This is a genomic window from Paraburkholderia sejongensis (assembly GCF_020880815.1).
GTDB classification, from domain to species: Bacteria; Pseudomonadota; Gammaproteobacteria; order Burkholderiales; family Burkholderiaceae; genus Paraburkholderia; species Paraburkholderia sejongensis.
This window is the reverse complement of the sequence record NZ_JAJITD010000008.1, coordinates 229,436-287,106: the sequence shown is the minus strand read 5'-3', so window position 1 is coordinate 287,106 and position 57,671 is coordinate 229,436. Positions and strand designations below refer to the sequence as shown.

At 65.5% G+C, this 57,671-nt stretch carries 43 protein-coding genes and 6 tRNA genes (2 of these 49 running past the window's edge); 7 read left to right on the top strand and 42 right to left on the bottom strand.

What is annotated here, in order from left to right; all coding sequences use genetic code 11:
- Both rimI and tsaB read right to left on the bottom strand, forming a co-directional pair.
- Positions 1-421, bottom strand: the 5' portion of a protein-coding gene (gene rimI / locus LJ656_RS18030) for a ribosomal protein S18-alanine N-acetyltransferase (RefSeq protein WP_230510732.1). Its footprint begins 74 nt before the window's first position; only the first 421 of its 495 coding nucleotides appear in the window; its start codon is at positions 419-421; its stop codon lies off the left edge, out of view.
- Positions 418-1,233 (bottom strand): tRNA (adenosine(37)-N6)-threonylcarbamoyltransferase complex dimerization subunit type 1 TsaB, encoded by an 816-nt coding sequence (gene tsaB / locus LJ656_RS18025; RefSeq protein ID WP_230510731.1) that lies wholly within the window; start codon positions 1,231-1,233, stop codon positions 418-420. The genes rimI and tsaB overlap by 4 nt, the downstream gene beginning before the upstream one ends.
- 199 nt (positions 1,234-1,432) lie before the next feature.
- On the opposite strand from tsaB, the gene LJ656_RS18020 reads away from it, so the two are divergent.
- The 3 genes from LJ656_RS18020 (at position 1,433) to aceA (ending at position 5,552) form a co-directional block, all read left to right on the top strand.
- Positions 1,433-1,702 (top strand): acyl-CoA-binding protein, encoded by a 270-nt coding sequence (locus LJ656_RS18020; protein ID WP_230510730.1) that lies wholly within the window; start codon positions 1,433-1,435, stop codon positions 1,700-1,702.
- Positions 1,703-2,210: 508 nt separating this feature from the next.
- Positions 2,211-3,842 (top strand): DEAD/DEAH box helicase, encoded by a 1,632-nt coding sequence (locus LJ656_RS18015; RefSeq protein ID WP_230510729.1) that lies wholly within the window; start codon positions 2,211-2,213, stop codon positions 3,840-3,842.
- Between the two features lie 405 nt (positions 3,843-4,247).
- Positions 4,248-5,552, top strand: a complete 1,305-nt coding sequence (aceA, locus tag LJ656_RS18010) for an isocitrate lyase (RefSeq protein ID WP_230510797.1) — start codon at positions 4,248-4,250, stop codon at positions 5,550-5,552.
- Positions 5,553-5,827: 275 nt separating this feature from the next.
- On the opposite strand, the gene LJ656_RS18005 is transcribed toward aceA, so the two are convergent.
- Positions 5,828-6,262, bottom strand: a complete 435-nt coding sequence (locus tag LJ656_RS18005) for a universal stress protein (RefSeq protein WP_075301141.1) — start codon at positions 6,260-6,262, stop codon at positions 5,828-5,830.
- Between the two features lie 184 nt (positions 6,263-6,446).
- Complete coding sequence (locus LJ656_RS18000; RefSeq protein ID WP_230510728.1) at positions 6,447-7,349, bottom strand: LysR family transcriptional regulator; 903 nt, start codon at positions 7,347-7,349, stop codon at positions 6,447-6,449.
- Between the two features lie 162 nt (positions 7,350-7,511).
- On the opposite strand from LJ656_RS18000, the gene LJ656_RS17995 reads away from it, so the two are divergent.
- Together LJ656_RS17995 and aceB are read left to right on the top strand one after the other, a co-directional pair.
- Positions 7,512-8,351, top strand: a complete 840-nt coding sequence (locus LJ656_RS17995; protein WP_230510727.1) for a haloacid dehalogenase type II — start codon at positions 7,512-7,514, stop codon at positions 8,349-8,351.
- A gap of 81 nt (positions 8,352-8,432) precedes the next feature.
- A complete protein-coding gene (aceB, locus tag LJ656_RS17990) occupies positions 8,433-10,025 on the top strand; it encodes a malate synthase A (protein WP_230510726.1) in 1,593 nt (530 codons plus the stop codon).
- Positions 10,026-10,194: 169 nt separating this feature from the next.
- On the opposite strand, the gene LJ656_RS17985 is transcribed toward aceB, so the two are convergent.
- Positions 10,195-10,596, bottom strand: a complete 402-nt coding sequence (locus tag LJ656_RS17985; RefSeq protein WP_230510725.1) for a gamma-glutamylcyclotransferase family protein — start codon at positions 10,594-10,596, stop codon at positions 10,195-10,197.
- Positions 10,597-10,792: 196 nt separating this feature from the next.
- On the opposite strand from LJ656_RS17985, the gene LJ656_RS17980 reads away from it, so the two are divergent.
- Entirely contained in the window at positions 10,793-11,704 is a 912-nt protein-coding gene (locus tag LJ656_RS17980) for an AraC family transcriptional regulator (protein ID WP_230510724.1), read from the top strand.
- 113 nt (positions 11,705-11,817) lie between these two features.
- Here LJ656_RS17980 and LJ656_RS17975 read toward each other — a convergent pair whose 3' ends face one another.
- The 7 genes from LJ656_RS17975 to gltX all read right to left on the bottom strand — a co-directional run bounded on the left by LJ656_RS17975 (position 11,818) and on the right by gltX (position 14,791).
- Positions 11,818-12,282, bottom strand: coding sequence for a GNAT family N-acetyltransferase (locus LJ656_RS17975; RefSeq protein ID WP_075301153.1), 465 nt, complete (start codon positions 12,280-12,282; stop codon positions 11,818-11,820).
- Between the two features lie 163 nt (positions 12,283-12,445).
- Positions 12,446-12,522 (bottom strand) — tRNA-Asp (locus LJ656_RS17970).
- Positions 12,523-12,603: 81 nt separating this feature from the next.
- Positions 12,604-12,679: transfer RNA gene (locus LJ656_RS17965), tRNA-Glu, on the bottom strand.
- Positions 12,680-12,740: 61 nt separating this feature from the next.
- Positions 12,741-12,817: transfer RNA gene (locus tag LJ656_RS17960), tRNA-Asp, on the bottom strand.
- Between the two features lie 102 nt (positions 12,818-12,919).
- Positions 12,920-12,995: transfer RNA gene (locus LJ656_RS17955), tRNA-Glu, on the bottom strand.
- A 173-nt stretch (positions 12,996-13,168) separates the two neighbouring features.
- A tRNA-Ala gene (locus LJ656_RS17950) sits at positions 13,169-13,244 on the bottom strand.
- 137 nt (positions 13,245-13,381) lie between these two features.
- Entirely contained in the window at positions 13,382-14,791 is a 1,410-nt protein-coding gene (gene gltX / locus LJ656_RS17945; RefSeq protein WP_230510723.1) for a glutamate--tRNA ligase, read from the bottom strand.
- 449 nt (positions 14,792-15,240) lie between these two features.
- Between gltX and LJ656_RS17940 the strand changes: the two genes are divergently transcribed.
- The gene (locus tag LJ656_RS17940) at positions 15,241-16,230 is read left to right on the top strand and encodes a patatin-like phospholipase family protein (protein ID WP_425605955.1); all 990 of its coding nucleotides are present in this window, start codon (positions 15,241-15,243) and stop codon (positions 16,228-16,230) included.
- Between the two features lie 150 nt (positions 16,231-16,380).
- Here the strand turns inward: LJ656_RS17940 and LJ656_RS17935 are convergent, their stop codons facing one another.
- The 30 genes from LJ656_RS17935 to cysS all read right to left on the bottom strand — a co-directional run.
- Entirely contained in the window at positions 16,381-17,046 is a 666-nt protein-coding gene (locus LJ656_RS17935; protein WP_230510722.1) for a C40 family peptidase, read from the bottom strand.
- A gap of 137 nt (positions 17,047-17,183) precedes the next feature.
- Positions 17,184-18,815 (bottom strand): ABC transporter ATP-binding protein, encoded by a 1,632-nt coding sequence (locus LJ656_RS17930; protein WP_230510721.1) that lies wholly within the window; start codon positions 18,813-18,815, stop codon positions 17,184-17,186.
- Entirely contained in the window at positions 18,812-19,918 is a 1,107-nt protein-coding gene (locus LJ656_RS17925; RefSeq protein ID WP_230510720.1) for an ABC transporter permease, read from the bottom strand. The genes LJ656_RS17930 and LJ656_RS17925 overlap by 4 nt, the downstream gene beginning before the upstream one ends.
- Positions 19,918-20,955 (bottom strand): microcin C ABC transporter permease YejB, encoded by a 1,038-nt coding sequence (locus LJ656_RS17920; RefSeq protein WP_230510719.1) that lies wholly within the window; start codon positions 20,953-20,955, stop codon positions 19,918-19,920. The genes LJ656_RS17925 and LJ656_RS17920 overlap by 1 nt, the downstream gene beginning before the upstream one ends.
- An 86-nt stretch (positions 20,956-21,041) precedes the next feature.
- Positions 21,042-23,012, bottom strand: a complete 1,971-nt coding sequence (locus tag LJ656_RS17915) for an extracellular solute-binding protein (protein WP_230510718.1) — start codon at positions 23,010-23,012, stop codon at positions 21,042-21,044.
- 209 nt (positions 23,013-23,221) lie between these two features.
- Positions 23,222-23,569 carry a hypothetical protein gene (locus LJ656_RS17910; protein ID WP_230510717.1) on the bottom strand — a complete coding sequence of 116 codons (348 nt, stop codon included), beginning with the start codon at positions 23,567-23,569 and terminating at the stop codon, positions 23,222-23,224.
- A 359-nt stretch (positions 23,570-23,928) separates the two neighbouring features.
- The gene (locus LJ656_RS17905; protein ID WP_230510716.1) at positions 23,929-25,257 is read right to left on the bottom strand and encodes a hypothetical protein; all 1,329 of its coding nucleotides are present in this window, start codon (positions 25,255-25,257) and stop codon (positions 23,929-23,931) included.
- Positions 25,258-25,317: 60 nt separating this feature from the next.
- Positions 25,318-26,088 (bottom strand): outer membrane lipoprotein-sorting protein, encoded by a 771-nt coding sequence (locus LJ656_RS17900; RefSeq protein WP_230510715.1) that lies wholly within the window; start codon positions 26,086-26,088, stop codon positions 25,318-25,320.
- Positions 26,089-26,131: 43 nt separating this feature from the next.
- Positions 26,132-27,358 carry an ABC transporter permease gene (locus LJ656_RS17895; RefSeq protein WP_230510714.1) on the bottom strand — a complete coding sequence of 409 codons (1,227 nt, stop codon included), beginning with the start codon at positions 27,356-27,358 and terminating at the stop codon, positions 26,132-26,134.
- Positions 27,358-28,134: an ABC transporter ATP-binding protein gene (locus LJ656_RS17890; protein ID WP_230510713.1), complete on the bottom strand. Its 777-nt coding sequence runs from the start codon at positions 28,132-28,134 to the stop codon at positions 27,358-27,360. The genes LJ656_RS17895 and LJ656_RS17890 overlap by 1 nt, the downstream gene beginning before the upstream one ends.
- Positions 28,135-28,173: 39 nt before the next feature.
- Complete coding sequence (locus tag LJ656_RS17885) at positions 28,174-29,193, bottom strand: zinc-dependent alcohol dehydrogenase family protein (RefSeq protein WP_230510712.1); 1,020 nt, start codon at positions 29,191-29,193, stop codon at positions 28,174-28,176.
- The gene (locus LJ656_RS17880; RefSeq protein WP_230510711.1) at positions 29,190-30,545 is read right to left on the bottom strand and encodes an aminotransferase class I/II-fold pyridoxal phosphate-dependent enzyme; all 1,356 of its coding nucleotides are present in this window, start codon (positions 30,543-30,545) and stop codon (positions 29,190-29,192) included. The genes LJ656_RS17885 and LJ656_RS17880 overlap by 4 nt, the downstream gene beginning before the upstream one ends.
- A gap of 43 nt (positions 30,546-30,588) precedes the next feature.
- Positions 30,589-36,999, bottom strand: coding sequence for a type I polyketide synthase (locus LJ656_RS17875; protein ID WP_230510710.1), 6,411 nt, complete (start codon positions 36,997-36,999; stop codon positions 30,589-30,591).
- A 338-nt stretch (positions 37,000-37,337) separates the two neighbouring features.
- Complete coding sequence (locus LJ656_RS17870; protein ID WP_230510709.1) at positions 37,338-38,753, bottom strand: TolC family outer membrane protein; 1,416 nt, start codon at positions 38,751-38,753, stop codon at positions 37,338-37,340.
- On the bottom strand, positions 38,746-40,887 hold the full coding sequence (locus LJ656_RS17865) for a peptidase domain-containing ABC transporter (protein ID WP_230510708.1): 2,142 nt from the start codon (positions 40,885-40,887) through the stop codon (positions 38,746-38,748). Before LJ656_RS17865 ends, LJ656_RS17870 begins: the two co-directional genes overlap by 8 nt.
- Positions 40,888-40,889: 2 nt before the next feature.
- Positions 40,890-42,086, bottom strand: coding sequence for an HlyD family secretion protein (locus LJ656_RS17860; protein WP_230510707.1), 1,197 nt, complete (start codon positions 42,084-42,086; stop codon positions 40,890-40,892).
- A gap of 194 nt (positions 42,087-42,280) precedes the next feature.
- On the bottom strand, positions 42,281-43,216 hold the full coding sequence (locus tag LJ656_RS17855; RefSeq protein WP_230510706.1) for a lysophospholipid acyltransferase family protein: 936 nt from the start codon (positions 43,214-43,216) through the stop codon (positions 42,281-42,283).
- Between the two features lie 75 nt (positions 43,217-43,291).
- Complete coding sequence (locus LJ656_RS17850) at positions 43,292-43,441, bottom strand: hypothetical protein (protein ID WP_230510705.1); 150 nt, start codon at positions 43,439-43,441, stop codon at positions 43,292-43,294.
- 207 nt (positions 43,442-43,648) lie between these two features.
- Entirely contained in the window at positions 43,649-44,698 is a 1,050-nt protein-coding gene (locus tag LJ656_RS17845) for a fimbrial protein (RefSeq protein WP_230510704.1), read from the bottom strand.
- Positions 44,699-44,828: 130 nt separating this feature from the next.
- Positions 44,829-45,053: a hypothetical protein gene (locus LJ656_RS17840; protein WP_230510703.1), complete on the bottom strand. Its 225-nt coding sequence runs from the start codon at positions 45,051-45,053 to the stop codon at positions 44,829-44,831.
- Between the two features lie 151 nt (positions 45,054-45,204).
- Positions 45,205-48,117 (bottom strand): fimbria/pilus outer membrane usher protein, encoded by a 2,913-nt coding sequence (locus tag LJ656_RS17835; RefSeq protein ID WP_230510702.1) that lies wholly within the window; start codon positions 48,115-48,117, stop codon positions 45,205-45,207.
- Between the two features lie 118 nt (positions 48,118-48,235).
- Entirely contained in the window at positions 48,236-49,084 is an 849-nt protein-coding gene (locus tag LJ656_RS17830) for a fimbrial biogenesis chaperone (protein WP_230510701.1), read from the bottom strand.
- Between the two features lie 125 nt (positions 49,085-49,209).
- Complete coding sequence (locus LJ656_RS17825; protein WP_230510700.1) at positions 49,210-49,752, bottom strand: fimbrial protein; 543 nt, start codon at positions 49,750-49,752, stop codon at positions 49,210-49,212.
- A gap of 317 nt (positions 49,753-50,069) precedes the next feature.
- Entirely contained in the window at positions 50,070-50,708 is a 639-nt protein-coding gene (locus tag LJ656_RS17820; RefSeq protein ID WP_268998668.1) for a response regulator, read from the bottom strand.
- A gap of 1,054 nt (positions 50,709-51,762) precedes the next feature.
- Positions 51,763-51,856 (bottom strand) — tRNA-Ser (locus LJ656_RS17815).
- Between the two features lie 222 nt (positions 51,857-52,078).
- Complete coding sequence (locus LJ656_RS17810) at positions 52,079-53,329, bottom strand: aspartate kinase (RefSeq protein ID WP_230510699.1); 1,251 nt, start codon at positions 53,327-53,329, stop codon at positions 52,079-52,081.
- 416 nt (positions 53,330-53,745) lie between these two features.
- Positions 53,746-55,218, bottom strand: coding sequence for a tRNA lysidine(34) synthetase TilS (tilS, locus tag LJ656_RS17805; RefSeq protein WP_230510698.1), 1,473 nt, complete (start codon positions 55,216-55,218; stop codon positions 53,746-53,748).
- A 55-nt stretch (positions 55,219-55,273) separates the two neighbouring features.
- Positions 55,274-56,245, bottom strand: a complete 972-nt coding sequence (locus tag LJ656_RS17800; RefSeq protein ID WP_230510697.1) for an acetyl-CoA carboxylase carboxyltransferase subunit alpha — start codon at positions 56,243-56,245, stop codon at positions 55,274-55,276.
- 127 nt (positions 56,246-56,372) lie between these two features.
- The gene (locus tag LJ656_RS17795) at positions 56,373-57,521 is read right to left on the bottom strand and encodes a DNA-3-methyladenine glycosylase family protein (protein ID WP_230510696.1); all 1,149 of its coding nucleotides are present in this window, start codon (positions 57,519-57,521) and stop codon (positions 56,373-56,375) included.
- Positions 57,522-57,568: 47 nt separating this feature from the next.
- Positions 57,569-57,671, bottom strand: the end of a protein-coding gene (gene cysS / locus LJ656_RS17790) for a cysteine--tRNA ligase (protein WP_230510695.1). Its footprint extends 1,295 nt past the window's final position; 103 of the gene's 1,398 nt are visible here — the last part of the coding sequence; the start codon falls outside the window, past its right edge; its stop codon occupies positions 57,569-57,571.

Sequence of the window (57,671 nt, the reverse complement as noted above, 5' to 3'; positions counted from 1 at the left end):
GCGCCGGATAATAATTTTTGCGCCGGCCGATCGTCGCGAAACCGAAGCGTTCGTACAGCCGGATCGCACGATGATTCGACGGCCGCACCTCGAGCAGCAGCCCGTCGAGCTTTTCGGCGCGGGTGATGCGCACCGCCTCGCGCAGCAACGCGAGACCCGCGCCCCCGCCCTGCGCCGCCGGCGTCACGCACAGATTGAGCAGATGCATTTCATCGACGACCGGCATCAGCACGCAATAGCCGATCAGCGCACCCGTCACATGACGCAGGCAGACGCCGAAATAACCGTTGCGCAGCGAGTCGCCGAAATTGCCGCGGCTCCACGGAAACTCATAGGCGAGCTTCTCGATCGCGGCGACCTCGTCCAGGTCGCTTTCGGTCATCGGCGACATGTAGCGGTCCGCGAGCAGCACGCCGCTCATCGGCGCGCCTCGTCGCGGGGCGCCTGCGCCGTCGCGCCGTCGTGCGGCCGCTGCGGGGCCTGCTCCGCCTTGGCCGCTTTCCCGGCCATCCGCTCGGCGGTGGTCTGCGCGACCTTGTTGCGCACGTACTCGGGCGCGGCCTGATCGGCGGGCACCGTGCGGCCCGCGCGCAACGCGCGCAGCGCCGCGTACGCGAGCGGTCCCGCATGCGGCAACGCCTCGCTGTCGACACTTCGCGCGGCGGCCAGCGCCGGCAAGCGCGCGCCGAATGCGGCGGCCGCGTTGCCGGCCAGCGTGAACGGCACGTCGGGCAGCACCAGCCGCTGCGGCGCATCGAGCGACGCGCTTTGCACGGTGCGCCATTCGTGTTGCGCTTCGTCCCACGCGTAGTCGGCCCAATAGATTTCGTCCATCCGCGCGTCGAGCGCGGCCAGCACGCGGGTCGTCGACGGATCGCGCAGGCGCGCGCTCTCGGCGCAGATCAGCAGCGTGCCGATCGGCACGACCGGCACATTCAGGCCGAACGCGAGGCCTTGGGCTACGCCGGTCGCGGTGCGCAGGCCGGTAAACGAGCCCGGCCCGGAGCCGAACGCGATCGCGTCGCAATCGGCCAGCGTGAGACCGGCTTCGTCGAACAGTTCGGCGATCGCGGGCAACAGGCGGGTGCTGGAGACCGCGCCGGTCGGTTCGTGGCGCAGCCAGATGCGCGGTTCGGCGCTGGACTGACCGCTCGTATCGGCCGGCGCGCACAGCAGCGCCGCCGAACAGAATTCGGTCGAGGTATCGAGGGCAAGGAGCACGGTTTGAGTCATGGTGCGTATTGTAATCGGCGCGCTGCGCGCGGATGGTGGTTTGCCGCTGCATCGCGGCGGTTCGCGCGTGCGGTGCGCGAGCGCGTCGCCGGACCGCGAAACCGACGATGTTTGGAATAAGCCCTCGATCCGGCGGCGCCGCTCCGTTGTTATGATTTTCGGCCGATCTATTCCAATCCCGTCCCGCGGGCACATCACCATGACCGATATCAATACGCAATTCGCGCAAGCTCAGGAAGACGTCAAGCAGTTGCCGGAGCGTCCCGGCAATCTGACGCTGCTGCGTCTGTATGCACTCTTCAAGCAGGCGAGCGAAGGCGACGTGCACGGCGACAAGCCGGGCTTCACCGACATCGTCGGCAAATACAAGTACGACGCATGGGCCGCGCTGAAGGGCACCGCGCAGGACGCTGCGAAGCAGCAGTACGTGGAACTCGTCGAGTCGCTAAAGAGCGGCGCCGCGGCTTGAGGCCGTCCCGGGTACGTTAAGCCGCCGCACGAGGCCCGCTCAGGCCGATGCGGCAGCGTTACGCGGCGCTCTGCCAGCGGCAGCCGCGCCGCACCGCCGGCTCCTCTCTTCATACCATTCCGGCACTTTTTTCTATCGGGCTCGCGCTAATAGTGGCGCAGTGCAGCAAATCTCTATATAATGCCGCCTGCGCTTCACTGCTTTGCCCGCTTTTCACGCGGACCTCGCGGCGTAGCGTCCGATAGCGTTTGCTCCAATCCAGTTTAGAACCTGTCCCCTTCTGCCTAGCCCCCTACGGGCTCAAGTCCCAGGCTGGCGGCTTGCCATTTCGGCACGTCGCATCCGATACAGCTTCTAACGAAAAACTCGCCTTCATTGTCGCGAGTTGCCCCCGTTTTGCGATTTGCTCGCTGCTTCTTTGCTCGCTGAATCCGACGACTTGGGTATGCCGATTGGCGTTGACGTTTTTATTTCACGAACCTCCCCAGGATCGTTTTCAAGGATTCACATGACTTCGAGCAATACCCCCAGCAGCCCGTTGAACGCCATCGCCGACGAAGCACTCGGTCTCGCCCCCGCAGCGGAAGTCGCTGCGGCCGCCGCGCCCGCCGAAGACGGCAAGCCGACGTTCGCGTCGCTCGGTCTGTCCGCGGACGTCGTTTCCGCGCTGACCGCTGCTGGTTACGAACACCCGACGCCGGTGCAGCAACGCGCGGTGCCGGCCGGTATCGCCGGCAGCGACCTGCTGGTGTCGAGCCCGACCGGTTCGGGCAAGACCGCGGCATTCATGCTGCCGGCCATCGAGCGTTTCGCTCAACTGCAAAAAGCCCAGGCAAGCCAGCCGCGCGAACCGCGTCCGGCCGATGGCAACCGTGGCCGCCGTCCGCAGCCGGTCGCGCGCCCGACCATGCTGGTCCTGACGCCGACCCGCGAACTCGCGATGCAGGTCACGACCGCCGCGGCAACCTACGGCAAGCACCTGAAACGCCTGCGCACCGTCAGCATTCTGGGCGGCGTCGCCTACGGCCAGCAGCTGATGCTGCTCGCGAAGAACCCCGAAATCCTCGTCGCGACGCCGGGCCGTCTGATCGACCACCTCGAACGCGGCCGCATCGACCTGTCGCAACTGCAGATCCTCGTGCTCGACGAAGCCGACCGCATGCTCGACATGGGCTTCATCGACGACATCGACACGATCGTCGCCGAAACGCCGGCCACGCGTCAGACCATGCTGTTCTCGGCCACGCTCGACGGCAAGATCGGTTCGCTGACCGGCCGTCTGCTGAAGGATCCGGAGCGCATCGAGATCGTCCAGCGCATGGAACAGCGCACCAACATCGCGCAAACGGTTCATTACGTCGACGACCGCGATCACAAGGATCGTCTGCTCGACCATCTGCTGCGCGCCGAAGGCCTCGACCAGGCCATCGTGTTCACCGCGACCAAGATGGACGCCGACCAGCTGGCCGGCCGTCTGGCCGACGCCGGCTTCGAATCGGCCGCGCTGCACGGCGACCTGCCGCAAGGCGCGCGTAACCGCACGATCCGCGCGCTGCGCGAGCGTCGCGTGCGCGTGCTGGTCGCGACCGACGTCGCGGCTCGCGGCATCGACATCCCCGGCATCACGCACGTGTTCAACTACGACCTGCCGAAGTTCGCCGAAGACTACGTGCACCGCATTGGCCGTACCGGCCGCGCGGGCCGCTCGGGCGTCGCGGTGAGCCTCGTGCATCACGCCGAACAGGGCGCGCTCAAGCGCATCGAGCGCTTCGTGCGCACGCCGCTGCCGGTCAACGTCGTCGAAGGCTTCGAGCCGCGCAAGGCGGCGCCTTCGGGCAACGGCCGTCCTGGCTTCGGTGGCCGCGGTCGTCCGGGCGGCGGTAACGGCCGTCGCTTCGGCAGCGGCTCGGGCAAGCCGGGCGGCTACGGCGGCTCGCGCAGCGGCAGCAGCAACGGCAACGGCAACGGCAGCAGCTGGGGCAACAAGCCGGCCGGCGGTTCGCGTGAAGGCCACGGCGGTTCGCGCGACGGCTACGGCTCGCGTGAAGGCTTCGGCGGTTCGCGCGACGGCTACGGCTCGCGTGACGGTTACAGCGCGCGCCGCAACGACGGTCCGCGTACCGCGCGTCGCGGCAGCTAAACGCCTCTAGCGTGTAAAGACCCGGACGGCTCCGCGCCGTCCGCCCGTCAAAGAAAAACCGGTGCTCAGGCACCGGTTTTTTTTCGTCCCGCGCTTCGCCACCCCAAAATTTCACGATGTAAAAAATTTTTTTGTGTCGTAAAAAATCATGCTGCACGGCACAACGGGGCACGTTGCAAGAGGGAAAATGTCGTTTCTCATCGCGAAACGGCGATTTCAAGCCCTTGATTTCATATCAAAATAAATATCGAGAAAACGCTTTGCCGCGCCTGTTGCGGCTCCATCGATTTGCCTAGACTCTTCTACAAGACTTCGCGAAACGGAACGCCCCACAAGGCTTCGCCCGCTTCGAGATCACCGAGTCACCATCCTCCATCACAGGCATAGAAGGAGCACATCATGACCATGACCCGCGAACAGCAGGTGCAGCAACTGAAGCAGCAATGGGAAACCGACCCGCGCTGGAAAGGTGTGAAGCGTACCTATACGGCCGAAGACGTGGTGCGTCTGCGCGGCTCCGTGCAGCCTGAACACACGCTCGCGAAGCGGGGCGCCGAAAAGCTGTGGGCCGCCGTGAACAGCGAGCCGTTCGTGAACTCGCTCGGCGCGCTGACCGGCAATCAGGCGATGCAGCAGGTGAAGGCCGGTCTGAAGGCGATCTATCTGTCGGGCTGGCAGGTGGCGGGCGATGCGAACGTCGCCGGCGAAATGTATCCGGACCAGTCGCTGTATCCGGCCAACTCGGTGCCGCTGGTGGTCAAGCGCATCAACAACACGCTGACGCGCGCCGACCAGATCCAGTGGTCGGAAGGCAAGAATCCCGGCGACGAAGGCTATATCGACTACTTCGCGCCCATCGTGGCCGATGCCGAAGCCGGTTTCGGCGGCGTGCTGAACGCGTTCGAACTAATGAAGGCGATGATCGAAGCAGGCGCGGCCGGCGTGCACTTCGAAGACCAGCTCGCGTCGGTGAAAAAGTGCGGCCACATGGGCGGCAAGGTGCTGGTGCCGACCCGCGAAGCGGTCGCCAAGCTGACCGCCGCGCGTCTGGCCGCCGACGTGTCGGGCGCGCCGACCGTGCTGCTCGCCCGCACCGACGCGGAAGCCGCCGACCTCGTCACCTCCGACATCGACGACAACGACCGCCCGTTCCTGACCGGCGAGCGCACCGTCGAAGGCTTCTTCCGCACCCGCCCGGGTCTCGAACAGGCGATCTCGCGCGGTCTCGCCTACGCGCCGTACGCAGACATGATCTGGTGCGAAACCGGCAAGCCGGACCTCGAGTTCGCGAAGAAATTCGCCGACGCGATCCGCAAGGAGTACCCGGACCAGCTGCTGGCGTACAACTGCTCGCCGTCGTTCAACTGGAAGAAGAACCTCGACGACGCGACGATCGCGAAGTTCCAGCGTGAACTCGGCGCGATGGGCTACAAGTTCCAGTTCATCACGCTGGCCGGGTTCCACGCGCTGAACTACTCGATGTTCAATCTCGCGCACGGCTATGCGCGCAACCAGATGACCGCGTTCGTCGAAATGCAGCAGGCGGAATTCGCGGCAGCCGAAAAGGGCTTCACCGCGGTGAAGCACCAGCGCGAAGTCGGCACCGGCTATTTCGACGCGGTGACGCAGACGGTCGAACGCGAAGCGTCGACCACCGCGTTGCACGGCTCGACCGAAGACGAGCAGTTTTTCGACAAGAAGGTCGCCTGAGATCAACCGGCTGGGCCGTGCGGCCCCGCGGTCTGATCGCGCAAACGACTGGCAGAACGCCGAGCGGCGCCGCTAGACGCGCCGCCGGCAACAGGGAGGACCGCGCCGTCCCGGATTGGCAGTGAGTCTTCGGGCGAGCGCCGACGGCCGGGGTCTGAGAGAAGCCAGCACGCAGCAAGCGTGCGGCGAAACTGAACGCGCCGGCGTTGCCGCCGGCGCGCTTTTTTTGAACTCGCGCGCAGATTGCCGCCGCTGCCGCTATCCCGCCCACGCTCTCAGCGATACACGATCACCGGAATTTTCGTATGCGTCAGCACCCGCTGCGTTTCACTGCCGATCAGCAGGCTGCCGAGTCCGCGCCGTCCATGCGAGGCCATGAAAATCACGTCGCAACCGCCCTGCTCGGCCGCCTCGATGATCCCGAGGTAAGGCGCCGGATGCACGCTGGTGCGGCTCTCGACGCTCACGCCGACGCGGTGCGCGGCGAACTCCACTTCGCGCAGATGCACACGCGCTTCGCGCTCGCTGCGTTGCAGGAATTCGCCGGGCGGCTCGACCGCGACGTCGGAGAACGGCGAGTACGGATATTGCGGCAGGCACGCGTACGCGGTGACGCGCGCGCCCACCGCCTGAGCGAGATCGATCGCGCCCGCGATCGCCTTGCGTGACAGATCCGAACCATCGGTAGGAACCAGGATGTGCGTGAACATGATGCCCTCCGTCGCCGGCTTCGCGCAGCCCGGCCTCAGCGTTCGACGAAGCCCCGCGTGCAGGCTGCTCGCATCGATTGTAGTGCGTGCGAACGCGGGGACAAATCGGCCTGAGGTCGCGGCGCACAGCGCCGGGCCGGATCGCATCGATGCACATCTTCATCGCTCCAGCCGCGCGCTTCGTTCAATCCCAGTAATCCGGTTCGCCGTACGTATGCTTGAGAAAGTCGAGAAACAGGCGTACCCGCAGCGGCAGATGACGGCGCTGCGGAAACACCGCGTGAATGCCGATCGGCGGCGCGGCGAATTCGTCGAGCACGCTGACGAGCCGGCCGGCCGCGATCTCCGCGCCGACCTCCCACCACGAGCGCCACGCGAGGCCGTGGCCGGCCAGACACCATTCGTGCAGCACCGCGCCGTCCGAGCATTCCATCGTGCCGGACACCTTGATCGACACGACCTTGCCGTCCTGCTGGAACATCCAGCCGCGCTGCTGGTTCGCGCTCGCGCCGAGCGCGAGGCAGTTGTGGCGCGCGAGTTCGGCGAGGCTATGCGGCGCGCCGCGGCGGTTCAGATACGCGGGCGACGCGACGCACACGCGGCGGTTTTCCGCGAGCTTCAGCGACACCAGCGACGAATCAGGCAACTCGCCGAGCCGCACCGCGCAATCGAAGCCTTCGTTGACCAGATCGACGAGGCGGTCCGACAGATCGAGCGTGATCGACACGTCCGGATGCGCGACCGTGAATGCCGGCACGAGCGGCGCGACGTGGCGGCGCCCGAAGCCGGCCGGCGCCGACAGCCGCAGATGGCCGCTCGCCTTCACGCCGCCCGCCGACACGCTGGCCTCGGCGTTCTGCATGTCGTGAATGATGCGCTGGCAGTCTTCGAGGAACGCCGAGCCTTCAAAAGTCAGCGTGATCTTGCGGGTCGTGCGCACCAGCAGCTTGACGCCGAGGCGCTCCTCGAGCGCGTCGATGCGGCGGCCGATGATCGCCGGCGCGACGCCCTCGGCGAGCGCCGCCGCGGACAGGCTGCCGCGCGCGGCGACGGTAACGAAGGTCTCGATCTGTTTGAAACGGTCCATGAACGATGCGCGCGGCGTCGCAGAAAAGGCAAGCGTAAAAGTATTCCGGTGCGCGCCAGATTAGGTGGATGAAAGTAAAAGATCAAGTGATCTTTAGCCTATTTTCAGGTAGCGGATGTCACCAATACAATCGTTCCCGACCTCTGAGTGGAGCGCACGGCAATGTCGGCCACAACGACACCTACCCCGCGAGCAGTGATTTTCGATGCGTACGGCACGCTTTTCGACGTGCACTCGGTACTCGCTGCCGCCGAGCAACTGTTCCCCGGCCACGGCGACGCGCTGTCGCAGCTGTGGCGCCAGAAGCAGATCGAATACACGCAACTGCGCACGCTCGCCGCGCCGCTCGACGCGCCCGGCGCGCACTACCGCCCGTTCTGGGACATCACGCTCGACGCGCTGCGCTTCGCCGCGAAGAAACTTCAGCTGACCCTGGGCCGCGCGGCCGAAAAGCGTCTGATGGACGAATACGCGTGCCTGTCCGCGTTTCCCGACGCGGTGCCGGTGCTGCGCGCGCTGCGCGAAACCGCCGATGCCGCCGACGCGCCACGCGTCGGGCTGGCGATCCTGTCGAACGGCAATCCGCAGATGCTCGACATCGCGGTCAAGAGCGCGGGGATGAGCGCTCTGTTCGACCACGTGCTGTCCGTCGATGCAGTGCGCGCGTACAAGCCCTCGCCCGCCGCCTACGCGCTCGGCCCCGCGGCTTTCGGGGTGGCCGCGCGCGAGATCGTGTTCGTGTCGTCGAACGGCTGGGACGTGGCCGGCGCGACGTGGTTCGGCTTCACGACCTTCTGGCTGAACCGGCAGAAGCTGCCGGTCGAGGAACTGGGCATCGCGCCGCACGGCACCGGCGGCGGCATGCACGATCTGCCGGGCTTTCTGCAAACGCTCGCGGCAGCGGCGCCGGCCTCGGTCTCGACCTCGGCTCGCGGGCGCGCCACCCGCTCGACCCAGGTTCCCGGCAGTGGCCACCGCAAGCGCGCCGGCCCGCGCGCATGACGGCGTTCACTGCCCCTTTCACCCACCCCGACACCTTTTCACCTTCGTATTTCTGCAATCCGACCGACCAAGGAGAACCACATGACGAACACGCTATCGCTGCCGCAGGGCATGGAAATCACCGGCGAGATCAAGCCCGGCTTTGAAGCGATCCTCACGCGCGAAGCGCTCGAACTCGTCGCCGCGCTGCATCGCACGTTCGAGCCGCGCCGCCAGCAGTTGCTGCAGGCGCGCGTCGAGCGCACGAAGCGGCTCGACGCCGGCGAGCGTCCCGACTTCCTCGCCAGCACGAAGAGCGTGCGCGAAGGCGACTGGCGCATCGCGCCGCTGCCCCGGGATTTGCAATGCCGGCGCGTCGAGATCACCGGGCCGGTCGAACGCAAGATGATCATCAATGCGCTCAATTCCGGTGCGGACTCCTACATGACCGACTTCGAGGATTCGAATGCGCCGAGCTGGGACAACCAGATAACCGGCCATATCAATCTGAAGGACGCGGTGCGCCGCACGATTTCGCTCGAACAGAACGGCAAGTCGTACCGGCTCAACGACAAGACCGCAACGCTGATCGTGCGCCCGCGCGGCTGGCATCTCGACGAGAAGCACGTGCTGGTCGACGGCAAGCGCGTGTCGGGCGGTATCTTCGATTTCGCGCTGTACCTGGTGCACAACGCGAAAGAGCTGATCGCGCGCGGCTCGGGCCCGTACTTCTATCTGCCGAAGATGGAGAGCCATCTGGAAGCGCGGCTGTGGAACGACATCTTCGTCGCCGCGCAGGAAGCGGTCGGCGTGCCGCGCGGCACGATTCGCGCGACGGTGCTGATCGAGACGATCGTCGCCGCGTTCGAAATGGACGAGATCCTGTACGAGCTGCGCGAACACAGCTCGGGCCTGAACGCCGGCCGGTGGGACTACATCTTTTCGGCGATCAAGAAGTTCAAGGCCGATCGCGACTTCTGCCTCGCCGACCGCTCGCAGATCACGATGACCTCGCCGTTCATGCGCGCGTACGCACTGCTGTTGCTGAAGACCTGCCATCGCCGCCACGCGCCGGCCATCGGCGGGATGAGCGCGCTGATCCCGATCAAGAACGATCCGGCCGCGAACGACAAGGCGATGGGCGGCGTGCGCTCGGACAAGGCGCGCGATGCGGGCGACGGCTACGACGGCGGCTGGGTTGCGCACCCGGGCCTCGTGCCGATCGCGATGGAAGAGTTCGTCAAGGTGCTCGGCGACAGGCCGAACCAGATCGACAAGCAGCGCGTCGACGTGCTGGTGACCGCGACCGACCTGCTCGACTTCCGCCCGGAGACGCCGATCACCGAAGCGGGTCTGCGCAACAACATCAACGTCGGCATCCACTACCTTGGCTCATGGCTCGCGGGCAATGGCTGCGTGCCGATTCACAATCTGATGGAAGACGCGGCGACCGCGGAAATTTCGCGCTCGCAAGTGTGGCAGTGGATCCGCTCGCCAAAGGGCAAGCTCGACGACGGCCGCAAGGTGACGGTCGAACTGGTGCGCGAGCTGTCGGTGCAGGAACTGGAGAAGGTCAAGCAGACGGTCGGCGGCGATACGAAGCCGTATGAGCGCGCGGCGCAGATCTTCGAACAGATGTCGACCGCCGAGCAGTTCACCGACTTTCTGACGCTGCCGCTGTATGAGGAGCTTTGAGCGGAAGCACGATCAGACGGGCCGGGCGCTTCCGAGCGGTCTGATGTGAGCGTGTGATCGTTCATAGCGAGCTGAAAAAAAGGCGCGCCGGATGCGAATCCGGCGCGCCTTGTTACTGATAGCCGCGTTGCGCGCTACCTCTCGCGGCGCTACGCCGCCGTACCTGCGCTCAGCGCGTGCGCCGATGTTCGATCCAATCGCCCGAGCGGATTTCCGGCAAGCCCTTTACCGCGTTCGGCGCCACCGGATAGAACCGGCAGTTCACGACGCTGTCGTCCACTTTCACCATCACCTCGCGCGCGAGGAAACGGTCCTCCACGCCCGGGTACACCGCTTCGATTTCGTCGAGCACCGCAACGAGCGCATCGTCGATCTCATAGACGTCGCCGACTACCTCGACGCCCGCTTCGTCGACGACGAGGCCCGGGTAATCGCCGAAGTCGAACAGATGGCCGCGCACGGTCGTGGTGCCGAGCAGCGTCGGCGCGGGCACGTCGTTGCGTGCGGCGGCTTCGCTGATGTCGTTGGTTTCACCGGCACGCAGCGTGCCATAGACAAAGACGGTCTGCATCGTCGTGAGGTCTCCTGGGTGAGAGAGGACTGGCTGGGACAACCGGCACATTATGCATCGGTCCGCTCGCCGGTTGATCACCGTGGGCGGGCACCCTCTACAATGATTGGCAGCCCCGGCGGTGAATTCCGGCGGCCGACACCCGCCCTGCTTCGGCGCGCGCCGCCCCGCCGCCCTGTCCCGACCGACCCTCGCCATGACCTCGTCCGCCGACTCTGATCTGCTCAGCCGCGCCAGCTTCGCCGACATCCCGCCCGAGTTCGCGCCGAACGCGACCCACCCGATCCGGGTGCGCTCGCGGCCGATGCCGGCCGGCTCGCACATCGCGCGTCATACGCATGCGTGGGCGCAGGTCGCGTATGCGTCGCGCGGGGTGCTGCGGGTCGCCACCGTGGGCACCACGTGGATGGTGCCGCCGTCGCGCGCGATCTGGCTGCCGCCGCACGTCACGCACGAGGTGGTCTCGGTCGAAGATGCGTTTTTGCGCACGCTCTACATCACCGAGAACGCGGTGCCGGCCGTGCTCGATGCGCCGCGCGTCGTCGAGGTCTCGAACCTGCTGCGCGAAGTGATCGCCGCGCTCGACACCAGCGGGTTGTCGCCCGCGCGCGAGCAGCTACTCGGCGCGCTCGCGCTCGATGAGCTGACGCGCTCGGAGCCGCTGCCGCTGTCGGTGCCGATGCCACGCGAAAAGCGCTTGCGCGCGCTGTGCGAGGCGGTAATCGCCGACCCGACGCATGGCGAGTCGCTCGAACAATGGGCGGCGCAGGTCGGTGCGAGCACGCGCACGATCGCGCGATTGTTTCGCCAGGAACTCGGCGTGAGTTTTTCGCAATGGCGCCAGCAGGCGATTCTCGCGCGCGCGATTCCGCTGTTGAGTCAGGGACGGCCGCTCTCGCATGTCGCGCGGGAATTGGGCTATCAGAGCCAGAGTGCGTTTTCGGCAATGTTCCGGCGCGCGTTCGGGACCAGTCCGCGCGCGTTTATCGAACGCGGCGCCGAGCATCGCGCGGAGAACGGCAAACCCGATAGCGGACAAACCGACGAGGAAACGGGTGAGGAAGCGGCGCAGCGGCAAGCGAACCCGGCCGCTGTTGGCGGACGCTGAGTGACAGCGGCGCGTTGATCGGTGCGTTTATCGGTGCGTTCATCGGCTCCAGCATGCATGCATGGTCGCCGAGCGCTAGCGTGGTGGCGTTCGGCGCCGCGCAAAGCACCGCATCAAACCCGTCTGGCCAGATGACGGATCGCGCCGAGTTGCGCGAGTCGTGGCCCGGCGAGCTTATAGCCCTTGCGCTGATACAGCCGGGCGGCCGGATTATCGACGAACACGCGCAACTGCAACTCGCGCAGCCCGCGTTCACGCGCCCATTGATGCGAGATGTCGAGCAGAAAGGTCCCCGCACCGAGCCGCCGATACCCTTCGGCAATCTGCACGTCGCGGATATGCAGCGAATCGCCCTCTTCGGTGATGCGCAGCACGCCCATCGGCACGCCGTCCACTTCGAGAATGAAATTCTCCGACTCGCGCCAACTGCCGAGAAACAGATCGCTGCGCCATACCAGATGATGCCGGCGATAGTAGCCGCCCATGTTGTTACGCGTCAGCGCCTCGGCAAACTCGAAATCGTCGATGCTGGCCGTGCGCAGATGGAACGGTGACGGAGCTTCGGTGGGATCGAACATGGCGGGAGTGCAGAGATGAACCGGGTCAACGGTAAAACAGCCCGCACGCGCTGGCAATGGCTGTTTGTCCGGAGCCACCCGAGGCCGCGCGGCACCACGCACACGAAACCACGGTAGCGGAAATGAAAAAAGCCCACTTCTTTCGAAGTGGGCTTTTCAAATCTGGCGGAGCGGACGGGACTCGAACCCGCGACCCCCGGCGTGACAGGCCGGTATTCTAACCAACTGAACTACCGCTCCAGATTTTTGCACCGTGGCAAACGGTGTCATCCGCTTGCCTGCTGCACCGTTCAAACTTCCAACCGAACGACGCCGACGTTCTGGCGTCCCCTAGGGGATTCGAACCCCTGTACTCACCGTGAAAGGGTGATGTCCTAGGCCTCTAGACGAAGGGGACAACATACTGCTTACAACCTTAATGAAAAAGCCCGTTCACGTTCGAATGAACGGGCTTTGTCTGGCGGAGTGGACGGGACTCGAACCCGCGACCCCCGGCGTGACAGGCCGGTATTCTAACCGACTGAACTACCACTCCAGTCTTTACACCCTGGCTTGCGAGCGTCGGTTAATTCTCTGCAAGCTGCGCTGCTTTACTTCCGGGTCACTACAACTCGAACACTAAAGCGACGCTGATGTTTGGCGTCCCCTAGGGGATTCGAACCCCTGTACTCACCGTGAAAGGGTGATGTCCTAGGCCTCTAGACGAAGGGGACATAATCTTTTCAGATCTGTATTTAATTCGCTGCTAACTGACGCTAACTTTCGTTAATTCGTTTTCGTCAACTGCGAAGACCGCTACTATAACTTCTTTTTAGTCGTTTGTGAAGTCTTTTTTACTACAACTTCGAGACTTCCGAACAACTTTCTCCTACTCGCTCTGCTGTGGTGGTGGAGGTAAGCGGGATCGAACCGCTGACCTCTTGCATGCCATGCAAGCGCTCTCCCAGCTGAGCTATACCCCCGCGGCACATCAGAGAAACGAGATTCTAGAGGTCGATTTGCGCTTTGTAAATACCCTTTGAGCAATTACATGCGAAATTTTTTCAGGTCGCGTGCATGCCCTCTCACACGCGCCTGAACGCCCGCCTCAGCGCGTCGATTAGCCCTGCGCTTTCTCGATGCGGCTCACCACGACGTCCCGGCCGAACAGCATCAACACGCTGTCGATCGACGGCGTATGGGTCGTGCCTGCCACCAGCAGACGCACCGGCATCGCCAGTTGCGGCATCTTCAGCTTATGGGCGCCGAGCGTCGCCTTCAGCGTGGCGGCGATCGCCTCTTTGGTCCACTCGACCGTCTTCAGCGCGGCGGCCAGATCGGCGAGCGCCGGGCGCACCGCGTCGGTCACGTGCTGCGCGAGCGACTCGGCATCGGGCGCCGGCACGCGATAGAACATCGCCGCGTTCTGCGCGATCTCCTTGACCGTCGACGCGCGATCCTTCATCAGCCCCACCACGCCGACGAGTTCCGGGCCCTGCCCGAGCGTCGCCGCGTCGATACCAAGTTCGGCGAAGAACGGCTTCGCCAGTTCGGCGAGGCGCGCGTTGTCCGCTTCCTTGATGTAGTGCGCGTTGAGCCAGTTCAGCTTGTCGTGGTCGTACTGTGCCGGCGATTTGCCAAGGTGCTCGAGGTCGAACCATTCGACGAACTGCTCGCGCGTGAAAATCTCCGCGTCGCCATGCGACCAGCCAAGTCGCGCCAGATAGTTGACCACCGCTTCCGGCAGATAGCCGGCATCGCGATAACCGATCACGCTCATCGCGCCGTGGCGCTTGCTCATCTTCTCGCCCTGCTCGTTCAGCACGGTCGGCAGGTGCGCATAGACCGGCGGCTCGCCGCCGAGCGCGCGCAGGATGTTGATCTGGCGCGGCGTATTGTTCACGTGGTCGTCGCCGCGGATCACGTGGGTGATGCGCATGTCGAGATCGTCGACCACCACGCAGAAGTTATAGGTCGGCGTGCCGTCCGGACGCGCGATCACGAGGTCGTCGAGTTCCTCGTTGGAGATTTCGATCCGGCCTTTGACCGCGTCGTCCCACGCGACCACCCCGGTGAGCGGATTGCGAAAGCGCAGCACCGGCTTCACGCCTTCCGGCGGCTGCGGCAGCACCTTGCCCGGCTCCGGGCGCCACGTGCCGTCGTAGCGCGGCTTTTCGCCGGCTTCGCGCTGGCGCTCGCGCAGCGCGTCGAGTTCCTCGGTCGACATGTAGCACGGGTAGACGAGCCCGTTGTCCTGCATCTGCTTGAGCACTTCGCGATAGCGGTCCATGCGCTGCATCTGGTAGAACGGGCCCTCGTCGAAATCGAGGCCGAGCCAGGCCATCCCTTCGAGAATCGCGTCGACCGATTCGGTGGTGGAGCGCTCGACGTCGGTGTCTTCGACCCGCAACACGAAGGTCCCTTTCATCTTGCGCGCGAACGCCCACGGATACAGTGCGGAGCGGATGTTGCCCAGGTGGATGAAGCCGGTGGGACTCGGTGCGAAGCGGGTACGGACAGAGGTGGTCATTAGCGTTACTCGGAGAACAGGCGCCGGCGCCCGGGCGAATGGGTTCGCGCAAGCGCGGCAGCGAAGCGTGCCCATGCTGCGCGCGAGGTCGCGCACGGACACGAGGGAAATAGGTGCAAGGGTCGAATTATACCTGCCGCACGCGGCTTGCCGCCCTTGCCGGCAGGGCCTGACAGGCGCGGCAAACGGCATGGAGGCAGACAGCCTGGCGAACCCGCACGCCGTTCCGAAAAGCCCGTCCGCCAGTTCCGAATACTTCCTCTGCAACGTTTCATTACAGTGCCCCGTGCGAGCCGATCCTTTGCTTTATGATGTGCGCGCGCTGCAGGTGGGCCCCGGTCGCATTTCGACGGGACGCCGCTCCCCGGCGCTTCGTTCCGTCTTACCTCAGCCTGACCGCGGCACGCGCGACGCCGACTGCGTCGCCCGCGCCGTTGCTGGAGAAATCGTTGAAACCGTCATCCCCGTCCTCGCCCGCTTCGTCCCCCGAATCGCTCTGCCACGCGCCGCGCCGTTTGAGCCGTCGCCACTTCTCGCTGGCAGCCGCGTCCGCGCTGCTCGCCGCCTGCACCACGACCGGCGGCAAGCTCGACGGCGCGCCGATCACCGCCACGCCCACCGCGCCGCCGGCCGACAAAGCGCAGCAAAAACCCGTGCGGGTCGCGCTCGCGCTGGGCGGCGGCGCCGCGCGCGGCTTCGCGCACATCGGCGTGATCAAGGCGCTCGAGGCGCGCAACATCCAGATCGATCTGGTCGCCGGCACCAGCGCCGGTTCCGTGGTCGGTGCGCTGTACGCGTCGGGCATGAACGGCTTCGCGCTGAACAAGCTCGCGCTGTCGATGGATGAAGCGTCGATCAGCGACTGGGCGATGCCGTTTCGCACCCGCGGCTTCCTGCAAGGCGTGGCGCTGCAGAAGTACCTGAACACGACGCTGAACAACCGCCCGATCGAGAAGATGGCGCGGCCGCTCGGGGTAGTCGCGACCGATCTGCAGACCGGTCAGCCGATCCTGTTCCAGCGCGGCGATACCGGCATTGCGGTGCGCGCGTCGTGCAGCGTGCCGTCGATTTTCGAGCCGGTGAAGATCGGCGGTCATGAATACGTGGATGGCGGCCTCGTGAGTCCGGTGCCGGCGTCGTTCGCGCGCAAGATGGGCGCGGACTTCGTGATCGCGGTCGATATCTCGCAGCGCCCGGAGACCGGCGTGATCAGCAGCTCGTTCGACGTGCTGATGCAGACCTTTACGATCATGGGCCAGTCAATCAAGGCCTACGAACTCGACAAGTATGCGGACGTCGTAATCCGGCCGAATCTGGCGGCGATGAGCGGCAGCGACTTCTCGCAGCGCAACGCGGCGATTCTCGCCGGCGAGGAAGCGGTCGCGAAGATGATGCCGGAGTTGCAGCGCAAGCTCGCGGCCCGGCGGATGGCCGGCTGACGGCGCGAATCGGTGCGTCGCAGGGCTGGGCGCGATTCCAGCGCCAGCCGCGGCGGCAAAAACATCGGCGCCCCAAAACGCAAAAAAGCCTGCTTCGATGAAGCAGGCTTTTTTATTTCGCCAGATTATTTTGCCAAACTCAGGCTGGAATCAGTTGTTGCCGCCGAGCGTCGCGTTCACGCGCTGGCGCAGATCGTCGCCCTGATACGAGGTCTCGATCCGGCGCGCGCCGGTGAAGCGCTTTTCCCAGTAGCCGTCATCCATGTCGTCGACGCGGATCGTGCTGCCGGTGGACGGCGAGTGCACGAACTTGTTGTCGCCGATATAGATGCCGACGTGCGAGAACGTGCGTCGCATCGTATTGAAGAACACCAGATCGCCCGGCTTCAGGTCGCTTACACGCACCTTCTCGCCCACCCGGCTCATCTCCTCGGCGCGGCGCGGCAGCGCGAGGCCGAGCGTGTCCTGGAACACGTAGCGCACGAAGCCGCTGCAATCGAGCCCCGAATCCGGCGTATTGCCGCCCCAGCGGTAGCGCACGCCGATCATGTTCAGCGCGCCGACCACGACGTCGCCCGCTTTGCCGGCCATGCCGGAAAAGAACGACTTCGCGCCGCCGCTATTGCTGTCGGCAGCGGGGGTTTGGGCAGTGGAGAGGGACAGGGAATTCGACCCGGAGCTGGTCGAATAGGAGGCATTCTGATTGAAACTGCTGACTTCGTCGGCGAATGCGCCGGGAGTTGCTGCCATCAAGACGCCAATGAACATCCCGGCGACGACGCGCGTGCAAGCCTGGGTTAGATTTCTGTGCTGCATTGGTCGGAAGTTTTTGCCAAAAAATCAGGGGGCTAGGGAAAAAAGTTTGGTCGATACTAATCAGTAAGTATTTGTGTGTCAAAACAAATAGAAAAAATCAATCGAGATACGCACGCAATTGTTAAACGAGTGAAAAATCAACGATCAAGCGCTGCTTTCAGCAGCTTTCGCGTGTAAGGATGCGACGGCGTCGCAAAAATTCGCTCGACCTCGCCGGCTTCGACAATCGATCCGTTTTGCATCACCACGACCCGGTGCGCCATTGCCCCGATCACTTCGAGGTCGTGGCTGATAAATACGAAGCCGAGGTTGTATTTGTGCTGCAAACCGCTCAACAGTTTGAGCACCTGCTGCTGGATCGAGACGTCGAGCGCGCTGGTCGGTTCGTCGAGAATCAGTACGCTCGGTTCCAGCACCAGCGCGCGGGCGATCGCGATCCGCTGGCGCTGGCCGCCCGAAAACTCGTGCGGATAGCGATACAGCGCGGTGCGGTCGATGCCGACTTCGCGCAGCACCGCGACCACCTTGTCGCGGCGAGCTTGCGCGGTCATTTGCGGCCGATGCAGCGCCAGCCCCTCGCCGACGATCCGCTCGATCGTCTGGCGCGGCGAAAGCGAACTGAACGGATCCTGAAAGACCACCTGCATATTCGAGCGCAACGCGGTCTTCGCGGCACCGCGGTAGCTGCCGAGCGCCCTGCCCTGAAACTCGATCTCCCCGTGCGCGGTGCGTTGCAGGCCGAGCAGCGCCATCGCGAGCGTCGACTTGCCCGAGCCCGATTCGCCGACAATCCCGAGCGTCTCGCCCTGGCGCACCGACACGCTGGCCGCGTCGACCGCGCGAAAGCGTCCCGACTCGAACCAGCCGCGCAGGCCCGGCAGCTTCGTTTTGAAGTCGACCGACACGTCGCGCGCTTCGAGCAGCACCGGCGCGATCGGCAGCACCGGCACGACCGCGCGCTGCGGCCGGCTCGCCAGCAGGCGCTGCGTGTACGGATGCTGCGGGGACTCGAACACCTGTTCGACCGGCCCGGTCTCAACCAGCACGCCCCGCTCCATCACCGCGACGCGCTGCGCGAAGTGGCGCACCAGATTCAGGTCGTGGGTGATCAGCAGCACCGCCATCCCGCGTTTTTGCGCTTCGTCGCGTTGCAGCTCCAGCAACAGTTCGACGATCTGCGCGCGGATCGTCACGTCGAGCGCGGTGGTCGGCTCGTCGGCCAGCAGCAGCCGCGGCCGGCACGCGAGCGCCATCGCGATCATCGCGCGCTGGCGCTGGCCGCCCGACAGCTGATGCGGATAGCTGTTCACGCGCTTGCCCGGCTCGGTAATGCCGGTGCGCGCGAGCAGCTCGACCGCGCGCTTCGCCGCTTCCAGCGCGCTGACGCCGTCGTGCGTGACGATCGTCTCAGCGATCTGGTCGCCGATCGTATACAGCGGGTTGAGCGCGGTCATCGGCTCCTGGAAGATCATCGCGATGTCCGAGCCGCGCAGCCCGCGCATCTGCCGTTCGCTCTTCGCGAGCAGATCTTCGCCGGCGAAGCGGATCGCGCCGCTCACCTCGGCGTCGGCCAGCAGGCGCAGCACCGACAGCGCGGTCACGCTCTTGCCCGAGCCCGATTCGCCGACCAGCGCGACCCGTTCGCCGCGCGCGATCGCCAGCGACACGTCGTTGACCGCAACCGTGTCGCCGAACGTGACGCGCAGATGATCGAGTTCGAGTAGCGGCGCGTCCGTGCGCGGCGGCTTCACATGCGGCTGCGCGCTCATTGATTGCCTCCCGCGCGCATCGCATCGGAGATCCGCGTATCGAGCGCATTGCGCAGCGCGTCGCCCATGAAGGTCAGGAGCAGCAGCATCGCGACCAGCACGCCGAACGTCGACATCGAAATCCACCACGCGTCGAGATTCGCCTTGCCCTGCGCGAGCAGTTCGCCCAGGCTCGGGGTCGGCGACGGGACGCCGAGGCCGAGAAAGTCGAGGCTGGTCAGCGCGAGAATCGAGCCGCTCATCCGGAACGGCAGGAACGTGATGACCGGCGTCAGGCTGTTGGGCAGCACATGGCGCCACATGATCTGCCAGTTCGACAGCCCCATCGCGCGCGCCGCCCGCACATAGTCCTGCTGGCGATTGCGCAGGAACTCCGCGCGCACGTAATCGGACAGGCCGATCCAGCCGAACAGCGACAGCAGCACGATCAGCAGAATGAAACCGGGCTCGAAGATCGCCGAGAAGATGATCAGCAGATACAGCTCCGGCATCGCGGCCCAGATTTCGATCAGCCGCTGCCCGACGATATCGGTTCGCCCTCCGAAGTAACCTTGCACGGCGCCGGCCGCGATGCCGAGCACCGTGCCGATCAGCGTCAGCACCAGACCGAATTCGACCGACACCCGAAACCCGTACAGCAGCCGCGCGAACAGGTCCCGGCCGCGGTCGTCGGTGCCGAGCCAGTTCTGGCGCGACGGCGGCGCCGGGTTCGGCGCCTTCGAGAAGTAGTTCAGCGTGTCGTAGTAATAGCGGTTCGGCGGATACAGCGCGAAATTGCCCGGCGCATCGAAACGATGCTTGAGATACGGATCGAGATAATCGGCCGGGGTCGGGAAGTCGCCGCCGAAGGTGGTCTCCGCATAGTTCTTGAACAATGGGAAATACAGGTGGCCGTCGTAGCGCACCACCAGCGGCTTGTCGTTCGACCACAGCGGCGCCGCGAGGCTCGCCGCGAACGCGACCACGAAGATGATCAGGCTCCAGTAGCCCAGACGCTGCTGGCGAAACCGCTGCCAGACGCGGCGCGCGGGCGTCGGCGACTGCAAGGCGCGCGCGGGTTCGGTGCGCGCTGCCGCGTCGGCGGAAAGGCGGGCTCGATTCATCAGCGCTCCAGCTGTTCGAATTGGATGCGGGGATCGACCCACACGTAGCACAGGTCGGAGATCAGCTTGGTGACGAGGCCGATCAGCGTGAACACATGCAGCGTGCCGAGCACGACCGGATAGTCGCGCCGCATCACCGACTCATACGACAGCAGCCCGAGCCCATCGAGCGAAAACAGTGTTTCGATCAGCAGACTGCCGGTGAAAAACGCGCCGATGAAGGCGGCCGGAAAGCCGACGATCAGCGGCAGCAGCGCATTGCGAAACACGTGCTTCCACAGCACGCGCTTTTCCGACAAGCCCTTCGCGCGCGCGGTCAGCACGTACTGCTTGCGGATCTCGTCGAGAAACGCGTTCTTCGTCAGCATCGTGACGACCGCGAAGCTGCCGATCACCGACGCGGTGACCGGCAGCGTGATGTGCCACAGATAGTCGAGCACCTTGCCGATCACGCTCAACTGGTCCCAGTTATCCGACGTGAGATTGCGCAGCGGAAACAGTTGCAGGAAGGTGCCGCCGCCGAACAGCACCAGCAGCAGCACGCCGAGCACGAAGCCCGGAATCGCGTAGCCGATCAGCACGATCAGGCTGGTCGCGAGATCGAAGTTCGAACCGTTGCGCACCGCCTTCGCGATGCCGAGCGGCACCGATATCAGATAGGTGAGAAAGAACGTCCATAAGCCGATGCTGATCGACACCGGCAGCTTCGAGACGATCAGCGACCACACGCTTTGATGGCGGAAATAGCTCTGGCCAAGATCGAAGGTCGCAAAACGTTTGAGCATCAGCCCATAGCGTTCGAGCGGCGGCTTGTCGAAGCCGTACAACTGCTTCAGTTGCGCGAGCTGCTGCGCGTCGACCCCGCTATGCGTGCGCAGCCCGAACGGCGACGCGCCCTCCGCGCCCTTGCGCAGCTCGTGCTGCATCTGCTCGACGGGGCCGCCCGGCACGAACTGGATCACGACGAAGGTCAGCGTCAGCACGCCGATCAGCGTCGGGATCATCAGCAGCAGGCGTTTGAGGATGTAGCTCCACATAAGCGGTAGTTCCGGTGCGAAGGCGTTGGTGTGAGCGACCTGTGAGCGACGTATGAGCGAGACGGTGGACGACGGCGGCCGCTGAATCAGCGATCTTCGTGCCACCACATCGACGTGATCCAGCCTTCCGCGCCATAGTACAGCGGCAAGGTTTTCGGCCACGCGAGCCCGCGCCTGAACGCGACCCGGTGCGTGCCGCTGTACCAGTGCGGCACCACATAGTAGCCATGCATCAGCAGACGGTCGAGCGCGTGCGCGGCGTCGGTCAGCTGCTCGCGGGTTTGCGCGTGCACGAGCGCGTCGAGCACCGCATCGACCACCGGCGACTTCACGCCGATCGCGTTATCCGAACCAGGCGTATCCGCGGCCTTGCTGCCGAAGCGGTTGATCTGCTCCTGACCGGGCACCTGCACGTCCGGCATGCGGATCGTCGTCACGTCGAAGTCGAACGCGTCGAGGCGCTTCTGATAGACCGCGTAGTCGGCGACCCGGAACGTCGCGGTGATGCCGAGCTTTTGCAGGTTGCGCGTGAAGGTCGCGATGATCGGCTCCATCGACGCGGCCGAACCGGAGTCGTCGAGAATCTCGAAGCGGAACGGCTCGCCTCGCGCGTTGCGCAGCGCGCCGTCGCGATAGGTCCAGCCGGCCTGTTGCAGCAGATCGCGGGCCTGCAGCAGATTGGCGCGCAGCGAGCCGGGCGGATCGGTGTCCGGCTGCTTCGGCAGCGGCCCGAACACGGCCGGGTCGAGCTGGTCGCGCCACGGCTCCAGCAGCGCGAGCTCGCCGGCAGACGGCAGCCCTTTCGCCTGCCATTCGGTATTGGCGAAATAGCTGTCGATGCGGGTGTACTGGCTGTAGAACAGCTGCCGGTTCAGCCATTGAAAGTCGAGCGCGAGATCGAGCGCCTTGCGCACGCGCACGTCCTGGAACAGCGGCCGGCGCGCGTTCAGGATGAAGCCCTGCATCCCGGTGCCGTTGTGCTGCGGGAATACGCGCTTGATCAGCTCGCCGCTGTCGAACTTCTTGCCGACGTCGCGCCGCACCCAGTTGCGCGCGATGTACTCGACCAGCACGTCGTACTCGCCGGCCTTGAACGCCTCGAGCCGCGCGGTCGCGTCCGCGTACAGCTTGTAGACGATGCGATCGAAGTTGTTCATGCCGACCCGCACCGGCAGATCGGCGCCCCAGTAATCCGGATTGCGTTTGAAGGTGATGTTGCGGCCGTTGTCGTAGCTCTCGATCAGATACGGGCCGCTGCCGATCGGCTTTTCGAACGCCAGTTGATCGAACGGAATGCGGCTGCCGTCGGCCTTGAGCCCCCACTTGCGCGAGAACACCGGCATGCTGCCCGCGAGCAGCGGCAACTCGCGATTGCGCTCGCGAAACTCGAAGCGCACGGTGCGCGGATCGACGACCACCGCGCGCTTGATCTCACCGAAGATCGACGCGTATTGCGGCGCGGCCTGCGGGCTTTTCAGCGTGTCGAGGGAGAACTTGACGTCGTCGGCGGTGACCGGGTCGCCGTTCGAAAAGCGCGCGCGCGGATTGATCCGGAACGTGACCGACAGACCGTCCGGCGCGACCGCGATGTCGTCGGCGAGCAGCCCGTAGATCGACGCGACTTCGTCGGCGCTGCCGACCGCGAGACTCTCGAACATCAGTTCGAGCCCCGGCGCCGCGTTGCCGCGCAGGGTGAACGGATTGAATTTGTCGAAGCTGGTCAGCCGGCTCGGATTCGCGAGCACCAGCGTGCCGCCCTTCGGCGCGTCGGGGTTGACGTAGTCGAAATGTTTGAAGCCGGCCGGATATTTCGGCTCGCCGTATTGGGCGATCGCGTGCGCCGCGTGCGCGGCCGGCGCGAGCAGAAGCGTCGCGCAGAGCAGTACGGCTGAAATTGCGGCTGAAATCGCGGCTGAAACCGTGGCTGACCGCGCCGCCGAAGCCACAGCCGGAAACACGGTCGCAAGCGCGGCGGTGAGCGCGGCGCGCAACGGTCGATGAATCACGCTGCGTCGAGGTGCAGCCGTCGTTTGAACCCGTTGCGAGCCAGTGATCATAGAGTCGTGCTGGGAAGTGGGCAGTGGCGTTGGGAGCGATTCTACCCAATTAATCTACGTATTCCCGTCCGTTCCCGCCCCCTTCCGCTCCTTTCGCTCCTCGCCGCGACGTGATGCGCGCCACGGCAAAACCGCCGGCCCAAAAACAAAAACCGCCCTCGCGGGCGGTTCCTTATTGCAGCGCGACTCGAAGCCGCCAGCCGCGCGACTCAGTGCCAGCCGTGGCGGTGGTCGTAGTGGTCGCGCGCATAGTCGCCGCGACCGTGCGGATGATGGCGATACCAGTCGTCACGATCCCAGTAGCGACGGCCGTCCCAGTAACGGTCGCCGTGCCAGCCGATCACGACCTGCGGACCACCGTAGTAGACCGGCGCGGGCTGATAGACGACCGGCGGCGGGGGCGGAGGCGGCGGTGCGTAGACCGGCGCCGGGGCGACGTAGACCGGCGCGGGAATACCAATATTGACGCCGACGTTCAGCCCCGCGGCCATCGCGGCCCCCGATGCAGCCAACGTCAACACCCCGAGCAGAAGCGGAACAACACGAGCGGACTTCATGGATTCACCCTTGGTAGGAACGTTTTGTTGGCGGAAATATAGCGCAACGCAGCATCGCGCGTATTTCAACTTTGTAATAACTGATGCGGAAGATCGCCGCTCCGGACGCTGGGTAACGTCTGGTTACATCGGCCAGCCGACCGCGCAAATCCGCCGCACCGGCATGGCCTACCTGCCGGCGGGTCGGGCGCTTTCCCCTCTTCCGCGCTCTCCTTCACCCGCTCGCCCCTCTCGCGACACTATCTCAAGACGAACATTTTCATTTTCTAAATAACATCAACGTTCGGCTAACTTCCCTTAAGTCATCAGATCACCCACCCATCGTGAAATCCACCCCGCGAGCGCGTGCCCCCCGCCGGTCACTTCCAGTAGTAGTGCAGGCCGCTCATCAGCGAAAAGCGCGCGACCTGCACGAACTCCGACTGCGAATTGCCGACGTTCCACTGCGCGAACGCGAACAGCTCCGCGTTCGGCGTGACCTTGTAGTTCAACGACAGCGCCGCGTTGCCGCCGCGCGGCGCATCGAACGCCTGGGAGTAACGCAGCGTCACGTCGAGCTTGTTGAACAGATCGGTGCGGCCCACTTGCAGCAGCGCGTAGCGGCGCCCGAGCAGACTCTGCTGCGGATTGAGCGCCTGCCCCAGCACGCCGGCCGCCGCGACGTTGCCCATCGCGAGCGCGCCGTTCGCGGCCTGGATTGCCGACTGATACGCGCGCCGCTCGCCGCTCGAATAACCGTCGCCGTTGTACAGCAGCTCCAACGTCCCGGTCCAGCCGGACGGCACCGTATAGCTCGCGCCGAACAGCGCGCTCGCGCGCAGCGACTTGTCGCGCGTCTGGTTCTGCGCGAACGTCCAGCCCGCCGGCGCGCCGGTCTGCGGCACCGCGAAGAGCGCACTGCGGCCCTGGCCGAGCGAGGCGTCGCCGTACAGCAGCAACGCGTCCGACACGGTCCACGTGCCGTACGCGCCGAGCCGGTTCACGCCGTCGTCGCGATGCGAGACGAGCGCGCTCGCGCTCGCCGCGTCGCCGGTCCAGTTCACTTTCAGCGCGGTCACCGGCGAGAAATACGCTTTGGTCGTATCGCGCGTATCGACGTGGAAGTTGCCGATCGCTTCGACGCTCCATGCGGGCGACAACTGCGCGGCGAGCCGCGCGAAATCGCGGCCGAGCATTTCGTTGACCGGATTGGTCTTGCCGGTCTCGGCGAAAAACGGATTGCTCGGCGACAGCAGGATCGAGCTGCCCCACAGCAGCACGCCGCGCCCCACTTCGGCGGTCACCCCACGCAGCCGGCACGACAGCCGCCCTTCGTTCAGATACGCGTCGGTCGAGCTGCGCGGATTCTCGCCGGGCGTGCTGCCCTGCCAGACAAAAAAACCGCGCGGTTTGAGCTGCGCGTAACACGGCCCGGCCTTCAGCGTCAGATCGACGCGCGGATCGACTTCCCCCTTTAATTGCGGCACTTGCGCGATCCGGTTGTCCGGATTGGCGAGCGACTCGCGGTTCAGCACGGTCGCGGTGCCGTAGCCGAGCGCCTGAATGTTGTAGTCGAACGACAACCAGTTCGATATGTCGTCCTGACCGTCGTCGGCCCATGCGGTACCCGCTGCCGCGGCCCAACCGAGCAGCGCCAGCGGCAGCGTGCGCAGACGCAGCCTCGCGGACACGCCGGGCACGTTGGGCACGCCGGGCGCTCGGCCCGCCCGGCCCCGTTCGTTTCGACGCATCACCTCGCTAACCCGCCGTCACGGACGATTGAGCGCATCGAGATTGAACGTGTCGGCGGCGAACTTCTTCGTCTTCACGTCCGAATACTGCAGCACCGAGTAGTTCGAGCGATCGATCGTGTCCTGGATGCTCATCTTGCTGACGAACGGCTGCGTGCTGCCGTCGATCTGCAGCTTATTGCCGATCTCGAACTGCGCGGTCTTGAACAGCTTGCCCGACACCGTGTAGAACTCGGCCTTCAGCGGCACGCGGCGCGCGACCGACACGTAATAGACGATCCGGTCGTAGGTGACGAAGCGGCTCTTCGCGACCAGATTGATCACGTACGCGTCCTCGCCGTTCACCGGCTCGGTGCGCAGGATCGTCGCGTCGTAGTCCTTCGCATAGTTGGTCGATGCGATATCGCCGTTCGACGCCGGGCCCACCATCTTCTGCCGGGTCGAGATCGACACCGGCTTGGTCAGCGTCGCTTTGCCGAACCACATGCTGCGGCCGTTCTGCAGCAGGCGGCTGCCGGCTTCGCGCGGCGGATAGGTGGCCTGCGCGAGGCTGTCGTCGCCGCTCGCGCGCACCACGTAGGTCCGCTTGTCGATCGGGCCGCCGGAGTCCTGGCCGGTGATATCGATCGTCCATTGCACGCCGTCCAGCCCGCCGCCGCGCGCGCGGTCGCTCGCCGCGACGATTTCGGTCGGATTCGGCTGGTCGGCCGCGGCCGCGCGAAGCGGCACTGCCGCGCCGCTCGCGAGCAGCGACATGCCGAGAAAAAACACTGCTTTCAAACGCTGCATCGTATGGGTACCTGACAAGGAGATGGGAAACATCGATCGACGCTCAGACGAAACTCAGCGCGTCGACCACTTCGATGCGGGTCGCGCGATACGCGGGCCACGCCGCGCACAGCACCGCGAAAAAGCTCACCGCGAGCGCGATCAGCAGCATCCGCGGCCAGTCGAGATCGACCTGCAGCAGCACGCGATACGACGAATTGGGCGGCACGTAGCCGATCCCCGACGCGTTGATCGCGAGCGCCGCGAGCACCGTGATCGCGAAGCCGGCCGCGCAGCCGAGCAGCGCGATCCACAGCCCTTCGAGCGAGAACAGCCGCACCACGCCCGCATTGGTCAGGCCGAGCGCGCGCAGCGTGCCGATTTCGCGAGTGCGTTCGACCACCGCCATCGACATCGTGTTGGCCACGCTCATCGCCGAGATCACCAGCACGATGCTGGCGATGAACGAGAAGATCATGTCGAACAGCTGGCGGACCTGGCTGTAGAAGCTGGACAGCTCCTTCCACGTTTTGATTTCGACGTCGAAGCCCGCGTCGCGCAGTTGCCGCGCGAGGTCGAGCCGCACGCGGTCGGTGAGCGCCGCGTCGTCGAGCAGCACGACCAGCCGTTCGACCGAGCCGGTGTTCATCAACGACTGCGCGAGCGCGAGGGTGGTCAGCACGTACTTGTCGTTGGTGCCGGCGCTGCCTGTGTTGAAGATGTCGACGACGTCCGCGTCCACCGCGTTCGCCTGCCCGTCGAGCGTCGATGCGAGCAGGCTGAACGTATCGCCCTTCTTCAGGTTCAGCAGCTTCGCGAGATCCGACGACACCGCGACGCCCGCGTCGTGTTTCGCATCGAGCCGGCCGCCCGAATCGTCGGTGCCGCCCGCGCCGAGCAGGTCGTTATGCCGCGGCACGATCCCTTCGCCGATAAAGATCGTCGACGCCTCGCCGTTCGAGATCAGCCCATTGAGCGACAGGCGCGGCGAGATCAGTTTCACGCCGGGCTCGCGATGAATCAGCGCTTCGATCTTGCGGGTGTCGTCGGGCGTGAACAGATAGCGCTTCGGATTGAGCTTGCCTTCGAGCAGGAAGCCGCGCCGGAAGATCGTCAGGTGTCCGAGACGTTCGCCCATCACCGCCTGCTGTTCGAGCCCGGCATAGACGTTCGAGATATAGCCGCTGAACAGATTGATCGCGGTCAGGCCGAACGCGATCGCCGCGAGCGTGACGAAGCTGCGGCGGCGATTGCGAAATACATTTTTGAGTGCGAGAAGCAGCGCATGCATCAGTGGGAATCTCCTGCGGGAAGCCGGCCGTCGCATAGCCGCAAGCAACGGGTCATATAACGCAGCGCCCGCTCGTCGTGCGTCGAGAACACGAAGGTCACGCCGTGCGTGCGATTCAGACGCTGGAACAGCTGCATCGCCGCGTGGGTGTTGTCGCTGTCGAGGCTCGCGGTCGGTTCGTCGGCGATCACCAGTTGCGGCTCGCCGATCAGCGCGCGCGCGATCGCGACGCGCTGACGCTGGCCGCCGCTCATCTGCTCGGGGCGCTTGTGGTGATGACCGGCGAGGCCGACTTCGTCGAGCAACTCGCGGGCACGCGCGCTTTGCGCGGCATTCGTGCGGCCGGCAAGACGCAGCGGCAGCAGCACGTTGTCGAGCGCGCTCAGCACCGGGATCAGGTTGTAGCTCTGGAACACGAAGCCGATCAGCGCCTGGCGGCGCCGCGCGTAGCCGGTCGGCGTGAGGCGCGAAGTCGGCTCGCCCTGCACTTCGATCTCGCCGGTCGAAGGCTTGTCGAGCAGGCCGATCAGATTGAGCAGCGTGGTCTTGCCGCTGCCGGACGGCCCGACGATCGCGAGCATCTCGCCCGCCGGCACGTCGAGATTGAGATTGGCCAGCGCCTGCGTTTGGCCGTAGCTGCGGCTAACGCCTTTCAGGCGCACCACCGGCGTGCTCTGCGGTGTTCCCCGCGGCGCGAGCGAGGCCGGCGGCGCAAACGACGCCAACGGCGCGCTTTCCGCGTCAGGCGCCGCGGCTTCCTGCGAATCGATTCTCATAGATATCCTGATGATTTTTAGATGGCGCGGCAGCTTGCATCAGCGCGCGGAGCCGCCGGCGCCAATCGCGCCCGGCTCCCCGTTCGGCAACAGATAAACCTTGCCCGGCCGCACCGGCTGCGCGGCCTCGCGCAGCGCCTTGCCGATCGCATCGAGCGGATAGGTCGCGGCGACCTCGCTGCGCAATACGCCCGCGCGCACCAGTTCGACCGCCTCGGCGAGCAGCGCGTCGCGTTGCGCGTGCGTCATCCGCGCGAGCCGCCTGGTGAGCCAGAAGCCCTTCACGCCGATGCCGCGAAAGATCGCGTCGTCGCAATCGAGCTGAATCGGGCGGCCCGACAACATCCCGTAGTTGACGATCGTGCCGCCGCTGTCGAGCAGCGCCGCGAGCCGCGCGACGCCGTCGCCGCCGACCGCGTCGAACGCGACGGTGAGCGGCGCGCTGCCCGCCGCCGCGCGCGCCGCCCTCACGAGCTCGGGCCCGTCTTCGAGCGCGACGTCGCCGCCCGCGGCCAGCACCTCGGCGATCGCCTCGGGCCGGCGCACGATATTGAGCGTGCGCAGACCGTCTTGACGCGCGATCTGCATCACCGCGCGGCCGACGGCGGACAGCGGCGCGGTCTGCACCAGCCAGCCGCCGGGCGCGAGCGCGGCCTGGCGGCGCACCAGTTCGAGCGCGCTGCACGCGCCGACTTTCAGCCCCGCCAGTTGCAGCGGATCGAGCGGCGCGCCAACCTTGAACACCAGCGACGCGGGCAGCCGGCGCCGCTGGCACCAGTTGTCGTTGGCCATCAGAATCACCTGGTCGCCGGGCGCGAGTTCGCTGACCGATGCGCCGCATTCGACGATCCGCCCGACCGCTTCGAGACCGGGCGTCGCCGGCAGCTTCGGCAGCTCGCCGTAGTGACCGGCGATCCGCGCGAGATCGGCGAGATTCACCGCGCACGCGTCGATGTCGACCAGCACCTCCCACGCGGCCGGCGCGCCGGGCGCGGCGACCTCGCAGCAGCGCACGACCTGCGACGGCGGCCCGAAGGCGTCAATCCGGATCTGTTTCAAAAGAGTCCCCTGCTCGCCGGCGCGGCGGCTTTCAGCTCGACCAGCAGCGCGATCGTGCGGTCGATCTGTTCGCGCGTATGCGCGGCGTTGATGAAAAAGCGCAGCCGCGCGGCGTCGCGCGGTACCACCGGGAAGATCATCGGGAACGTGAAGATGTTGTTGTCGAACATCCGCGCGGCCATCCACAGCGCTTTCTCGCCGTCGGGCAGCATCACCGGGATCACCGCCGAGCCTTCGCTGACGCCGGTGTCGAGACCCGCCGCGCGCGCCTGCGCACGGAAGTAGTCGGCGCTCTCCAGCACGCGGCGCGCGCGCTGCGGCTCGTCGCGCATGATGCGCAGCGCCGCGAGCCCGGCCGCGGCATTGGCCGGCATCGGCGACGCGATATAGAGCCCGAGCCCCGGCGCGTAGTGCTTGAGCATCGTGATCAGCTCGCGGCGCCCGGCGATATAGCCACCGACCGTCGCGAACGCCTTGCTCATCGACGCGTAATGAATGTCGATGTCGGCCGGGTCGAGCCCGAAGTGATCGACCACGCCGCGTCCGCGCGGGCCGATCACGCCCATCGAATGCGCTTCGTCGACCATCAGCAGCGCGTGATAGCGCTTCTTGATCTCGATCAGCCGCGGGATATCGGGAATATCGCCGTCCATGCTGAACACGCCTTCGGTCAGGATCAGCACCCGCTCGTAGCTGCCGCGATGCTCGGCGAGCAGCCGTTCGAGCGCGTCGCCATCGTTGTGCGCGAACGCGAAGCGGCGCGCGCCGCTCAGTTTCGCGCCGACCAGCATGCTGTTGTGGACCAGCTCGTCGTACAGCACGAGGTCCTGCTTGCGCGCCAGATAGCCGATCGCCGCGACGTTGGTGCCGTAGCCGCTGACGCCGAGCACCGCGTCCTCGACGCCGAGCATGTCGGCCAGCTCGCGCTCGAACTCGCCGAACACCGGGATCTCGCCCATGATGATCCGGCCCGAGCCGGTCGAGGTGCCGTAGCTGTCGATCGCCTGCTTCGCCGCTTCCTGCACGCGCGGATCGCCCGACAGGTTCAGATAGTTATACGAAGAGAAATTGATCATCTTGCGGCCGGCCACTTCGACCTCAGCGCTGACCAGCCCGACGTGCTCGCGGAACATGTTCCACTCGTAGCCCTGCTTGTCGTAATACCAGCGCGTGTTGGTGTATTCGCGCAGCTCCGGAAAGCGCGCGAAGTCGTAGTGCTCGGGGCCTATCGTGACTTTCGCCGGGCTGTGACGGGGCGCGGGCGCGTCGTCACCGGCCGCGGCGCCGCCGGCGACGGGCGGCTTGCCGAGCAGCTTCGCGCGCAGGCGTTCGATATGGGTGGCGGGATTCATCGGCGAGTCTCCTTGCAAGTGTCGAAGTCGGTTCTCAGCCGCATCACGCGACCTTCGCGACCGGCGCGGCCGCGTCCGCGTCGCCCCAGCCGAACGCGTTCAACGTCTTGTCGACGATCGCGCGCACGGTCAGGTCATCGAGAATCTCCAGCACCGACACCGCGATGCCGAGATGGCGATTGAGCAGCGACTGGATTTCGGTCGCCATCAACGAGTCGACGCCGAGATCGAGGATCGGGCGGTCGACCGGGATCGCGTCGGCGCTGGTCTCCAGCTCGTCGGCGATCAGCGCGGCGACGAGGCTCGCGAGCACGGTGAAGCGCTCGGCGGCCGGCACCTCGGCCAGTTCCGCGCGCAGCACCGCGCCCGGGTCCGCGTCGGCGCTGGTGTCGGCGGCGATCAGCTCGCGAAAGCGCGGCGACTGCGCGGCCAGCGTTTCATAGCGGCCCCAGTCGCTCCAGTTGGTGATCAGCGTGATGCCGAGCTGGGTCGTCTCGCGCAGCAGCGCGCGTTCGAGCCAGCGCAGGCCCTCGGCCGACTGCATCCCGCGCAGCCCCATGTAGCGCATGAACTGTTCGAGCTTCTCGTCGCGGGTGACCACGCCGACGTCGGCAATCGCCCCCCAGTTGATGCTGGTGGCCGGCAGCCCGAGCGCGCGGCGATGCCACGCGAGGCCGTCGAGGAAGCCGTTGGCCGCCACGTAGCTCGCCTGGCGGCTGTTGCCGACCAGGTTCGCGATCGACGAATACAGCACGAAATAATCGAGCGCCATGTCGCGGGTCGCCTCGTGCAGCAGCCGCGCGCTTTCCGCCTTGCTGCGCATCACCGCGACGAGGTTGCGCGGATCGAGCTCGGCGACCGGTTCGTCGATGATCACGGCCGCCGAGTGGAACACGCCGGCCAGCGGCGCGGCCGAACTCGCGAGCGTCGCGAACAGATCGCTGACCTCGCCGGCCTTCGACAGATCGCACTTGATGAACGCGACGTGCGCGCCGCGCTCCTCCAGTTCCGCGACGAACGCGCGCCGCTCCGGCGTATCGATGCCGCTGCGCCCGGCCAGCACGAGATGCCGTGCGCCATGCTCGATCAGCCAGCGCGCGGTCTTCTGACCGAAGCCGCCGAGGCCGCCGGTCACGAGATAGCTGGCGTCGGCACGGAAGTTCAGCGCTTCATGCACGCGCAGCTGCAACGGCGTGTCAAGCGCGTCGAAGCTGACGATCAGCGGGCTGTCCGCGTCCGGCAGCGCGAGCTTGCGGCTCGCCAGATCGACGATCGACACGGCGAGGCTATCGACCGGCGTCAGCTCGCCGCGGCCCACCCGTTCGACCGCGTCGCGCAACGCCGCGACGAAGCGGCCCCCGCGCTGCGTGAGCACCGCGAGATCGGCGCGCACGATCGACGCGGCCTGCGGCGGCACCGTGAACGGCTGCGTGCGCGGCGCGGTATCGATCAGCACGCCGCCGGCGGTGAGCGCGTACCAGCCGAAGCTGTCGGCCCACGCGCTCATCGGCGCGACGATCGCGTCGAAGCCGCGATCCGCGGTCACGTCGGCGACCGCCGTTTCGAGCGCCGCGTGGGTCGCGGCGATCGCCGCGACCACGTTGCCGGCCGGCTGACGCGTCGAACCGTCGGCGGGACTTGCGAACAGCGTGGTCTCGATGCCGCGCCGGCGCAGCGCCGCGCCGACCGCGAGACCGAGTTCGTCGGCGGCGATCAGCACGCGCGCGCCGGCGGCGAGATCGGCCTGCTCGACGACGCGCTCGGCGACCGCTTCGCGCAGCGCGACGAACAGCAGCGCCGAGGCCGCCTTCGTCTGCGCGGCGCCTGGCGCGGCGGGCAGCTCGACCAGTTGGAACGCCGAGCGCGGGCCGCGAATATGACTGGCGAAATCGGCCGGCGCGAGACCGTACACGCGCTGCCCGACCCGCAGATCGGTGACGTCGCCACCTACTGCGCTGACCGTCGCGACCACTTCGACGAAGTCCTGATCGAGCGAGTCGGCGCCCGAGTGGCGCAGCGCGCGCATGGTCAGCGCGATCTGTTCGATGCGCAATTCGAGCGCGTCGCTCGCGAGCGGCGCGCGCATCGTCTCGATCAGCTTCACGCTGCCGGCGCTCTGCTGCTCCTCGTGTTCGGCGACGCCGCGCACCTGCACCGCGCGCTCGCTGCCGAGCGGCACCGTTTCGATGCGCGGCGCGGCGAGCCACGGCTTCGCTTCGAGACGGCTCGCGAAGCGGTGGCCGCGGCGGATCGCGACTTCGTCTTCGTCGGCGTCGCACAGCAGTTCGAGAATCGCCGCGTCGAGATCGTCGTCGCTCGCGGCGGCCGGAATATCGACCGTGCTAAAGCGCATCGCTTCGAGTTCGTTGAACGCGACGCGCGCGAAACCGTTCAGCGCGGTTTGCGCGGGTTCGACCACGATATGGTTCGCGCGGTCGCCGTCGCCGACACTGAACGCATTGCGGGTCAGCAGATACGTGCGCGGCCGCTGCGCGACCGGCAACGCCGCCAGTTGGCGGGTGACGCCGAGCATGAACAGCAGCGCTTCGGTGGCAGTCGGGTCGACGCCGTCGAGCGCGGCCTCGGCGCCGTGCGCGAACAGCACGCCGCTGACCGGGCCGGCCGCGGCGAGGGCCTTCGCGATGTCGTCGGCCGAGTCGGGGCGCACGCTAATCCGCGCGCCGTCCACGTTGAAACCGGCGCCCGCGTGCAGCCGCGCGCAGACTCGCGCGCCGAACGCTTCGAGGCCGTCGGCAAGTCGGTCGGTCAGCGCGGCGGCGGCCGGGTCTTCGACCACCAGCCAGTGACCGAGCCGCTTCGGCTCGCTCGCGCTGCCGGCGTCGTGCCATTCGTAGCGAACCATCTGCAGCTTGACCGGATCGCCGAAGTCGTCGGTGCGCGCAACCTTCGCCGACGACGCGGTCACGCGCATCTCGCGGATCACCGCGAGCACCGCGCCCGAGTCGTCGACCAGCGTCAGGTCCGCGTCGATATGCTGCGGGCTCACGCGCACCTGCACCGCCTCGCACCAGTAGCGCGCGGGCAGTTGCGGGACCAGCAGACGCAGCTCCTTGAAACCGGTCGGCAGGAAAGTCGCTTCGTTGTCCTCGAGCAGGCCGACCAGCACCTGGAAGCACGCGTCGAGCATCACCGGCTGCGCCAGATAACCGGCCTCGCGCAGCGCCGGATCGCGTTCGATCAGCGCCAGCACGCGGCCGCCCTGCGGCGCCAGATGCAGCGCCTTGACGGTCTGGAATTTTTCTCCGTACTGCAAACCGATGCGGGCGAGCTGGCGATAGAACCCGGCCGGCTCGCGCTCGACCGGCAACGCGGCGCGCCATGCGGCGAGATCGACGCGGCGCGCCTCGGCCGCGCCCAGCGCGGCGACGCTGGCGGTCAGATGCAACTGCCCTTCGCCGATCTTGCCGCTGTCCAGGCTGCGAATCGCCGCGCGGCGCGTGTCGCGGTCGTAGCTCGATACGTAGTCGATCGCGCGGTCGCCGGCCAGCACCAGCGGCGCGCGAATCTCGACATCGCCGATGCGCCAGCCCGGCGCGCGCGGATGCAGCAGCGCGGCCATTTCGAGCAGCGTTTCGATGTAGCCGGCGGCCGGCATGATCGCGGTGCCGGACACAATGTGATCCTTCAGATAGGCAAGCTCGTCGTATTCGAGGTCGTTGACCCACACGCCGGTCGCCGGATACTGCTCGCAGCCGAGCAGCGGCCGCTCGGTCGGGCTCACGCGCTGATACACCGAGCGCTCGGTTTCGAGCCACGCGCGCTCGCGCTGCCACGGATAGTTCGGCAGCGCGGTGAAGCGGCCCGCGCCGTTCAGCGCGCGCCAGTCGAGCGTGCAGCCGCTCGCGAACACCTGCGCGATCGCGCGGTACACGCGCTTGCATTCGGCCTCGTTGCGTCGCAGCGTTTCGACCAGCCGGATCTCTTTCGCGCGCGCCTTCACACAGTCGCGCATCGCGCTCGACAGCACCGGATGCGGGCCGACTTCGACGAAGGTCGCGAAGCCCGCGTCGACCAGCGACTGCACCGCGTCGGCGAACGCAACCGGCTCGCGCACGTTGCGCGCCCAGTAGTCGGCGCTGAACGATGGGCCTTGCAGACGCTGCCCGGTGACCGTCGAATAGACCGGAATTGCCGGCTCGCGCGCGACGATGCCGCGCAGCGACGTGGTCAGCTCGTCGAGAATCGGCTCCATCAGATAGCTGTGGTACGGCACCTCGACGTTCAGCACGCGGTTGAAGATTTCGCGCGCGGACAGCTCGGCGGCCAGCGCCTCGATCGCCGCGGTTTCGCCCGACAGCGTCAGCGTGTTCGGGCCGTTCGCGGCGGCGATTTCGACGCGGCCCGCGTACGCGTCGAGCAACGGCGCGAGCGCGTCGCGGCCGACGCCGACCGCGAGCATGCTGCCGCTGCCGGCGGTTTGCGCCTGCAAACGGCTGCGTTCGTAGCTGACCCGCAATGCGTCTTCGAGACTCAACGCGCCGCTGACCGCGGCCGCCGCGACCTCGCCGACGCTATGGCCGACCACCGCGCCCGGCGTCACGCCCGCCGCGCGCAACACCGCGACGATCCCCCACTGCACGATGAAGTTGGCCGGCTGCGCGTAGATCGTCTTCGTGATCTGCGAGTCGGCTTCGCTCCTGAGCATCTCGGCGAGAATCGAAAAGCCGGCGATGCGCTGGAAAATCGCGTCGGCCTCGTCGACGGCCGCGCGATACAGCGGCTCGTCGCGATACAGCTGCTGGCCCATCGCCCACCACTGCGGACCCATGCCGCTGAACACCCAGACCGGCAAATCGCGCGCGCCGACCACCTGCTGACCGGTGACCAGTTGTTCCGACAGCTCGCCTTGCACCAGCGCATGCAGCGCGGCGCGCAACTGCTCGCGGTTCGCGCCGAGCGCGACCGCGCGCTGGCTGAGCGGCGCGCGGCGCAGCGCGGCCGAATGCAGCAGATCGGTGAGCTTGGTTGCGGGCGCGTCGAGCACGTCGCAATAACGCTGCGCGAGCGCCTGCAACGCGGCGGGGCTGCGCGCGGACAGCGGCAGATAGAGCGGCAGATGGTCCGGGCGCTTCGGTGCTGCATTGACCTTGGCAGCGGCATCGTTGGCAGCCGTTGCGCTTGCGGCCGCGTTTGCCGGCTGCGGCGCCGAGCGCAGCACCACGTGCGCATTGGTGCCGCCATAGCCGAACGAATTGATCGCGACGAGGAACGGCTCGCCGGCCGGCGCGAGCGTAATCGGCGCATCGGCCAGCCGCACGCCGAGTTCCTCGAACGGAATACCCGGGTGCGGGGTTTGCAGATTGCCGAGCGGGAACGCCTCGCGATGCTGCAACGACAGCACCGCCTTGATCACGCCCGCGACGCCGGCGCCGGCTTCCATGTGACCGATGTTGCTCTTGATCGAGCCGAGCACCACGCGCTCGTCGCCATGACGGCCGGCGCCGTACACCGAGCCGATCGCGGCCGCCTCGATCGGATCGCCGACCGCGGTGCCGGTGCCGTGGCATTCGACGTAGCGCACGTTGCGCGTGTCGATCGAGAATCGTTCGGACACCTCGCGAATCAGCGCGCGCTGCGCTTCTTCGCTCGGCATCGAGATGCCGGGCGTGCGGCCGTCCGAATTGACGCCCGCGCCCGCCACCGTCGCGAGGATCGTGTCGCCGTCGGCGAGCGCGCGATCGAGCGGCTTGAGCAGCACGATGCCGCCGCCCTCGGCGCGGCCGTAGCCGTCGCCGCGCGCGTCGAACGACTTGCACTGGCCGTCGCGCGACAGGAACTGCCCCTTGCTCATCCCGATCGGGTACTCGGGGCGCGTCATCACGTTCGCGCCGCCCACCACCGCCATCTCGCAGTCGCCGGCCCAGATATCGCGGCACGCATAGCTGAACGCGACCAGCGACGACGAACACGCGGTGTCGATCGACAGGCTCGGTCCGCGCAGATCGAACGCATGCGACAGGCGGTTGGCGAGCATCGTCATCATCATGCCGGCGGCGGTGTTCGCGTTGTGGCGCGTGCGGTTCGACACCTGCATCAGCGTGACCATATGGTCGAGCATGAAGCCGCCCACATAGACGCCGACCTTGCGGCCCGCGTGCGCGGGCAGATCGAGACCGGCGTTCTCGAACGCTTCCCAGATCAGTTCGAGCAGCAGACGCTGCTGCGGGTCGATGTTCTCGGCGACGCGCGCGGGCAGATCGAAGAAGCCGGCGTCCATCGCGCGCACGTCCTGCGTGATGAAGTTCGCGCGATCCACATAGGCCTTGCCCTTCGCGCTTTCGTCGGACGCGTAGTAGCGCGCGGCATCCCAGCGGTCCGGCGCAACGGGGCCCGCGGTCACGGTCCGCGCGCGCAAGGCCTCGACCAGCAGATCAAGGTTGTCGAGACCACCCGGGAAACGCCCGGCCATCCCCACCACCGCAATGTCACGCATATTCGTTCCTTATTCTAATAACTCTAAAAAATATTGACAAATACTATCGGCATAATTTAATTCAGCATCGCATTTTCCGGTTTCTTATATGTTCTATTTATTATTGAGATTTGGCATTGGCCGGAGGGCTGAACTAACGCGCTTATTACGGAGAAAATACCCTGCAAACCAAGGTGTTTTTCACACCACGCGCACAACTGGTTTTAGGTCAATGAAAACCCGAAATCGTTAGTTTTTATTTGCAATTTTTGTCCCGACGGACGAGCGCCGGACTTCGGAAATCGCCCGGCCATTTCAAGATAATTTCAGCGTCGATGTTTTAAAACTTTCAGCCCCGCTCAATGCGCGGGCGCGGCGACGCCGTTGCGGCCATTCGCGGGTGACGCGGCGGAGCCTGCGCCGGCCGCCGCCAGCTGCGCATTGACCGCGGCCACTTCGTCGACATTCAGCGCGGCGGTCTGCGCCTTCAGCTGCAACAGCGCGAGGATCGTGTCGTAGCGCGCGCGCAGCAGATCGCGCTGGTTCGTGTACAGCGTGTCGGTCGCGCGCAGCACGTCGGTGCTGGTGCGGCTGCCGACCCGGTAGCCGATGCGCGTCGCCGCAAGCGCGTCGCGCGAGCTTTGCGCGATACGCGCGAGCAGATCGATGCGCGCGAGTCCCGAGGTGAAGCGCGTGTATGCGTCGCGGGCGGCGGCGCCCGCCTCGCGCGCGGCGGACTCGGCCGCGTCCTCGGCCTGGTCGCGCTGCGCGAACGACTGCCGCAGGCGCGCCTGGATTTCGCCGCCGGAGTACAGCGGGATCGTCACGGTCAGCATCGCGGTCGTCGTGGTGGTCGGACGCGCATAGCCGGAGGCCGCGCCGGCCGGCGTGTAACCCGCCTGCAGATTGACGACCGGATAGTGCGCGGCGCGCGTCTTGCTGACGTCCAGTTTCGCGATCTGCGAGTCGAGCTGCTTGAGCTGCACCGTGTAGCCCTGCGTGCTCGCCTGCGCGACCCAGCTGTCGAGGTCGGCCGGTTCGAGCCGCGGTCGCACCGGCGTGGCCGCGAGCCGCGATAGCGGCGTGAACGGCTGCCCGGTCACCAGTTCGAGCGCCTGGCGTTTCAGATGCAGCGCGCTCGTCGCGTCGAGTTGCTGCAACTGCGCCTGCTGGCTCAATGCATCGGCTTCGCGCAGATCGATCAGCGTCGCGTCGCCGGCCGCGCGGCGCCGCCGCAGTTCGTCGAGCTGGGTGCCGACCGCCGCCCGATAATCGGTCGCGCGTTGCAGTTCGTCTTCGGCGGCGAGTTCGTCGAAGTACGCCTGCGCGGCATGCAGGATCGTGCTCTGGCGCGCGTCCGCATAGGTGAGCGCGCCCTGCGCCTCGACCAGATCGGCCTGCTGGTAGCCGGTCCAGCGCGCCCAGTCGAACAGCGGCTGCGACAGGCTCACGGTCCAGCCGCTCTGCCAGTACGCGACCGGCGTATAGCCCTGATTGGCGATGCGGTTGTAGCCGCGGCCCCAGCCGCCGTCGATGCGCGGCAGCAACGCCGCGCGCGCGATCGGCCGGGCCTGCCGCGCGGCCGCGTAGCCGGCCTCGGCGGCGGCGAGATCGGCGTCGTGGCCGATCGCCTGGTCGACTATCGTCATCAGGTCGACGGCTGGCGCGGGGGGCACGGGGGGCGTCGTCGGGGTGCCGACCACGGTACCGGCCATGGCGGCGGTCGCAATGCAACCGGCCAGCAGAATCAGCAGCATGCCGCCGTGCTTATTCATTTGCAGTGCTCAGGTTGTCGCGAACTTCGCGTTGCGGGTCGGCCTGGATATCGCTCTGCCCTTCCCGCACCAGTTCCCCTTCGTGCAGCCGGTAGCGCCGCCCGAACGCGGCCGCGAGCGACATATCGTGCGTAATCACCACGACCGTGCAGTCGAGCCGCAGCAGCAAAGCCGCCACGCGGCGCACCGACTCCGGATCGAGATTCGACGTCGGTTCGTCAAGCAGCAACACCTCGCGCCGCTGGTACAACGCGCGCGCAAGCAGCAGCCGCTGCCGCTGCCCGGCCGAAATATTGGCGATCGTGTCGCTGATGATCGTGCGGGTGCGCATCGGCAGACGCATCACGTCGGCGAGCAGGCCGACGTCGTCGAGCAGCCGATGAATGCGCTCCTCGTCCGCATGCGCTTCGAACAGCGAGATGTTGTCCGCGATCGAGCCGTGCAGAATCAGGTCGCCCTGGCGCATATGGGTCGCATGGCGGCGGATTTCGTCGACGTGCAGGTTCGGCCACGCGATCCCGTTCAGCGCGATCTGCCCTTCCTGCAGCGGCTCGGCCGCGGCGAGCAGCTTGAACAGCGTCGACTTGCCGCTGCCCGACGGCCCGGTGATCACAATCTTCTCGCCGCGACGAATCTCGAGGTTCGCATTTCTGAGCACCGGCTGGTCCGACACGCCATAGCGGAACGACACACCGCGAATCGACAGGTCGCGAAATTCGCGCACTTCGACCGCTTTCTGAGCGTCCTCGGGCGGCGTATAGCGCTCGCTTTCGCATTTGACGATATCGTCGACGCGCGCGACCGGCACGCTCAGCATGAAGTAGCCGAACACCGCGTTGATCGAGCGCGCGAGCCGCTCCGACAGCAGCGCCTTGTAGATCAGAAACGAATAGAACACGCCGACCGAAATCTGGCCGCCCAGCATCAGCTGCGCGGCGAGCCACGTGATCACGATCATGTCCGCGTAGTCGACCAGTTTCAGGATCGCGTCGCGCAGGCCGCCGAGCTGGTTGCTGGTCAGCGTCGCGGCGATGAAGTCGCGATACTTCGTCATGTAACGCGCTGTGCGGCGCGTCTCGCCTTGCGACAGCTTGATCAGCGAGGCCGCGCGGATCGTCTCGATCAGCGCGTCGTCGCATTGCGCGGAGCGCTCCAGCACCAGCGCGTGGTTGTCACGCATCCGCACGAACAGCGCGAACGCGACCGTCACGTAGAACGCGAAAATCCCGACCGCGACCGCGGTCAGCAGCGGGCTCTGCACCAGCATCAGCACGAACGCGAGCAGCCCGACCGCGATGTCGATATACAGCGACACCGCGGTGCGGGTCGCATAGGTGTTGATCTCGTCCTGTGCCTTCAGGCGTGCGAACAGATCGCCGACGTTGCGCTTCTCGAACCACGGCAGCGGATTGCGCAGCAGATGGCCGAGCAGCCCCTCGGTCATGCCGATCCGCGTGCGCCCTTCGAGCACCTCGACGAGCCGCGCCTGCACGTACTGGCTCAACACGCCGATCGCGAACAGGCTCGCGAAGGTCAGCACGAGCACGTTCAGCAGGTTCAGGTTGTCGGTGGCGACCACGTAGTCGAGCACCAGATTGCCGAGATACGGCATCGCCAGAATCGCGACCTGGCTGCCGAGTGCGACGAACAGCACCTTGGCGATCTGCGCGGACAGCATCGGGTTGCTCGCCCGCACCCGCGCGAGCGCGGCGGCCACCCCGGAATCCGCGCGAATGCGCGGCAATTGCGGAGTCGGCCCGCATTCGAGCAGATAGCCGGACACGTTGGCCGCGAACGTGTCGAGCGACACGCGCCGGCGGCCGCTGGCCGGATCGATGATATGCACGTAGCCACGCCGGTATTTGTCGAACACGACGAAATGTGCGCCGCCGAAGTGGATGATCGAGCCGCGCGCGACCTCGTGCAGATCGGCGACGTCGAAGCGATACGCCTGCACCGCGAGGCCGAATTCGACCGCGACGTCGTACAGGTCCATCAACGTGAGCCCGTTCGCCGAGATCGGCCGGAACGCGGACAGCTCGCGCACTTCGGTCGCGCGACCGAGGTGCGAGAGCACCATCGCGAGACACGCGTAGCCGCATTCGGCCACTTCATTCTGATAGATCGTGCGCACCGTTACCCCCTCAGCATGCGAAACAGCGGCGCCAGTACCCATTCGGCGATGGTCCTGCGTTCGACGACGATGCTCGCGGTCGCGCGCATGCCCGGCAAAATCCGGAACTGCTGGCGCTCGAACACGAACGTGTCGCCGGCCAGCGTGGCCCACGCCATGTAGTCGCCGGCTTCGCTCGCCTTCGCGTCCGACGCGCTGTCCGGCGAGATCTGCGTCTGCACCGTGGTGCTCGAAATCGCGTCGATCCGCGCCGCGTAGGTGCCGAAGCGCTCATACGGAAACGCGTCGAATTTCAGCCGCACCGTGTCGCCTTCGCGCACGAAACCGCGCTGGCGTGACGGTATGCGCAGCGCGGCGCGCAACGGCCCGTGCTCGCGTGTGCCGAGCACGAGCGCGACGTCGGCCGCGGCCAGCGAGCGGCCCGGCACCAGATTCGAAAACGTCACCACGCCGGCCTGCGGCGCGGAGATCGTCTGGTCCTGGCGCAACTGCTCGAAACGCAGCCGGATGTCCTGCAGATCGCGCGCATGCTGCGCATCGAGTTCGCGCAGCTGCGCCTGCAGGTCGGTCTGCGTGCTCTGCTGCGTGGCCAGCTCGCCGACCAGCTGCTGACGCCGCGCGAGACCCTGGGCGACCGCCACCTTGCCCTGATGCACGTCGGCACTCGCCTGCTCGATGCGATCGGCAGTCACGTAGTCGGACACCGATTGCAGCCGCGTGAGCTTGCGCGCGGATTCGTCGGCCAGCGCGCGGTTCTGCGCGATCTGCTGATCGAGCGCCGCCTGCTCCGCGTGGCGGCTTTGCAGCGTCTGCGCGGACGCGGCCAGTTGCGCGCTCAGCGCGGCGCGCCGCTGCGCGTACTGCGTTTCGGAGGTGCGCAGCTGGTCGTCGCGCATCCGCGCGTCGTACACCGGCCGCTGTACCCCGTCGCTGGCGAGCGACAGGTCGCGCTTGAGCTGGAACAGCGGCTGGCCGGCCTTCACGTGCGCCAGCGGCTGCACGTAGATCGCGGACACGAGTCCGCTGAGGCCCTGGATCTTGACCTCGTCGGGCGAGACGATTTCGCTCTGCACGTCCTGCTTCAATTCGATTTCGTGCAGGAACGCGAAGGCGATCGCGCCGATCACCAGCACGGACGTCGCGTAGGCGATCCAGCGCCACGGCACGTCCTTGAACTGCGGAAGTTGAGTCGATTCCATCGATGCTGCTCATGCCCGGATGATTGGCATGCCTTGTTGTCTGTAGCGGCTTGTGCGGCCGGGAAATCAGGCGCTGATGCGCGCCCGCCGATACTTGCCTGCGCGAGCCGTGACAGCCGCGAGCCGTGATATGGGTGACCGCGATAAGCGCGAGCCGTGAATGCGTGATCGGCAGCCTGGCCGCGCCGGGCGTGCTAACGCGACGCGGCGAACGCGTACAGCGACGGATGCCCGGCGGCGAGCCAGCGGCCGTAATTCGCGCGCAGCGCGGTAGCGATGCAGTCGGCCACTTGTTGCGGCGCGTCCGGCGCCGCGAGCGGCAGCGGCTCGAACAGCTCGGCATCGAAGCGGCCGCGCTCGAAAGTCAGATAAAACGGCAACAGCCACGCGTTCAGCGGCGCGCCGAGCCGAAACACGCCGTGGTGAATCCGCGCGTTGCGGCCGAACATCTGGACGCCGACCGTCTCCATCGGATAGCGGTGCATCGTGAAAGGCGGCACGTCGGCGAACAGCACCAGCGCACCGTTGCGCTTGAGCGAACGCACGACGCGCAGGCCAAGTCCGCCGCGGTTGTCGTCGTCGAACGTGTACAGCACGTTCACGCCCGGAATCTGCGCCTGGTCGTTGCCGTACAGATTGCGCGGCATCCCCGACACGACCGCGAGCGAGCGAAGCGCCAGTTGCGCGCGCAATTCGTCGATGACATAAATGTTCGCGTACTGCGACACGTAGTGAAACGGCGACACGATCACCGGACAGCCGGGGTGCGTCTGCCTGAGCCGCGCGATCTGTTGCGCGAGCTTCGCGGCGACCGCCTGCAGGTCGGGCCAATGTTCGACGCCGCGTACGTGGCGGCCGAAATAGATGCGCCGGTCGATCAGATGTTCGAGTGCGCGACTTGTGCGCGCGCGGCGCGTTTCGCGCGGCGCGAGATCCGCGAGATCGGGCCCGGGATCGGCGCGCACCACGCCGTTCGCACGCCGCTTCGCACTGAACAGAGCACCGCTGCGCGCACCTGCGGCCGCGAGCGGCTCGAGCAGCGACGCCGGCACGCGGGCCAGCACAGCGCGTTGGCAGCGATACTTCGCGTAGCGCAGATTCCTGCGCAGCCGTGATGAAAATGAGCGCATAGGCAGCCCCGATCAGAGACGGCGCGAGGGCGGCCGGGTTCGACCGCCCTCGCGCGCACGACCGGTTAGCGGCTATTACGCGCTGGTCACCGGCAGCGGGTTGCCGCCCGTGCCGCCCGTCGACGACGTGTCCGTCGAGCAGCTGGTGGTGATATCGCAGCTGGTCTTGCAGCAGCCACCTGCGACGTTGGCCTTGGCGAGTTCGTTACGATCGATCTGTTGCATTTTTATATCCTGTATTTCGAATTAAAAGGTTTTCCCGGATTCACTAATTCCCCGTAAATCCGGCATGCAAATTATGCCAAATTAATTAATCTATGCAATACGCTTAATAAAATTTGACATAGCGCAAATAACCAACAAAACCCGTTTTATCTTGAAATAATTCCGGAATTAAAATGCCATCGATGTCAATCTGATAACTTCGGTTTTTTATTGATACGACATCGTGAAGGTCGCGACGCCATTGGCGCTGCCGGGCGTCATGGTGCTGTCGATTTTCACGTAACGGCCGCCGAACGGCAGGCTCACGACCGTGTCGGTGCCGGCGGTGGTGCCGAGAAAAATCTGGTTCAGATTACCCGCCACCGATGAATCTGGACCATAAGCGACCGGATTACCGCCTTTCAGGATTTGTATGCCGACGCCTTTCGCGCTGGAATCCGATGTCAACGATAACGCATTCGAATTATTTCCAGGGTTATTACTGTCCGTAAAGGTGATGTAATAACTGGTCGCGACGCCCGAGCAATTCAGGCCGATCTGAAACGGCACGGTATTGGACGTGGAACCCACCGGGCCGAATTGACTGAGCGGCACGTTGCCGAGCGGCACGGAGATCGAAGGCGTGGTGACCGTGCAGGTCTGATTGGTGATTTGCACCGGGTTCGCCAGCGACACCGTGCCCGCGGTCAAGCCGCCGACGGTCGCCGTGAAATACTGCCCCGCTGCGATGGTCTGACTGCTGATCAGCGGCGACAGCTTGATCAGCCGCAGCGTCACGGTCGGTCCGAGGTACGCATAGCATTTGCCGCCCGCTGTCTGACCGCACGACGACGGCTGGAACCACGTTGCCGGCAACGTACCCGTGGCGGTCGAATAGTAGCTCGAGCCCGCTTGCAGCGTGTAGCCGATACCCGTCGAGCCGATCGGCATCACGCTGTTCGAGCCGGACGAACTGCCGCCCTGCAGGTTCGAATAGACGTACGAGGCCGCGGCCGTGCAATACACCCCGGTCGGCGATGCGTTGCTGAACGCCACCGTCGCGGTGCCCTGCCCGATCACGCTGCCCACCGGCGCGTCGCGAGGAATGGTGACGGGCGACGGGATCGAGATCATGAAATTGGACGTGCCGCCCGAGCCCAGCGAACACTGCGCGTGCGCGAAGCCCGGCAGCAGGGTTGCGCCGATCAGCACGAACGCCGGCAGCAGCAGTTTCGACACGACGTGCGTCGCGTCGGCAAATCTGGAGATGAGTTTCATAAGGTTCCTTGCGGTGACCGGTTGCAGCAGAACGCGCGTCGCAGTCGGGACGGCGCGCAAAAAATCGTGCGCCGCCATTGCGCTCGCGCGCGGTGGCGGCGCTGGCGGCGCTGTCGGGGTGCGCCCGCGACTAGTGCACGCCGGGCAACTGCACGAAGCCGACATTGCGGCCGCCGCGACTGTCGGCGTTGCCGGTGTTGGCGGTACTGCTATTGGCGGTCTCAGCCGCCGACGGGCCGGCAGCGCTCACGGCGCCGCCGCTGCCGCCGCTCAGGTTGCGCTGGCTCCACTCGCCGTGGGCCCGCTGCGCCGCCGCGGCGGCGGGATTGCGCGCGATGCCGATGGAACGGACCACCTGCGCGTGCGCCGGCAGGGCCGGCAGAACAGACGCTGCGAGCAGCGAAACAATCAGTAAATGGCGTGCTTTCAATTGAGCGGACCTTGCAGGGTTGATCGAGTGCTGGAGCGCGCGGGCAGCCGGGCCGCCCGCGCCCGCGGTGCGGGTTTCAATGCAGGTGGGTGTTCGCGGCGCCGTCGCCGTCGCCGTGCAGGCGGCCCGCGGTCGAAATCCGCGCGGCCATGCTGACGTTCGCCGCAGCCATGTTCGCCGCCCAGTTCTGCCCGCTCGGCGCGAACGACTGCTGTTCGGCGGGCTCAGGTTGCAGCTCAGGTTGCGACTGCGGCTGTGCCTGCTCGCCGGACGGCTGTGCCGGTCGCTGCGGCGCTTGCGGGTGCGCCTGTACGGCCGGTGTCGCTTGCGGTGTCGCTTGCGGTGTCGCTTGCGGTGTCGCTTGCGGCGCCACTTGCGGTGTCGCCACCGGCGTCGCCACCACACCCGTCGCCGGCGCGACCGCGCCCACGTCGCAAAGCGCGTCGGCGTGCGCGAACATGCCCTTGTCGGCGTCGCGCGGCGGCAACTTGTAGTGCAGCAGACACTGCTGGTCGGCCGCGTCGCCCCACTTCACCGTCAACGCGCCTTCGTCGGCGACGCCGCGCACGAAGAGCCGGCTGCCCTGACCGATCACGCCGACGTCGTGCCCGTCGCTGTCGAGCACATTCGCGCCGAACGGCAGCTTCGCGCCGTTCGGCTGACGCGCGGTGATCACCGCGGCGCGGCCGCTCACCGTGTCGAAATGGATCATCACGACCGAATTCGCGCGCGGCGTGATCTGCTGGGTCGTCGATTTGAACTCGACGTCGAGCGGCAAGCCCTTCGGATCGATGTCGACCAGATTCATCCGGTACGGCATCAGATACGGAATCACCGCATAGCCGCGCGGATCGATTCGCACACCTGTCGAATTGGTGACGCGCGCGCCATACCCGTTTTTCGCCTCGACCACCCCGACCGTGTCGCCGAGATCGTTGGCGAACGTGATGCCGCCCGGATGCGCGACCACCGCGCCGGAAACGCCGCCCGACAGCTGCGAATAGCCGGAGCCGGTGCTGGCGCTGCCGAGGAAGGTCGCATACGGACTGCGGTACTGACCGTTGACGCCGCCGACCGTCGAGCCCGGCGAATTGTTCGCCGTCACGCCGTAGCTGAAGTCGTTGTCCTCGCCGGCGGTGCCGGTCAGCATCGCCTGTTCCGACCAGCCGGTGTTGCTGTCGTGCGCGAAGCTGGTGGCGAGCGTCGGCGCGTGCTGCGACTTGCCGAGCGGTACGGAAACGCTCAGGAATACCTGGTTGTTCATCTGGCCGCTGAGCGTATCGCGCTGGCGCGACAGCGACAGGTTGTAGCTGAAGCTGGTGCCGAGCGCGCGCAGGATGTTGTTGTAGCCGACCTGAAACTGCGTGGTCGTGCCCGAACGGTTCCAGTAGCTGAGCGTCGAGCCGACCACGTACGCGTTGCCGCGACCGTCGCCGAGCCCCTGGTTCATCGTCAGCTGCACCTGGTTGCGCTGGCGGTCGATCGAGTTGGCCGACTGGCCGCGCGAGACCGCGTCGCGTGCGAGCATCGCGTCGCGCAGCCCCCAGAAGCCGCTCGACGAATAGCGATAGGCGGCGACCGCGAAGTTCGTATCGGTGGCCGCGAGCAGCTTGCTGTAGCTGATCCGCACACTCTGCCCCGAGGTCGTGCCGGCGCCGCGAATGCTCGCGTTCGCCTGCGTGACGTCGAGCGCGACCGCGCCGATCGGCGTGTTGAACGCCGCGCCGACGAGCCCCGCCGCATACCCTTGCGCGGCCGTCACGCCGGCATAACCGGTGATCAGATTGTTGATACCGTACTGGAACGTGCCCTGCAGAATGTTCGGGTGACGGTCCAGCTCCGCGTCGCGAATCTGGCCGAGCGCGAAGTTGAAACGCGAGATGCCAGGGCGCAACAGTTGCACGACCGATGCGTACGGCACCGTGAAGCTGCGCTGGGTGCCGTCGGCCTCGGTCACCGTCACCAGCAGGTTGCCGCCGTAACCGGTCGCATACAGATCGTCGATCTCGAACGCGCCCGGCGCGACCGTGGTTTCGTACAGACGGTTGCCGTTCTGCGACACCGTCACACGCGCATTGGTCAACGCGACGCCGCGAATCACCGGCGCGTAGCCGCGCTGCGAATCGGGCCGCATGCGGTCGTCGGTGCCGACCTGCACGCCGCGAATGCCGATGCTGTCGAACACCGCGCCGTCGGTGAACGCATCGCCGAGCGTCAGCTGACTGCTGATGCTGGGCAGATCGTGCTGCACGTACGTCTCGATGTTCTGATACGAGCTCGGTCCGTGCGACTCGAATGTGAACGCGGAATTCTGCCGCAGATGCCAGCTGCCGATATTGATGCCGCTGTTCAGGCCGAGATAGCTCTGCGTGCTGCCGTAACCGGAGCCGGTGACGCGAAACGAATTGAAGTTATACGCGAGCGTCGCGGACGGCACCCCCTCGTCCCAGAACTCGGGGCTCACATAGCCTTGCGGATTGCGCGTGAGCGACGCCTGCGGCACGCTCACGTCGAGCCGCAGATCGGACATGTCGAACGTCACCGATGCGCCCTCGACGATCTCGCCCAGGTCCATGCATTCGCCGCCGCCCGCCAGCACCGCCCGCGCGCTGTCCGTCAGTCTGGTCTGATTCAGGCCGAGCCGGCCGACCAGCGCCTTGTCGAAACACGGCGTCGCGCTGTCGGCGCCTTGCGGCGTGCGGAAGTTCACTGACGGGTGGCCGGCCCAGTTGCCGTTCACGTAGAGGTCGACCGTGTATTCGCCGGGCAGCACCGGGTTGCCGTGCTCGAAGCGCGATACATCGACGCTCTGATTCTTCGGCTTCATCAGGAACTGATCGTCGAACTGAACCTGGGCGATCGTCGAATCGGCGTGTGCGGCAGCCGGAACCCAGCTCGCCAACGCGCCGAGGATCACGAAATGGCTATGCCTGGGCGTGGGCGCTCGGCCCGCGTAACGGTTCCGTTGATGTTGTTGTCTGATACGCATGAATACCGTTCTTTAGACGCTGGACGCGCGTACTACTCGGCACGCGCGATGACTCGGGCGAGTGCCGCGACCGCGCGGGTCGGGGCACCGGATGATTAGGACTGGAGTGGCGCGCGGTTTAAGGCTGGGCGGCGCGCTGCGGCCCGGGCTGCGCTTCAGGCTGCGCTTGCGGGGCCGGCGCGCTTGCTGCGGCTTCGGCCGGCGTGGCTGCCGCGGCGGCTCGCGCCGGCTTGTACTGGCCGGGCGTGCCCGCGCCGTAATCGTTGAGAAACTTGTAGTCGACCTGCAACGGCGCGGCCGGCAACGACGCGACCTTGCCCACGTCGTAGTCCTGGGTCGCGCCGGGGTCGACCATGCCGCCCTTGTCGTCGGTCCACGTCGCGCCGCCCGCTTTCGCGACGACCTGCGTGAAGGTCACGTGATACGGCGTCGGGTTGGTCGCTTCGAGCACATAGCCGGCGCCGTCTTTTTTCGGCACGAACTTCCAGCTGATTTTCGCGGGCGCTTCGTCCGCGCGGCCGGGCAGTCCGTCAGGCCGGAAGAACAGTTTGATGCGCGAGCGGAACGCGAGGCGCAGCATGTTGCGCTCGACCGCGTCTTTCTGCGCGGCGGTGGGCGGCACCTCGAGCACGTTGAGCCAGAACAGCGACTCCTTGTCCTGCGGCAGCGGATCCTGCGTATAGATCAGACGCAGGCTCTGGCCTTTCTTCGGATCGAGCCGGAACAGCGGCGGCGACATCGAGAACGGCACCTGCACTTCGTCCGGCAACGACTTGGGATTGCCGGTATCGAGCCATACCTGCACCAGCGCCGGATCGTTGCCGACGTTGTTCAGTTTGACTGTAATTTCACGGTCGCTCGCGTCGTACACCAGACGCGTTCCGTTGACGACGACACTCGCGTGGGCGATGCCCGCACACATCGACAAGGCGGCCGCTGCCGCCAGTAAATTTTTACGTACCGCCATCTTCTCGCCCCGCTTACCCGGTCCTGCCGGGATGCCACTGAATTCTTCGGACAGCGGCCGGCGCCCATCGGGCCCCGGCCGCTGCCTCACCACGTCATGTACGGCTTACTGCTGCTCCGTACTGCTTACTGATAGACGATCGAGTAGAGCGTCGTCGTGTTGACCGAGCCCGCGCCTGCTGCGCCGCCCGTCGCGACGTATTGCGCAAAGTAGTCGAGCGTTGCGCTGCCGGCCGAGATCGTGGCCGACTGCGAGTTCTGCGAGCTTTGTGCGGCGCCCAGCTGGATTGTGCTGTAGTCCTTGTTCAGCAGGCCGATTTCGACGTTGCTTGCGCTACCCGTTGCGTTCAGCAGACGACCCGTTGCCGTGTCGACCGTTGCGCCCGGTTCGAAGTACGTCAGCGCGGTGCCCGAATCCGGCGAGCAGTTGGTCAGCGCGATGTTGAACGGCGTACGGCCGGCCGTCGAACCGTCTGCTGCCAGCGCCGAGGTCGACACCGTCGGCAGGGTCACCGTGAAGTCCTGACCGCCGCCGTTGCCGCTGATCGTGCAGGTTTGCGCGGTGATGTTGCCGTTGAAGGTGATCGTGCCGTCAGCTGCGTACGATGCCGCCGGAATACCGACTGCTGCTGCGACCGCGACAAATGCGAGTGAACGTGCAAGTTTCATTGTTTTACCTGTTAAATAAATCGTGAATCGAAAACCAACCGATTGAAAAAACAAAATCAGCGCGCGCTGATACTTCGGCTGACATCAGTCATGCCAGTCAAAATCTTAGAGATATCCCAAATTTGCCGACGTCGACTTACTACTATTTTTAATAAAACCCGGAACCATGACTCTATTAAATACATCTGACAAAGTTGCCGTTTTAATTAGCAACCGATGTTCTTGTAAGTATTTCGTAAAAATCAGGCTCCCGGTCGGGCTGAAAAAATTCCGTAAAAATCGACGTTTCGATGGTGGGTGTAAAAAATCCGTAAAAATCAGCCTCGCGACGGCAGCATGTATTCGAACAGCTCGCGGTCATTGGTAAACCCGAGCTTTTTCATGCCCTGCTTTCGCTGGGTACTGACGGTTTGCAGACTCCGGTGACTTAACGCGGCAATTTCGCTGATACTCATTCCGCTCACGTAAAGACGCAGCACTTCGCCCTCGCGCGCCGACAGATGTCCCATTCTGTCGGTATCCGATTCCTCGCAATGGCTTGCACCGGTGATACGGCGCACCGACGGCGCTATATAGAATTGGCCGCGCGACACGCAGCGCACCGCGCTCACCACTTCTTCCGGGGAATCGTTTTTCAGCAACACGCCATGCGCCCGCGATTTGACGACGGCGCTCAGCAGCAGAGGGTTGGTCAGGGTGGTGACGAAGATGACTTTGGTGGCGGGAAAGGTCCGGCGCAGCAGCGCCATCAGCGAGCTTCCGTCCCGATAGACCTTTCCGGGAATTTCAAAGTCGGCCAGCAGCACGTCGACTTCTTTTTCTCGAAGTAATTCCATGATCGCCGTGGAATTGTCCGCCTCCCCCACTACCCTCAAGCCAGCCTGCCTTCCGAAAATACACCGCATTCCTATTCGCAGAATGGAATTGCTGTCGGCGATAGCAATCTTAGTAAGCAAAATCCACCTCCAGACACTGGTTACCTATCACTCACTACGTCCCAACAAACTGATTTTCGATATTTTCGAGATTGGAAATTACTCGCAATCGCATAAATCTGAACCGGGGTAAACAGGATATAAAAAATATTTCAACTTCTCTAATTTGAGATAAGATCACTTGACCAGCACGAGAGCCGATCAACTTTTAATTTTCGTGTGAACCCTGCACTACGTAGTGACCGCTTCCCTAATAGCTTTAATAGCGCGTATTGTCGGCGTCATGCGTCAATTCATTGAATAGGATTAAATCGAAATAATTGTTAATAAACGTCAATATTTGATTAACAATTAGAACAGCGCAGGCGCATTGTGTTACAACTCTTATTCATACTTAATGCATACATTATCTCGAAATAATTGCAATGAATTTAGCGAAATTTATTTCCAGCCTGTATCCACGACACAGCGTTGCGCCAGAATCCAAAAGAAGAATTAATCGCGGGTCGATAGTCCGCGCAGGCACGCTTGCGGATGCGACCGAAGAGTTATGGCAGCGCACGTGAGATGGGGGGGCCGGTTTTCGATCCCTCGGTTGCCTTGAAAGCGCGAAGACAGGACGCCGCGATGCCTCGCTCGCAGGCTTGGTGCCGGAGCGTGCTGCTGAATGGAGGTGTGGCGGCCGCAGTGAAGCGGTGCTCATCGCGCCGACGCGCGCGTGCTGGTAATGACTGTCGGCCGGAGAGAACAGCGGAGCCATTTAATCTGGAGACCTACATATCGGAGGCAAACGTGCTCCGACTCGCTCGGGCGGCGTGACGGCGCCGCGTTTGCACTGCCTCCAAAACCCGCACCGTCACGAGCGGCGCATGCAATAGCCGGGGCGATACTGGGAACCCGCGCAGACTCACAATGCCGCAAGCACTGCGGGCAAGCTACGGAGAAATCCGTCACGCGCGAGCCGACGGCCAGAGGAAGCAACGAGAAGGAAAAAACGCGGGAAAGCCGCCAAACACGGCCAGAAAAACAAAAACCCCGCAGAGCCTAGACTCTGCGGGGTTCTCTCTACCACTTCTGGCGGAGACGGAGGGATTCGAACCCTCGATCCAGGTTTTGGCCCAGATGCTCCCTTAGCAGGGGAGTGCCTTCGACCTCTCGGCCACGTCTCCCAAACTTTCTTTCGCACAGGGAGTCAGTGCGAAGAAGCCAAGATAATAGCGGGCGAAGCCGATAAGGTCAATGTCTGACGAACATTTTTTGTGCCAATTCGACGCTGGCGATGCAAATAGTTCATCGGCTGTTCACATGCGCGCCGCAAAACAAACGGGGCGCCCGTGGGCGCCCCGTTTTTCTGCCGCTTATTGCGGCAACTCAATGCCGCTCGCTACTTCTTAAGCCTGATCGAGTTCGAACGCCTTATGCAGCGCGCGCACTGCGAGCTCCATGTACTTCTCGTCGATCAGCACCGAAATCTTGATTTCGGAGGTCGAGATCATCTGAATGTTGATGCCCTCTTCCGACAGCGTGCGGAACATCTTGCTCGCGATGCCGACGTGCGAGCGCATACCGACGCCGACCACCGACACCTTCGACACCTTCGGATCGCCCAGCACCTGTTCGGCCTGCACGTGACCCTTCACCGTGCCGGTGAGGATTTCCATCGCGCGCGCGTAGTCGCCGCGGCCGACCGTGAACGTGAACGCCGTCTTGCCCTCGACGCTCTGGTTCTGGATGATCATGTCGACGTCGATATTCGCGTCCGCCACCGGGCCGAGGATCTGATACGCGATGCCCGGCTTGTCCGGCACACCCATCACGGCGATACGAGCTTCGTCGCGCTGGAACGCGATGCCCGAGATGACTGCTTTTTCCATGGTCTCGTCTTCTTCAAAAGTAATCAGGGTGCCCGACTTCATTTCTTCTTCGAGCGACATCAGCGGATCGGTCAGACTCGACAGCACGCGCGTCTTCACCTGATATTTGCCGGCGAATTCCACCGAGCGGATCTGCAGCACCTTCGAACCCAGGCTGGCCATTTCCAGCATTTCTTCGAACGTCACGCGATCGAGCCGGCGCGCCTCTTCGACCACCCGCGGGTCGGTCGTGTAGACGCCGTCGACGTCCGTATAGATCAGGCACTCGTCGGCCTTCAGCGCGGCCGCGACCGCGACCGCCGACGTATCCGAGCCGCCGCGGCCGAGCGTCGTGATGTTGCCTTCCGGGTCGATACCCTGGAAGCCGGTGATCACGACCACCTTGCCGGCGTCGAGGTCGCGCAGCACGCGCTCGCCGTCGATTTCGCTGATCCGCGCCTTGGTGTATGCGCTATCCGTTTTGACCGGCACCTGCCAGCCTGCGTAGCTGACCGCGTCGACGCCGGCTTCCTGCAGCGCGATCGCGAGCAGACCCGAGCTGACCTGCTCGCCGGTCGCGGCGATCATGTCGAGTTCGCGCGGGCTCGCCTGGGTCGTAATTTCTTTTGCGAGGCCGAGCAGGCGATTGGTTTCGCCGGACATTGCCGACGGCACGACGACCATCTTGTGGCCAGCCTTGTGCCATTTCGCGACGCGCCTTGCGACGTTCTTGATGCGCTCGACCGAGCCCATCGAGGTGCCGCCGTATTTGTGTACGATGAGTGCCATTGTCGTTCTGAACTGAAGGAGAAACCGCGCTGGCGCGCTGAAGAAAACCGCACAGGGAGCACAGGGGCGCAACGTCTCGTGAACGGCGGCGAAGTGTGTGGCGGCGTAAATGCAGCGCGCGTGCAGCACGCGCGGATTTGCCCGGGATGAGATCGCTTGATGGCAGGTCGGAATTCAACGGCAACGACGGATCACGCTCGCAAACCGGCATCACGACCGAGTGCGGCAAAAGCGATGACGAAATCGGGTCGGGCAAACGAGCTAAAGTACCTGATTAGGCACAAAAAGACAAGTCGCGGCGAGCGTTCAATTGCGTGAAATCGGGCTGGCAAGGACCCGTTTTTCCGCTGATTTGTGCCCTATTTCGTGATTTCGGTACTTGCGGGAAGCTGATGCGCAAGTGCCCGACCGGCCGGTCAGGCGATCAGCAGGTCTTCGCGCCAGACGATCCTCACGCACGCTTCACTGCTCGCCACCGACTCGGGCACGCTCGCGCGATTCACGCCGATCAGCGGAACAAACAGCAACGCGTCGCCGACATATAGCAACGGCACGTCGCGCTTCCATGCGGGAATCGCGCGCTCCTGGAACAGATTCTTCAACGTGCGGCTCGGCGCGTTCGGCGCAGCGGTGCGCATCCGTTCGCCGCCGCGGCGCGCGCGCGCGCTGAGCGGCGCGCGTTGCAGCACGCTGAGCGGAACCAGGCCGGCGTCATCGGCGGCGGCCGGCTGGGTCGCATCGTTCGTGTCACCGACTGGCAGCACCTCGAACACAAACGTGCCGCGCCACTGCGGCAAACGCCATACCGCTTCGCCCTGCCACACGAGCTCGCTGATTTCGCGTTCGACCAGCGCGGTTTCGTCGGCGGGCTCGCTGCTGTCGCCGGCCTCCCAGTAGACCAGGCCGCGATAACTGCGCAGCGCGTGCCCCGCATGATCGATGCGCAAACGATGGCCGCCCTGCCCCGCGCCCACCTCGCGCAACTGCCGCAGCGCATCGGCGACACGCGCGCTCGATGCCGCGACGAAACCCAGCGTGCGCATCCAGTAACGCAGCAGGTTCAGCGCGCGGTCGTCGTCGAGTGCGAGCAATGCTGACGCGTCGAGCGCGCGGCCTTCATTGCGCGCCGCGTCTTGCAGATCGGCGCGCGCGAGCGTATCGAGCAGACGCTGCGCCGACGCCGCATGCGCGGCGGTGCGCGCGAGCGCGTCGCGAAAACCGGGAAAGTGCACCGCGAGCGCCGGCATCACCTGATGGCGCAGCGCATTGCGCGCATAGCGGGTGTCCGCATTCGACTCGTCGTCGATCCAGTGCAACCGGCGCGCGCGCGCATACTGATCCAGTTGCGCGCGCAACAGATGCAGCAGCGGCCGCACCCGGGTCGCCGACGCGCCAGTGGCGAGAAACTCCGGCGCCATCGCCGCCAGCCCTGCCAGCCCCGCGCCGCGCAACAACTGCAGCAGCACGGTCTCGGCTTGATCGTCCGCGTGCTGCGCGAGCCACAGCATGCGAATGCCGTGCGCGTCGCACATCGCATCGAGCGCACGATAACGCGCATCGCGCGCCGCTGCCTCGATGCTCACGCCGCTCGCGCGCGCCACTTCGACACGTCGCGCGTCGAACGCGACGCCGCGCTCGCGCGCGAACGCGTCGCAATGCGCGAGCCATGCATCGGCGTGCGGACTCAAGCCGTGATGCACATGCAGCGCCATCACGCGTGGGGAACCCGCGACGCGCACCGCCGCGTCGAGCAGCACGCTCGAATCGACGCCGCCGCTGAACGCGACCGCGATCCGCGCGTGCGGATCGCGTGCGTCGAGCGCGGATAGCGCAACGCCGAGCGCCTCGAAAACGAGGCGCTCGGCGGACGAGTCGGCGGTGGAGGTCACGTGCTTAGCGCGGCAAGCGCTGGTGGACCAGAGAGACAGGCTAACGCGCGCGGGCTTACGCGCCCGGCGTCGTTTCCTTGAATTTGCCGTACGCCATCAGCCGTTCGAAACGGCGTTCGCGCAGGTCGTTGGTGCCCATGCCCTGGAACTGGCGCAGCGAATCGGCGAGCGCGCGACGCAGCATCGCGGCCATACCCTTCGGATCGCGATGCGCGCCGCCGAGCGGCTCGTTGACGATCTTGTCGATCAGACCGAGCGCCTTCAGACGATGCGCGGTCAGGCCGAGCGCTTCCGCGGCTTCCGGCGCCTTCGCGGCGCTCTTCCACAGAATCGACGCGCAGCCTTCCGGCGAAATCACCGAGTAGGTCGAGAACTGCAGCATCAGCACGGTGTCGGCCACCGCGATCGCGAGCGCGCCGCCGGAACCGCCTTCGCCGATGATCGTCGCGATCAGCGGCGTCTTCAGTTCGGCCATCACGTACAGATTGCGGCCGATCGCCTCCGACTGGCCGCGCTCTTCCGCGCCGATGCCGGGATACGCGCCCGGGGTATCGATGAACGTGAAAATCGGCAGACCGAATTTCTCGGCCAGACGCATCAGCCGCTCAGCCTTGCGATAGCCTTCCGGACGCGGCATGCCGAAGTTGCGCATCGCGCGCTCCTTGGTGTCGCGGCCCTTCTGATGGCCGATCACCATGCACGCCTGCCCGTTGAAACGCGCGAGGCCGCCGACGATCGACTGGTCGTCCGCGAAGCTGCGGTCGCCATGCAATTCGTGGAAATCGGTGAACAGCTCGCTCACGTAGTCGAACGTGTACGGACGCTGCGGATGACGGGCAATTTGCGAAACCTGCCACGGCGTCAGGTTCGCGTACAGATCTTTGGTGAGCTGCTGGCTCTTCTTCGACAGCCGCTCGATTTCTTCCGAAATATCGACGGCCGAATCGTCCTGCACGAAGCGCAATTCTTCGATCTTCGCTTCGAGTTCAGCGATCGGCTGCTCGAAATCCAGAAACGTGGTCTTCATTGGTTGTAATCCTTGGACTTACCGGGCAGCGCGTATTCTAACCGCGCGCGCCGATGTCAAAACCTTTTCTCAACTATCGACTATAAACAAACGATAGTTTTTCGAAACGGCCTCGTTTTCCTGTTCTTCAGTAGTCGCCCGGCAACGGATCGAGACTACGCCACATATACCAGGTCGCGACGGTGCGCCACGGTTCCCAGTTTGCCGCGACCTCGCGCGCTTCGCTGCGCGTGACGGGTTCGCCGCTGAAATAGTTGACGCTGATCGCGCGGATCAGACCGAGGTCGTCGAGCGGCAGCACGTCCGGACGCGACAGGTTGAAGATCAGGAACATCTCCGCGGTCCAGCGGCCGATGCCGCGAATCTGCGTGAGTTCGGCGATCACCGCCTCGTCGTCCATCGACGTCCACTTGCCGACATGCAACGCACCCGACACGAAATGGCGCGCGAGATCGAGCACGTATTCGGCCTTGCGTTTGGACAGACCGCAGGCGGTCAGCTTCTCCAGACCGAGCTTGATGAACTGCTGCGGCACCAGCTTCGGGCACGCGGCTTCGACCCGCGCCCACACCGCCTGCGCGGAGGCGACCGAAATCTGCTGACCGACCACCGAGCGCGCGAGCGTGACGAACGGATCGCCGCGGCTGAGCAGATGCACGGGGCCGAATTTCGGAATCAGTTTCTTCAGAATGCGGTCGCGCTTGACGAGATCGGCGCACGCCTTGTCCCAGTATGCGGGCCGCGTGACTTCCGGCGCGAGGCCGCCGATCTGCACCGGCACCGCGACTTCGCTCGCGAGCGCGCTGGCGCCGGCCGCTTCCCCGCTCGCGCTGGTCGCGCTCGCGGCGGTGGCCGACACGCGCGTCTTGCGCACGACCTCGCCCGCGTTGGTGTCGCGCGCGAGTTCCTGGACTTCGCCGGCCAGTTCGTTCGCGAGTTTCACCGCGGGTTTGGTGGCGGCTTTGGCCGCGGCTTTCGGAGGCGCGGCGCCATTGCTCTTGCCCGCCGCGGCGCTCGTCGGGGACTTCGCGCGCTTCGCGGTGGACACATGCGCGGCGTCGCCGCCCGCGCCGTTCAGCGAGCGTTTGGCCGCGCTCTTCTTCGCCGCGGCGGCACCGGCTTTCGCCGCCCCGCCCGCTTTCGACGACGCTTTCTCTACCGCGCTGCCCGCGCGAGTCGACGCACGCGTCGACTTAGCCGCGGCAGCCGACGCTGCGGCTGCCGCACTGGTTTGAGACGTCGCGCGTTTAGCCGGCGTCTTCGTGGCCGTTGCCATCCTGCCTCCTGCCTGGCGAGTCGATCAGAGGGAAGTACGAGGTGCGCTCACACGCGCCGCCACTCGGTCAACCCGCCGGGTTTGTCTTCGAGGGCAACGCCGGCTTCGAGCAATTCGGCCCGGATCCGGTCTGCTGCCGCATAGTCCTTT

What these genes read in the sequence shown, in the direction of transcription:
- LJ656_RS17810 (WP_230510699.1), bottom strand. Translation starts at nt 53,329, where the DNA reads ATGGCACTCATCGTACACAAATACGGCGGCACCTCGATGGGCTCGGTC.
- LJ656_RS17980 (WP_230510724.1), top strand. Translation starts at nt 10,793, where the DNA reads ATGACCTCGTCCGCCGACTCTGATCTGCTCAGCCGCGCCAGCTTCGCC.
- gltX (WP_230510723.1), bottom strand. Translation starts at nt 14,791, where the DNA reads ATGACCACCTCTGTCCGTACCCGCTTCGCACCGAGTCCCACCGGCTTC.
- LJ656_RS17880 (WP_230510711.1), bottom strand. Translation starts at nt 30,545, where the DNA reads ATGAATCCCGCCACCCATATCGAACGCCTGCGCGCGAAGCTGCTCGGC.
- LJ656_RS17975 (WP_075301153.1), bottom strand. Translation starts at nt 12,282, where the DNA reads ATGTTCGATCCCACCGAAGCTCCGTCACCGTTCCATCTGCGCACGGCC.
- LJ656_RS17920 (WP_230510719.1), bottom strand. Translation starts at nt 20,955, where the DNA reads ATGTGGAGCTACATCCTCAAACGCCTGCTGCTGATGATCCCGACGCTG.
- LJ656_RS17795 (WP_230510696.1), bottom strand. Translation starts at nt 57,521, where the DNA reads ATGGCAACGGCCACGAAGACGCCGGCTAAACGCGCGACGTCTCAAACC.
- LJ656_RS17890 (WP_230510713.1), bottom strand. Translation starts at nt 28,134, where the DNA reads ATGAGAATCGATTCGCAGGAAGCCGCGGCGCCTGACGCGGAAAGCGCG.
- LJ656_RS17985 (WP_230510725.1), bottom strand. Translation starts at nt 10,596, where the DNA reads ATGCAGACCGTCTTTGTCTATGGCACGCTGCGTGCCGGTGAAACCAAC.
- LJ656_RS17875 (WP_230510710.1), bottom strand. Translation starts at nt 36,999, where the DNA reads ATGCGTGACATTGCGGTGGTGGGGATGGCCGGGCGTTTCCCGGGTGGT.
- LJ656_RS17850 (WP_230510705.1), bottom strand. Translation starts at nt 43,441, where the DNA reads ATGCAACAGATCGATCGTAACGAACTCGCCAAGGCCAACGTCGCAGGT.
- LJ656_RS17855 (WP_230510706.1), bottom strand. Translation starts at nt 43,216, where the DNA reads ATGCGCTCATTTTCATCACGGCTGCGCAGGAATCTGCGCTACGCGAAG.
- LJ656_RS17835 (WP_230510702.1), bottom strand. Translation starts at nt 48,117, where the DNA reads ATGCGTATCAGACAACAACATCAACGGAACCGTTACGCGGGCCGAGCG.
- LJ656_RS18005 (WP_075301141.1), bottom strand. Translation starts at nt 6,262, where the DNA reads ATGTTCACGCACATCCTGGTTCCTACCGATGGTTCGGATCTGTCACGC.
- LJ656_RS17860 (WP_230510707.1), bottom strand. Translation starts at nt 42,086, where the DNA reads ATGGAATCGACTCAACTTCCGCAGTTCAAGGACGTGCCGTGGCGCTGG.
- LJ656_RS17995 (WP_230510727.1), top strand. Translation starts at nt 7,512, where the DNA reads ATGTCGGCCACAACGACACCTACCCCGCGAGCAGTGATTTTCGATGCG.
- LJ656_RS17935 (WP_230510722.1), bottom strand. Translation starts at nt 17,046, where the DNA reads ATGCAGCACAGAAATCTAACCCAGGCTTGCACGCGCGTCGTCGCCGGG.
- LJ656_RS17870 (WP_230510709.1), bottom strand. Translation starts at nt 38,753, where the DNA reads ATGAATAAGCACGGCGGCATGCTGCTGATTCTGCTGGCCGGTTGCATT.
- LJ656_RS17915 (WP_230510718.1), bottom strand. Translation starts at nt 23,012, where the DNA reads ATGATCACTGGCTCGCAACGGGTTCAAACGACGGCTGCACCTCGACGC.
- LJ656_RS17910 (WP_230510717.1), bottom strand. Translation starts at nt 23,569, where the DNA reads ATGAAGTCCGCTCGTGTTGTTCCGCTTCTGCTCGGGGTGTTGACGTTG.
- LJ656_RS17900 (WP_230510715.1), bottom strand. Translation starts at nt 26,088, where the DNA reads ATGCAGCGTTTGAAAGCAGTGTTTTTTCTCGGCATGTCGCTGCTCGCG.
- aceA (WP_230510797.1), top strand. Translation starts at nt 4,248, where the DNA reads ATGACCCGCGAACAGCAGGTGCAGCAACTGAAGCAGCAATGGGAAACC.
- LJ656_RS17925 (WP_230510720.1), bottom strand. Translation starts at nt 19,918, where the DNA reads ATGAATCGAGCCCGCCTTTCCGCCGACGCGGCAGCGCGCACCGAACCC.
- LJ656_RS17800 (WP_230510697.1), bottom strand. Translation starts at nt 56,245, where the DNA reads ATGAAGACCACGTTTCTGGATTTCGAGCAGCCGATCGCTGAACTCGAA.
- LJ656_RS17845 (WP_230510704.1), bottom strand. Translation starts at nt 44,698, where the DNA reads ATGAAACTCATCTCCAGATTTGCCGACGCGACGCACGTCGTGTCGAAA.
- tsaB (WP_230510731.1), bottom strand. Translation starts at nt 1,233, where the DNA reads ATGACTCAAACCGTGCTCCTTGCCCTCGATACCTCGACCGAATTCTGT.
- LJ656_RS18020 (WP_230510730.1), top strand. Translation starts at nt 1,433, where the DNA reads ATGACCGATATCAATACGCAATTCGCGCAAGCTCAGGAAGACGTCAAG.
- LJ656_RS18000 (WP_230510728.1), bottom strand. Translation starts at nt 7,349, where the DNA reads ATGGACCGTTTCAAACAGATCGAGACCTTCGTTACCGTCGCCGCGCGC.
- aceB (WP_230510726.1), top strand. Translation starts at nt 8,433, where the DNA reads ATGACGAACACGCTATCGCTGCCGCAGGGCATGGAAATCACCGGCGAG.
- LJ656_RS18015 (WP_230510729.1), top strand. Translation starts at nt 2,211, where the DNA reads ATGACTTCGAGCAATACCCCCAGCAGCCCGTTGAACGCCATCGCCGAC.
- LJ656_RS17930 (WP_230510721.1), bottom strand. Translation starts at nt 18,815, where the DNA reads ATGAGCGCGCAGCCGCATGTGAAGCCGCCGCGCACGGACGCGCCGCTA.
- LJ656_RS17895 (WP_230510714.1), bottom strand. Translation starts at nt 27,358, where the DNA reads ATGCATGCGCTGCTTCTCGCACTCAAAAATGTATTTCGCAATCGCCGC.
- LJ656_RS17830 (WP_230510701.1), bottom strand. Translation starts at nt 49,084, where the DNA reads ATGGCGGTACGTAAAAATTTACTGGCGGCAGCGGCCGCCTTGTCGATG.
- LJ656_RS17825 (WP_230510700.1), bottom strand. Translation starts at nt 49,752, where the DNA reads ATGAAACTTGCACGTTCACTCGCATTTGTCGCGGTCGCAGCAGCAGTC.